A 57,671-nucleotide genomic window follows, 5' to 3' on the forward strand; every position below is an offset into this window, starting at 1 on the left:
GTGAAAAGCACCCCGGAAGGGGAGTGAAAGAGATCCTGAAACCGTGTGCCTACAAATAGTCAGAGCCCGTTAATGGGTGATGGCGTGCCTTTTGTAGAATGAACCGGCGAGTTACGATCCCGTGCGAGGTTAAGCTGAAGAGGCGGAGCCGCAGCGAAAGCGAGTCTGAATAGGGCGTTTAGTACGTGGTCGTAGACCCGAAACCAGGTGATCTACCCATGTCCAGGGTGAAGTTCAGGTAACACTGAATGGAGGCCCGAACCCACGCACGTTGAAAAGTGCGGGGATGAGGTGTGGGTAGCGGAGAAATTCCAATCGAACCTGGAGATAGCTGGTTCTCCCCGAAATAGCTTTAGGGCTAGCCTTAAGTGTAAGAGTCTTGGAGGTAGAGCACTGATTGAACTAGGGGTCCTCATCGGATTACCGAATTCAGTCAAACTCCGAATGCCAATGACTTATCCTTAGGAGTCAGACTGCGAGTGATAAGATCCGTAGTCAAGAGGGAAACAGCCCAGATCGCCAGCTAAGGTCCCAAAGTGTGTATTAAGTGGAAAAGGATGTGGAGTTGCTTAGACAACTAGGATGTTGGCTCAGAAGCAGCCACCATTTAAAGAGTGCGTAATAGCTCACTAGTCGAGTGACTCTGCGCCGAAAATGTACCGGGGCTAAATACACCACCGAAGCTGCGAATTGATACCAATGGTATCAGTGGTAGGGGAGCGTTCTAAGTGCAGTGAAGTCAGACCGGAAGGACTGGTGGAGCGCTTAGAAGTGAGAATGCCGGTATGAGTAGCGAAAGACGGGTGAGAATCCCGTCCACCGAATGCCTAAGGTTTCCTGAGGAAGGCTCGTCCGCTCAGGGTTAGTCAGGACCTAAGCCGAGGCCGACAGGCGTAGGCGATGGACAACAGGTTGATATTCCTGTACCACCTCTTTATCGTTTGAGCAATGGAGGGACGCAGAAGGATAGAAGAAGCGTGCGATTGGTTGTGCACGTCCAAGCAGTTAGGCTGATAAGTAGGCAAATCCGCTTATCGTGAAGGCTGAGCTGTGATGGGGAAGCTCCTTATGGAGCGAAGTCTTTGATTCCCCGCTGCCAAGAAAAGCTTCTAGCGAGATAAAAGGTGCCTGTACCGCAAACCGACACAGGTAGGCGAGGAGAGAATCCTAAGGTGTGCGAGAGAACTCTGGTTAAGGAACTCGGCAAAATGACCCCGTAACTTCGGGAGAAGGGGTGCTTTCTTAACGGAAAGCCGCAGTGAATAGGCCCAAGCGACTGTTTAGCAAAAACACAGGTCTCTGCGAAGCCGTAAGGCGAAGTATAGGGGCTGACACCTGCCCGGTGCTGGAAGGTTAAGGAGAGGGGTTAGCGTAAGCGAAGCTCTGAACTGAAGCCCCAGTAAACGGCGGCCGTAACTATAACGGTCCTAAGGTAGCGAAATTCCTTGTCGGGTAAGTTCCGACCCGCACGAAAGGTGTAACGATTTGGGCACTGTCTCAACCAGAGACTCGGTGAAATTATAGTACCTGTGAAGATGCAGGTTACCCGCGACAGGACGGAAAGACCCCGTGGAGCTTTACTGTAGCCTGATATTGAATTTTGGTACAGTTTGTACAGGATAGGCGGGAGCCATTGAAACCGGAGCGCTAGCTTCGGTGGAGGCGCTGGTGGGATACCGCCCTGACTGTATTGAAATTCTAACCTACGGGTCTCATCGACCCGGGAGACAGTGTCAGGTGGGCAGTTTGACTGGGGCGGTCGCCTCCTAAAGTGTAACGGAGGCGCCCAAAGGTTCCCTCAGAATGGTTGGAAATCATTCGTAGAGTGCAAAGGCATAAGGGAGCTTGACTGCGAGACCTACAAGTCGAGCAGGGACGAAAGTCGGGCTTAGTGATCCGGTGGTTCCGCATGGAAGGGCCATCGCTCAACGGATAAAAGCTACCCCGGGGATAACAGGCTTATCTCCCCCAAGAGTCCACATCGACGGGGAGGTTTGGCACCTCGATGTCGGCTCATCGCATCCTGGGGCTGTAGTCGGTCCCAAGGGTTGGGCTGTTCGCCCATTAAAGCGGTACGCGAGCTGGGTTCAGAACGTCGTGAGACAGTTCGGTCCCTATCCGTCGTGGGCGCAGGAAATTTGAGAGGAGCTGTCCTTAGTACGAGAGGACCGGGATGGACGCACCGCTGGTGTACCAGTTGTTCTGCCAAGGGCATAGCTGGGTAGCTATGTGCGGAAGGGATAAGTGCTGAAAGCATCTAAGCATGAAGCCCCCCTCAAGATGAGATTTCCCATAGCGTAAGCTAGTAAGATCCCTGAAAGATGATCAGGTTGATAGGTTCGAGGTGGAAGCATGGTGACATGTGGAGCTGACGAATACTAATAGATCGAGGACTTAACCATATAATATGAAGCAATGTTATCTAGTTTTGAAAGAATATAAAAAACTTGTTGACTTTAAATGTCGAATAAGTTATGATAATTCTTGTCTTAAATGAATACAGTCTGGTAATGATGGCAGAGAGGTCACACCCGTTCCCATACCGAACACGGAAGTTAAGCTCTCTAGCGCCGATGGTAGTTGGGACCTTGTCCCTGTGAGAGTAGGACGTTGCCAGGCAATTCGGAGGATTAGCTCAGCTGGGAGAGCACCTGCCTTACAAGCAGGGGGTCGGCGGTTCGATCCCGTCATCCTCCACCATTTAGCCGACTTAGCTCAATTGGTAGAGCAACTGACTTGTAATCAGTAGGTTGGGGGTTCAAGTCCTCTAGTCGGCACCAGAAAATCATGGCGGTTGTGGCGAAGTGGTTAACGCACCGGATTGTGGCTCCGGCACTCGTGGGTTCAATTCCCATCAGTCGCCCCATTTTTTCTTTTTAAATTATAACATGCGGGTGTGGCGGAATTGGCAGACGCACTAGACTTAGGATCTAGCGCCTTTGGCGTGGGGGTTCGACTCCCTTCACCCGCACTTTTAATAAAATAACTCAAACATGTCTTGCGGAAGTAGTTCAGTGGTAGAATACAACCTTGCCAAGGTTGGGGTCGCGGGTTCGAATCCCGTCTTCCGCTCCAATTTTCAGTATGACATGCCGGGGTGGCGGAACAGGCAGACGCACAGGACTTAAAATCCTGCGGTGGGTGACCACCGTGCGGGTTCGACCCCCGCCCTCGGCACCATATGCGCCCGTAGCTCAATTGGATAGAGCGTTTGACTACGGATCAAGAGGTTAGGGGTTCGACTCCTCTCGGGCGCGTTTTTTATTAACGGGAAGTGGCTCAGCTTGGTAGAGCACCTGGTTTGGGACCAGGGGGTCGCAGGTTCAAATCCTGTCTTCCCGATATTTTCAAAACATGGGGCCTTAGCTCAGCTGGGAGAGCGCCTGCCTTGCACGCAGGAGGTCAGCGGTTCGATCCCGCTAGGCTCCACTTATTTGAATATAACTTATGGCGGTGTAGCTCAGCTGGCTAGAGCGTACGGTTCATACCCGTGAGGTCGGGGGTTCGATCCCCTCCGCCGCTACCATAAAGGACCTTTAGCTCAGCTGGTTAGAGCAGACGGCTCATAACCGTCCGGTCGTAGGTTCGAGTCCTACAAGGTCCACCACTCAAAGTTCATATCTCGGAGGTATACCCAAGTTCGGCTGAAGGGATCGGTCTTGAAAACCGACAGGCGGCGAGAGTCGCGCGGGGGTTCGAATCCCTCTACCTCCTCCATTTTTTCTAAATTAAATATTATATCATCGCGGGGTGGAGCAGTACGGTAGCTCGTCGGGCTCATAACCCGAAGGTCGCAGGTTCAAATCCTGTCCCCGCAACCAAATGGTCCCGTGGTGTAGTGGTTAACATGCCTGCCTGTCACGCAGGAGATCGCCGGTTCGACCCCGGTCGGGACCGCCATTTTTTTTTACATAAAGGCTCGGTAGCTCAGTCGGTAGAGCAGAGGACTGAAAATCCTCGTGTCGGCGGTTCGATTCCGTCCCGAGCCACCATTTTGAAATCGCAAGCCGGCTTAGCTCAATTGGTAGAGCAACTGACTTGTAATCAGTAGGTTGGGGGTTCAAGTCCTCTAGCCGGCACCACTTTCAAAATGAGCCATTAGCTCAGTTGGTAGAGCATCTGACTTTTAATCAGAGGGTCGAAGGTTCGAATCCTTCATGGCTCACCATTTTTAATTTAATGCGGGTGTAGTTTAGTGGTAAAACAAGAGCCTTCCAAGCTCTGGTCGAGAGTTCGATTCTCTTCACCCGCTTTTTATGGGCCTATAGCTCAGCTGGTTAGAGCGCACGCCTGATAAGCGTGAGGTCGATGGTTCGAGTCCATTTAGGCCCACCATAATTATTCCGCAGTAGCTCAGTGGTAGAGCTATCGGCTGTTAACCGATCGGTCGTAGGTTCGAGTCCTACCTGCGGAGCCATATTATAGAGAAGTACCCAAGTGGCTCAAGGGGCTCCCCTGCTAAGGGAGTAGATCGCGAACGCGGTGCGAGGGTTCGAATCCCTTCTTCTCTGCCAGATTTTGGCCCGTTGGTCAAGTGGTTAAGACACCGCCCTTTCACGGCGGTAACACGGGTTCGAATCCCGTACGGGTCATACTAAAAGAGATAGCATAATCTGCTATCTCTTTTTTGTTGTATAAAAGCGGACTTTGAATAGTCTGCTTTTTTTGATGGATTTCTTGTATACTTTTTTCTATTTGAATCGTCTAACTAATAGAAAAGAGAGAGCGATGGAGTATGAAAAGCTTATTATAGAAACATCAAAAAGTATTTATAGATATTTGCTTAAAATAGAGCTAACATCACATGCCCATCAAGCTAAGATTTTAAGACACCCCCATAACGAGAATTTTACCTTTTTTACAGTTATTTATGAGAATTCAGCTCGTTTTTCCGTTTTGGGAGATCTTTTTAACTTTAAATTTGGTATGAACAAGCTATATATTTGGCTCTTATTTCTATCTGGATTTCTGGTGTCTTTTCTTTAATGCTGGATATTAATCATTGCAATAAGTTGTAGGAGATTTATGTATATGCACTTATTTTTGCAACCTTTTTATTCTCTCATTCGACTATATTAGTAAAGGGAGGAAGAAATAAAAATGGACATAGCCTATCTAGTAAAACAAGCAACAAGAGGAAATGATCAAGCATTTGAACAACTTATTACTTTTGTTCGCCCGAAATTATATCGAACAGCCTATTCTTATGTAAGAAATGAACAAGATGCACTGGATATATACCAAGAAACAATTTATGAAGCATATCTTTCACTGAGAAAATTAAAAAAGCCGGAGAAATTTCAAAGTTGGATTACCAAAATTCTTGTTTTTAAATCCATTGATTTTGTAAGAAAATCCTCTAGACAATTTGTTGCGAATGATGAAATATTTGCTAATTTATGTACAGAAGAGAGCATGAATAAATTAGAACAATCATTGGATTTAACCGAGGCATTTAATTTCTTAGATCCTACTTACAAAACTATTATTTTATTAAGGTATTATCACGATTTATCTATTAAGGAAATTGCTGAGGTTCTTAATTCTCCAGAAGGAACGGTAAAATCTCAATTACATCGAGCAAAGCAAGCCTTACGCCCCATTTTAAAGGAGGGATATAGTTATGAATAAAGAAGAATTTAATCACCATATCAATGATATTCCTATACCAGAAGACCGATTAATTCAAAGAGAAAAAACAGCCATGCTTCAAGCTAAGAAAAATCAATACCGTAGAAAAAAAACAATCAAGTATTCTAGTCTTGTTGCTTGTGGAATATGTGTTTCTCTCTTAGGTTTTGGATTCATTTCTCCTGCTATGGCAAAGACTTTATCGAGTGTTCCAGTTATAGGCCCCATTTATGCACAATTTAATGATATTGCTTCTGATAAAATTGAAAAGGATGAGCTTGCTACATCAATTGAAAGACAAGATAACCATAGTGGTTTAACGATGAATGTGAAAGAAGCTGTTTACGATGGCGGACGTTTAGTGATCACGGTGGAATACAAAGGAGAAAATACTATTTCCAATAGCAATGAAGAGAAAGCTGGATTTAGTTATGTGACCATTAATGGGAAAGAAGTCAGAGCTGCAATTAGTTCTACTTCACATAAGTCAAAAGGACGAAACACCATTATTGAGCAGCATGAATTCACTCTGGCTAATTACGGTGAATTTGGTGATAAAATTGATGTTTCCATCCATGGAGAAGATTTATTTGGAAAAGCAGGAACATGGAACGTAGCATTTCCTCTTACAAAAGTTGAAGGTGAGATTCGTAAATTTACTCCTAATATAAAAACATTAACGAAAGATAATCTGTATGCATTAACAGTAGATCAAGTAACTTTTTCTTCACTTTCAACGAGGATTGATTTGACCTTTGATTATCCAAAAGAAATGGAAGCTAATGATAGTTGGCCAGCACTTGATTATACTGTCACTGATGATAAAAGAAAAATCTACGAAGGAGTCAGCTTGCAAGTTGGTAGCACGGGACTATACGGACACCATATTGTTTTAGCCCTTCCACCAATGGATAATCCTCCAAAATCCTTAACAATTAAACCTACGTATCTTAGTGGTCAAAATGATACTTTAAAAAATGGAGGTTCTGAAGATTTAAAAATGACTGTTTTACTACAATAATTGAAGGGCTTTGCTAGGTTTCCATGTCTATTGACTGTTAATAAGTGACGTTGTGTTAACTTGATGTGTATGGAAAAAACATCACTATCAAGCTAAGATAAATTTGTATCCATGTAATCAAAAAAACGCTATTCTTTTTGTAGAATTATACAGAAAGGATGGCGTTTTTGATGAAGTCTATCATTTCAAATGAACTGGACCTTTTCGCACAAGAGCTCCAGTAGTCCTACAAGAGATCGCCAAACAAGTTGGTTTTGTATAGCGATCTAGCAAGTATCAAGCAAACGAACTCATTGCCCTTTGCGTATGGCTCAGTCAAGAAATTGCTAGCACATCATTTATAACAATTGTGCAGTCAGTTAGAAGTTTCTACAGGTGTACTTATGAGCTCAGAAGGACTGAATCAACGATTTAATCCAGAAGCTGTCTTTCAATAGGTGATCGACTGAAGGCAGCTTCTTTATGCTGTTATTATTATAGGGTTTTGTCGGTAAGTCGATAGTCCTTGTCGAATCGTTGATATATTTTGAGTTACGGTAGATATATTCTAAAAATCGTTGATATATTTAAATAATCATCGATATAATTTCAATTACCGACAAAAAACCTAAGAAAAACCCTTTCACAATCTAAAGAAAACGCCTCCATTGAGATGGATTTCACCCGCACTCTAATAACTTTACACTCTATGTGAAAAAGTTCACAATTAGGTCATAATTTGTGAAGGAATTCACAATAATCCGTGCTACAATATGTATGTAAAGAAGTTAAACAACATTAAATTAGTATTTTAATTAATTACTTAAACAATAATAAAAAATAGATGTAAACAATTGAAAGGGGAAATTAACATGAAAAAAGGTATCAATCGCGTAGTATTAGTAGGAACAGGAGCTGTAGGTTGTAGTTACGCTTACTCAATGATCAACCAAGGTGTAGCTGAAGAATTCGTACTAGTAGATGTTAATGAAGCAAAAGCAGAAGGAGAAGCAATGGACTTAAGCCATGCGGTACCATTCTCTCCAGCACCAACAAAAGTTTGGAGCGGTAGCTATGCAGATTGTAAAGATGCAGATTTAGTAGTTATCACTGCTGGATTACCACAAAAGCCAGGCGAAACTCGTTTAGACTTAGTTGAGAAAAATACAAAGATCTTTAAACAAATCGTTCGCGGTATTATGGATAGCGGATTCGATGGAATCTTCTTAATCGCAACTAACCCAGTTGATATTTTAACTTACGTAACTTGGAAAGAATCTGGTTTACCGAAAGAGCGCGTAATCGGTTCTGGTACTACTTTAGACTCTGCTCGTTTCCGTTACATGTTAGGTGACTACTTAGATGTAGATCCACGTAACGTTCATGCTTACATCGTTGGTGAGCACGGTGACACTGAACTTCCAGTATGGAGCCACGCTACTGTAGGTGTACAAAAACTAGAAACAATCTTAGCGAACAACGAACAGTATAACCAAGAAGATTTAGATAAAATCTTTGAAAATGTACGCGATGCAGCTTACCACATTATTGAACGTAAAGGCGCAACTTACTACGGAATCGGTATGTCACTACTTCGTGTAACTAAAGCAATCTTAAGCAACGAGAACAGCGTATTAACTGTATCTGCATACCTTGAAGGTCAATATGGTGAGAAAGATGCTTTCGTAGGTGTTCCAGCTGTTATTAACCGCGAAGGTGTACGTGAAATCGTAGAACTTGAGCTAAATGAAGAAGAAAAAGCGAAATTCGCTCATTCTGTAAAAGTATTAAAAGAAACAATGGCACCAGTACTATAATAATTGCTAAATAATTCAGAGGCGGGAAACTGCTTCCTACCTCTGAGTTTTTATATAATTTAATATAAATTCCTTTTCCGGTTTCCCTTGTATATCCCCAATATACCCCTTTTGCTGGATAAGGGTCGTTTATAGAAAAGAGCACTCTATTTTCGAATAGAGTGCTTTTATATGTTATTTTTTCGGTGTTAGTCCTAATTTCTTTAGAATATCTGCCAGTGTTCTGCTTTTTGATTTTTCTACAGGTGTTTGTGATTTTGTTGCATCTGGTCCTTTTTTCAAGAAGTTCTTTTCTACGAAGCGAATATCTTTTTCGTCGACAATACCATCTTTGTTAAGATCGCCGTCTTTTACAGATACTCCTTTTTTACCATATTTGCTAGCGATAATTTCAGCATCTTTAATATCAATGACTTTATCTCCATTTACATCACCTGCAAGGTTTTCATCAGGTCGTGCGTAATAATACTGGCCAAGCAGCTTACCATCTTTTTCAGTACCTAATTTCGTTGTTAGACGGCTTGAAATGAATTACCCGATGTTTCAGAATCACTGAAATAGGCGAATACACCGCCGAATGTAAGGGATAAGCCAAGTGAAGCTGTGACAATTCCCATTCCAACCTTTTGTTTTAATGACATAAGAAAGCCCCCTAATTTAATTTTTATCAAACTTTCGCCTGGAGCATGGATAGAGTAAACATAGTGTTTCAGTATGAATTATATTGGCGAAGGTTTAATGTTCTTTATTAAGAACAAGTGTATGCTTATGAATTTTACATTTCAATAAATTTTGTGATAAAAAATGTTGAGAAACATTTTTTTATGAAAGATTATTTTGTTTGTATTTTAAGTGGAAAGAGCGTGAAATACAGAGAGAAACCAATAAAATAAATATTGAGCAACAATGAAAGGCGAGAAATAGTAAGGTGAATGAAGCGCTTGCAATGAATATTCGTCAAAATTCGATAATTTACACGGAAAATGTGAACATTTTAAGTGAAAATTAAGAAAAAAACGAATATTTTTTAAAAAATAACAAGGATATTTCAGTTTTTCGCAGAAATGATAAAGAGTAAAAAATTTCTGTCATCTTAGTGAGGTGAACATATTGGATGTAATAAATTGTGAAGAAGTGAAACGAGATGAGTTTCATACAGAAAAGTACTATGACAGTTATAACATCTTTGGGGCACATATTGTGACGGAAGATGGGATGCGAGGTGTACGATTCACAGTATGGGCTCCTCATGCGAAAGCAATGAGTGTTGTTGGAGATTTTAATGAATGGGATTATGAGCAACATAAGATGCTACAAGTGACAGAAGAGGGGATTTGGTCCTTGTTTGTACCGCATATTGAAGAGAATGAGATATATAAGTATGCGATTGAAACGATGGATGGTGACGTTATTTTAAAAGCAGATCCTTACGCAGTATATGCAGAAGTAAGACCAAATACGGCATCTGTAGTTTTTGATATAGAGGGATACGAATGGAATGATAAAAACTGGATTCGTAAGAGAAAGAAAAAATCGATTTATAAAGAAGCGATGACAGTTTACGAATTACATTTCGGTTCTTGGAAAAAGAAAGAAGATGGCGCTCTGTATTCTTACAGAGAAATGGCCGAGGAGCTCATTCCGTATGTGGTGGAACATCAATTTACACATATTGAAATTATGCCGCTTGTTGAGCATCCCTATGACCGTTCTTGGGGATATCAAGGAACAGGATATTATGCAGCGACAAGTAGATTCGGCACGCCACATGATTTGATGTATTTTGTCGATGAATGTCATAAATATGGAATCGGTGTCATTTTAGATTGGGTGCCGGGGCATTTTTGTAAAGATGCTCACGGTTTATATTTGTTTGATGGGACACCGACTTATGAATATAAAGATAGAGACGTACAAGAAAACCTTGTATGGGGAACTGTTAATTTTGATTTAGGGAAGAGAGAAGTACGTAATTTCTTAATTTCAAATGCGTTATTTTGGATGAGGCATTTCCATATTGATGGTTTCAGGGTAGATGCAGTTGCGAATATGCTGTACTGGAATAAAGAAGGAAAAGAGCAAAGCAATGAACATGCTGTTTCTTTCTTACGAGAGTTAAATGAAGCCGTGTTTGCAGAAGATGAAGAGTTTCTTATGACAGCGGAAGATTCAACAGCTTGGCCACTTGTAACAGCTCCAACATACGAGGGTGGACTTGGATTCAATTATAAATGGAATATGGGTTGGATGAATGATGTGCTGAAATATATGGAATGTGCGCCAGAGTACCGGAAATACATTCATGAGAAAATGACATTCTCTTTAATATATGCTCACTCTGAAAACTTCATATTACCGCTTTCTCATGATGAAGTCGTTCATGGGAAAAAGTCGTTATTAAATAAAATGCCGGGAGATTACTGGGATAAGTTTGCTCAGCTTCGTTTATTATATGGATATTTCTTTACTCATCCAGGTAAGAAATTACTCTTTATGGGTGGAGAATTCGGGCAATTTGATGAGTGGAAAGACCTTGAAGATTTAGATTGGAATTTACATGATTTTGAAATGCATCGTAATATGCATGATTACTTTAAAGAGCTCATAGCATTGTATAAGCGCTCAAAACCACTTTGGCAGCTAGATCACTCGCCTGAAGGATTTCAGTGGATTGATGCTAATAATAATGAGCAAAGTATTTTCTCGTTTATCCGCCAAGGGGATAAGCAGGAAGATGCGTTAGTTGTCGTATGTAATTTTACGAAAGCTACATATGAAAACTATAAAGTAGGTGTACCGGATTTCGAGTACTATAACGAAATTTTAAACAGTGACTCGGCGCAATATGGCGGATCGGGGCAAGTGAATAAGAAACGTCTCAAGACGATTCTAGAGCCATATCATAATCAAGCGGCACATGTAGAAATTACAATTCCACCATTTGGCGTATCCATATTACGACCAGTGAAGACGAGAAAGGGGAGCAAAAAACAAGATGGCTCAAAAACAAAAGTGCGTAGCAATGTTACTAGCAGGGGGAAAAGGTAGTCGTTTAAGTGCATTAACAAAAAATTTAGCCAAGCCAGCTGTTCCATTTGGTGGTAAATATCGCATTATTGATTTTACGTTAAGTAACTGTGCAAACTCCGGTATTGAAACGGTGGGGATTTTAACACAATATCAACCGTTAGAACTTCATAATTATATTGGAATCGGAAATGCTTGGGATCTTGATCGTGTAAACGGTGGAGTCACTGTGTTACCTCCTTATGCGGAGTCTTCAGGTGTGAAGTGGTATACAGGTACGGCAAGTGCTATTTATCAAAACTTAAACTATTTAAGTCAGTATGAACCAGAATATGTCCTTATTTTATCAGGCGATCATATTTATAAAATGGATTACAGCAAAATGCTAGATTACCATATTGAGAAAGAAGCGGACGTTTCGATTTCTGTTATTGAAGTGCCGTGGGATGAAGCAAGTCGCTTTGGCATCATGAATACAAATGAAGAGATGGAAGTTGTTGAATTTGAGGAGAAACCGCAATTTCCAAGAAGTAATCTTGCATCAATGGGAATTTATATTTTTAACTGGGCTATTTTAAAAGAATATTTAGAGATGGATGCAAGAAACCCTGAATCTAGTAATGACTTCGGAAAAGATGTACTTCCGCTCTTGTTAGATGAAGGGAAGAAGTTGATGGCGTATCCATTTGAAGGATATTGGAAAGATGTTGGAACGGTGAAAAGCTTATGGGAAGCGAATATGGATTTACTTCGCGATGAAACATCGTTGAACTTGAACGATCGTAATTGGCGCATTTATTCTGTAAATCCAAACGAGCCGCCTCAATATATTGCACAGCAGGCAAAAGTAGAAGAGTCACTTATTAATGAAGGGTGCGTCATTGAAGGGGACGTGAAGCATTCTGTTTTATTCCAAGGAGTGACGGTGGAAGAAGGTAGTATGGTAATCGATTCTGTCGTTATGCCGGGGGCAAAGATTGGTAAAAACGTTGTGATTGAAAGAGCGATCGTTGGATCGGAAATGGTTATTGAAGATGGGACAATAATTCGTCCAGAAAAAAATGTTGATGATGTAGTACTAATTGCTGAAGGAAAATAGAAAAGGGGGATGAAATGAATGGGAGAAAAAATGTTAGGAATTATTAATGCAACGGGAAGTTTTCCTTCTTTAAAGAAAGTAACAGGGCATCGTTCATTAGCGGCGTTACCGTTTGGAGGCCGTTATCGCCTCATTGATTTCATGCTTTCAAATATGGTGAATTCTAATATTCATAGCGTGGCGGTTTTTACAAGTCATAAAAATCGTTCTTTAATGGATCATGTCGGTTCAGGAAAACAGTGGGATTTAGATAGAAAGCGTGATGGACTGTTTTTATTCCCACCGAACTGCCAATGTGATCATGACGAATTTGGATCTTTTGCACATTTTAGAAGACATATTGATTATTTTCTAAGAAGCAGAGAAGAATATGTTGTTATTACGAATAGCCATCTTGTAACAGCGTTAAACTTTCAAGCGGTGTTAGAGCGACATATACACACGTCTGCAGATATTACTGAAGTTTGTCATGAAGGGGTTTCGCTTCAAACATATGTGTTAAAGAAACAATTATTGCTAGACTTATTTGAGACATATAAAGATGTGGAGCAATACAGTTTATTTGATGTAGTGAGAGAAAAGAGCGGGAAATCACTGCATATTACTACGTACGAACATACAGGATATGTAGCTATTATTGATTCTATTGAAAGTTACTATAAACATAGCCTAGAAATTTTGCAGCCTTCTATTTGGAAGCAATTATTTAAGAAAGAAGCACCAATCTTTACGAAAGTAAAAGATGAGCCACCAACTCGTTATATGAAGGGTGCAGTAGTGAAAAATACGATGATTGCAAACGGCAGTATTATTGAGGGTGAAGTAGAAAATAGTGTTGTCTCCCGTTCTGTTAAAATTGGAAAAGGTTCAATTGTTCGTAATAGTATTATTATGCAAAAGAGCCAAATTGGAGATAATTGCATAATAGACGGTGTTATTATTGATAAAGACGTGAAAATTGGTGACGGTGTTGTACTAAAAGGAAACGCCGATGAGCCATATGTTGTAGAAAAAGGAAGCATTCAAAACAGTACGATTAATAGTTATTCTTAAAAGAATCAGTGGGGGTTTTTCCTCCACTGATTAAAGCATTCATTCAAATGAAAACTCGAAGGGAGGAAGCTGCAAGGGAAGTCGTATAAGCTTTTCGTGCAGTGGGACAACAAGTGAATATTTTATTTGCAGTATCAGAATGTGTACCATTTGTTAAATCGGGAGGATTAGCTGATGTAGCAGGTGCGCTCCCAAAAGAGCTGAAAAAATTAGGTGTGGACGTTCGTATTATACTTCCAAATTATAGTCTTATTCCGCAAAAATTAAGGGATGGATGTACGTTACATAAAGTAATTAACGTCCCGCTTGGGTGGAGAAATCAATATTGCGGAATTTTAAAAGGTGAGCAAGACGGGATTACGTATTACTTAATAGATAATGAATATTATTTTAAGAGAGATTCTCTATATGGTCATTATGATGACGGAGAGCGTTTTTCTTATTTTTCGAAAGCAGTTTTAGAGTGTATTCCGCATCTTGATTTCGAAGTGGATGTTCTCCATAGCCACGATTGGCATACAGCTATGGTGAATTTCTTACTACGTGAAAAGTATCAAGATAATCCATTATATGAGCATATTAAAACGGTGTATACGATTCATAACTTGCAGTTCCAAGGTGTATTTCCTCCTGAAGTGATGTACGACTTGTTAGAACTTGGTGATGAATATTTTCATAGTGAGCAGCTAGAGTTTTATGGAAATGTGAACTTTATGAAGGGCGGAATTATCGCTTCTGATCAAATTACAGCAGTTAGCCCGACATACAAAGAGGAAATTCAATATGAATTTTTCGGTGAGAAGTTAGATGGGTTGTTACGAAAAAATAATGGTAAGCTTAGCGGCATCGTAAATGGAATTGATACGAGCGTATATAATCCAGAAACGGATTCGTATATTACTGCTCAGTATGATGCAGAGTCATTAGAGGAAAAGAATGAAAATAAACGCGTATTGCAGCGTTATTTTGGTTTGCCAGAAAAAGAAGATACACCAATTATTTCGATGGTAACGAGATTAACGAAGCAAAAAGGTCTTGATTTAGTACGTACTGTATTCCGCGAAATAATGGAGGAAGATGTGCAATGTATTATTTTAGGATCAGGTGATTCTGAATATGAACAATTCTTTGAGTGGATGGCATACGAGTATCCTGAGAAGGTAAAAGTGTATATCGGATTTAATGAAGAGCTAGCCCACCAAGTGTATGCGGGAAGTGATTTATTCTTAATGCCATCACTATTTGAACCGTGTGGACTTGGACAACTTATCGCATTAGCGTACGGTACAATTCCGATTGTAAGAGAGACAGGCGGATTAAATGATACTGTACAATCTTATGACGAAGAAACTGGAGAAGGAAATGGTTTCAGTTTCACGAACTTTAATGCGCATGACATGTTGCACACGGTTCTTCGTGCGATTGAATTTTATCATGATAAACCGGTATGGGAGCAGCTTGTAAAACAAGCGATGACTGAAGATTATAGCTGGGAGAAATCAGCTCTTGCCTATAAGAAATTGTATAAAAGTCTCATGGAATAACATGTAGGTGGTGAAGAAATGTTTACTCATGTTGAAAGTTTCAAATCAGCTTTTCTAGAAAAGTTAGAGACGATGTATGGTAAAAGTTTTAAAGACTCTACAACTCGTGATCAATACAATACGCTTGGGTACATGGTACGTGAGTATATGAATAGTCAATGGATTGCAACGAACGAAAGTTATCGGTCTGGAGAGCAAAAGCAAATGTATTACTTATCCATTGAGTTTTTACTTGGGCGTTTGCTTGGAAGTAACATATTAAATTTAGGCATCAGGGATGTATGTGAACAAGGACTTTCTGAGCTTGGGATTTCTTTGCAACAATTAGAAGAGGTGGAAGCAGATGCAGGTCTTGGAAATGGTGGACTTGGACGATTAGCAGCCTGTTTTCTTGATTCACTTGCATCTTTAAACTTACCAGGTCATGGCTGTGGAATTCGTTACAAACACGGCTTATTTGATCAAAAAATTGTTGATGGTTATCAAGTTGAATTTCCAGAACAGTGGCTTCTTCATGAAAACGTATGGGAAGTAAGAAGGCATGATCAAGCTGTAGAAGTAAGTTATTTCGGCAATGTTGAACCGCTATACATTGATGGGCGTTTAGAGTTCAGGCATACGAATGCAGAAGTGATTATGGCAGTACCATATGACGTTCCAGTAGTAGGTTATGAGACGAGTACTGTAAATACACTCAGACTTTGGAATGCTGAACCAGTTCCTTTCCCGCAAAATTGCAAAGATATTTTGAAATATAAGCGTGAAACAGAGGCTGTATCGGAGTTTTTATATCCAGATGATACGCATGATGAGGGGAAAATACTTCGTTTGAAGCAACAGTATTTCCTCGTATCAGCAAGTTTGCAAAATATCGTTCGTATGCATAGAGAAAGATATGGTGACCTTCGTCAATTACATGAGAAAATCGCGATTCATATTAATGATACACATCCAGTTTTGGCGATTCCAGAACTAATGCGTATTTTATTAGATGAAGAAAAACTAGCATGGGAAGAAGCTTGGCACATAACGACACAAACGATTTCTTATACGAATCATACGACGTTATCAGAAGCGCTTGAGAAGTGGCCAATTCACATTTTTAAACCGTTATTACCGAGAATTTATATGATTATTGAAGAGATTAATGAACGTTTCTGTCATGAACTTTGGGAAAGGTATCCATATGAATGGCATCGTATTGAAGAGATGGCGATTATTGCGCATGATCTTGTGAAAATGGCTCATTTAGCAATTGTCGGTAGCCATAGCGTAAATGGTGTAGCAAAAATTCATACGGAAATTTTAAAGCAACGTGAAATGCGATTGTTTTATGAGTTTTATCCAGATAAGTTTAATAATAAAACGAATGGAATCGCTCATAGACGTTGGTTAATGAAGGCGAATCCGCAGCTGACAAACCTGATTTCAGAGGCGATTGGAACAGAGTGGAAGAAAGAACCGATTAAGCTTCAAGCGCTGCAAACAGTTCAACACGATGCGAGTTTCCAAGAGAAATTTGCAGAGGTAAAACAAGAGCGTAAAGAGATTTTAGCGGAGCGTATTCATAATAAAATGGGGATTACAATTGATCCTAATTCTATTTTTGATGTGCAAGTAAAAAGACTACATGCTTACAAACGCCAACTATTAAACGTTCTTCATATTTTATATTTGTATAACCGTTTGAAAGAGGATGCTAGTTTTACATTTTATCCGCGTACTTTTATCTTTGGAGCGAAAGCATCACCTGGCTATTACTATGCGAAAAAAATTATTAAATTAATCAATGAACTCGCAAGGAAAGTAAATAATGATCCGTACGTAAGCCAATATATGAAAGTTATCTTTCTAGAAAACTATCGAGTGTCTTTAGCGGAAGATATATTCCCAGCTGCGGATGTGAGTGAGCAAATTTCAACTGCGAGTAAAGAAGCATCAGGAACAGGGAATATGAAATTTATGATGAATGGTGCGATTACACTCGGAACGTTAGACGGAGCTAATGTTGAAATAAAAGACCGGGTCGGTGATGATAACTGTTTCATTTTTGGCTTAACAGCGGAAGAGGTTCTTCATTACTATCAAAATGGTGGATATCGTGCAAGTGATTATTATCACCACAATATGCATATTAAAAAAGTAGTAGATCAGTTAACGAATGGTTTCTTTGCACATTCGGGAGCTGAATTTGAAGCGATTTATGATTCTCTCGTAATTCAAAATGATGAATACTTCGTTCTGCGAGATTTTGGTCCATATGCGGAAAGGCAAGAAGCTGTTGGTAGAGCCTATGAGAACCGAACGAAGTGGTTAGAAATGTCGATTTTAAATATTGCACAGTCTGGTCATTTTGCGAGTGATCGAACGATTTTACAGTATAGTAATGAGATTTGGAGTATTGGTAATGCGGTTACACAGTATTAAGTAAAAGTCCCTTTTGAAGGGACTTTTATTCATGGGGACAAAGTGTATTCACTTTTAAAAGAGGAATATAATCACTTAAAAAACCGAGCTTAATCTCATTAAGCTCGTTTTTCCTTTTTTGCTTAAGAAAGAAATGGGATGGCAGTATACATGATACCTGTTCCACCATATTCTCCAGTCGCAAAGTATGAAAATGTAAAGAAACCCGTAAACGTAAAAATTACAATGAGAAAAAGTGCAAAGATAAATTTTAGCATGTAAGGTCCCCTCATCCAAAAAATAATTTCATATATTATTATAGTATAAGGATATTTAATTTCCAATTGTTTACTGGTTAAAAATGAGAAGTCAGACATGTTTTGTATGTTGTCATGGCATGATTATTTGTAATAGATTTTGTGTTTTTTGTAAAAGTCATGTTGTGATGAACATGTGCATATTCCCAGTCTTGTTCATTAAAATGGACATTGCGCGGAGGGAGAAGAGGAACGACATCAAATAAATTAACAAAGCGAAAGCTACTAGCTACTTGTAGTTTATAATAATTACGAAATGCAATATCGCCCACTTTGGGAGAGGCAAATGTATAAAGACCGTACTGTGCGAAGGCGGTGTTGATACGCGCATCGAGTATATGTAGTGTGGCGAGCGCGCCGCCTAAGCTATGGCCTGTTGCAAGAAGTTTCTTATGGGCTGGTAATGACACGAGCATATCCATAATAGAATCCCGGCAAGATTCATAAATGGAAAGAAAGCCGTTATGAACATTTCCGCTATTTAAAGCGTATGGGTATGGTCTTTGGTTGACGAGTGAATCGATAATCCAATCTGTATCTGTTTGTGTGCCCCTAAAAGCTACAATAATCGTATCTTCAGATTCTAATATGAACCCAAACCATTCCATCGTTTGAATCGCTTTTCCTTGAAAGCCTTGTACATATTGGAATCCATCAGGTATTTCAAAAATCCCATTTTGTTTATATTGTTCATACGTTAACTCACAACAAGATGCTAACAATATGGCAGTATCTTTATCAAAGGATAAAGGAGTACGCATCAAGCAAGCCCTCCTTAAGAAAAGGTATAGTTCAATATATGCAGTGAGGGACTTGATTCATTCTTTTTGAAAAAAGGCTTGAACCTACAGTTACGTGAGGGAGTATGATTTTTGTAAACATATTGTTAGGAGGAGTGTAGGATGAGCAAAAAGGAAGGCTATTCAATTGGTGAATTTTCAAAGAGAACAGGTATATCAATACGAACACTACAGTATTACGATGAACTTGGCCTGCTTAAACCTGAAAAAAATATAAGTTCAGGACACCGTGTATATAAAGATAGAGATATATTAGCGCTCCAAAAAATAGTGAGTCTTAAAGTATTAGGATATAGTTTAGAAGAAATTCGTGTCATGCTCAATGTGAAAAGTTTGAATATAAGCTTAAAAGAAACATTACAAAATCAAAGAGTAGCCTTTGAAGAAAAGAAAAAACAACTTGAAGTTTCGATAAAGGCGATTGAACGAACAATGGTATACCTTGAGGAAGATGAAGAGGTAGATAGTAACATATTAATGAGCTTAATTAATAGTATCCAAAAAGAAAACGAACAACGTTTATGGCTTGAAGAATATGTATCAAAAGAAGTGGCTGATGGATTATATAATAAGCCGGAAGAAGAGGACATAGCACTTGATAAAGAGTTTATGCGTTTAGCAAAAGAAGTGAAAAGGTTATTTGGAAGACAAATTGAGGATTCAGAAGTGCAAAAATTGGTTGATGAACATATGAAAGCGACTCTTAAGTATGTCGGTGAAGAGACAATGTATTCTCTAGGTAAATTAGAGAATGTAGAAGAACAATATAATAATACGATGCCTTCTCCTTATACAGAGGAAGAAGAGTTATGGCTTAATGAAGCGATGGAATGTTATATGGTTAAAAATGGTTTGTATAGTCCACCTAAATAAAAAAGCCGATTTCAATGAAGTGACCCCCGAAAGTTAGACAGGTCGTTTCATTAGGCAGCCTCTAGGGTATGAGCCCGGTATTGTACCGGGCTCATACCCTTTAATTTTGCCTTAATTCTTTTATGATTATAGTATTCTATATACTTTGCTAATTCTTGTTTGAAATGTGTTATACTTTCAAATTCTTTTCGATACAGAAATTCTGATTTCATGATACCAAAGAAATTTTCAATAACGGCATTGTCATAACAGTTTCCTTTGCGAGACATACTTTGAGTAATGCCACAGTTCTTAAGAGAATGACGGTATTGTTTCATTTGATAGTGCCAACCTTGATCAGAATGAATGAGGAGTTTATCCAGATCTGTTATACGTTCAAAAGCTTGATCTAACATCGTTGAAACAAGGGAATAGGTCGGTCTTGAACCAATTGTATAGGTAATAATTTCACTATTAAACAAATCCAACATTGGTGATAAGTATAACTTCTCCCCAAATAACTTAAACTCCGTAATATCTGTAACCCACTTTTCATTTGGTTTTACAGCTTGGAAGTTGCGATTTAAAATATTTGGCGCAATTTTCCCAACTGTCCCTTTGTAAGAGCGATATTTTTTCATACGAACAAGACATTTTAACCCTAATTCTTTCATAAGGCGATACACTTTTTTATGATTTACTTTGTGTCCACGATTCATAAGTTCATCACGAATACGACGATACCCATAACACCCATCGTGTTCATTATAAATAGCTTGAATCAGTTCTTTTACTTCTGCATTTGGATCAGGACGATTGAACTGTTTCATCCAGTAATAGTACGTACTACGTGGAATGTTTGCGAGTTGAAGTAACTCCTTGACAGGAAATTCATGCCTTAACTCATAGATTACTTGCGCTTTGTCTTGTTTGGTGATTTTTCCTTGTTTTGAACTAAGGCATTCAACTTTTTTAAATATGCATTTTCCATCCGTAAACGCTCATTTTCGGCTTGTAGTGCTTCTATTGAACCTTCTACTACTGGTTTTATTTTTTTATCTTTCATGGTTGGACGCCCCTTTTTCTTTGATTGTAGGGCATCCAATCCTCCTGTTTCATAGGCTATTTTCCATTTCCGAAGTGTTTCATAAGACGGAATATTGAAAAGCGCCGCTGTTTCTCTGATAGATGTCCCGTGTTCATTCATATAATAAAGTACATCTAGTTTATACTGAGCTGGGTATAATGTATAGCACTTGTCAAAGGCCCTTTCACCTGAAGATTCATATCGTCTAATCCACTCACGAATTAAAACAGGAGTAACTCCTATAGATTTAGCAATTGTTTTTCCACTCTCTGAACCATCTAAATATCGTTTCACTGCTTGGATTTTTTCTTTTGAAGAAAATTTAGCCATAAAAAATGCACCTCCAATTGTTAGACCGTGTCTAACAATTGGGGTGCACTTCACAATCTCAAGGAATCGACTTTTTTAGTTATACTTAATGAACTAACGCATGCGTTAGTTCATTAAGTAAGAGGTTTGAAAAATAGCCTGTATATATTTGAACGATGAATAACTTACCTATTTTCTTGTGTTTGTTTGCACCATATACAGAAAATTAGGGAAAATGTAACATATTATTTATCTGTTTGTTTTTGCTTTTTTTCAAATACTCCGCACGCAATTTTTCAAGTTGCTGCTTTTTATCAAATTTGGCAGGCGTCTGTTTTTCATGAAACTTTGCCACAGCTACCTGACTTTTGTAATCCAATTGATATTTTCCCACTTTGTTCACCTACTTTTCTTGTCTTTAAAGAGAATCTATTCAACCAATATAATATACCTTATTTTACTGAAGTAAACCTTATTAATTTTTTACTTATATCTATTTTAATCCAAATATTACCTTATTAAACTAACCTGCCCGTTAGCTTAAGGCAGATTTTATCTAAATAATGCGGGTGAACCAAAATGGAGAAAAAACGAGGAAAGCATTATGTCTGGACATATTATCTAACCTCATGGACTGATGATTTGGAAAATTCATTTCGGAATTCTTCACCTAGTATGCGTAACTCCTCAACCAACGTGTTGTTGTTTGTAGACGTAAATTAAAACACCCTTTCATGCAGTACTATGAAAGGGTGTTTTAATTTTATTCATTCTCTTAAGTTGATGGCTAAGGCCCCAGAAGGACACTATTTATTCTTTCCCATCTAAAAGGCGACCAAGTCCGCCTAAAACGCTACCTTCACCGCTGTTTTGAGCTGCTGGGCTTGTAAGGCGTGCTGCTAAGCGGCTAAGTGTTAAGGACTGAATCCAAACCGTTCCAGGACCTTCTAGCGTTGCGAAGAATAAACCTTCACCGCCAAATAGAGCTGTTTTTACTTTTCCAACGAATTGAACATCGTAGTTAACGTCTTTTGTCATTGCAACGAGACAACCTGTATCAATGCGAAGTTTCTCACCAGGTTTTAATTCACGCTTATATACAGTTCCGCCTGCATGCATGAAAGCTAGACCATCACCTTCAAGTTTCTGCATGATGAAACCTTCACCACCGAAGAAGCCAGTTCCTATTTTTTTAGTAAACTCAATTCCGATAGAAACACCTTTTGCGGCACAAAGAAATGCATCTTTTTGGCAGACTACTTTTCCTTGATATTCTGTTAAATCAACAGGAATAATTTTTCCAGGATAAGGAGCGGCGAATGATACGTGTCGTTTGCCATGACCTGTATTTGTAAATACAGTCATAAACATACTTTCACCTGTAACGAGACGTTTACCTGCGCCCATTAATTTACCGAATAGACCATTAGATGGTCCAGAACCATCACCGAAAATCGTTTCCATTTCGATATGATCTTCCATCATCATCATTGCGCCAGCCTCTGCGACAACGCTTTCTTCTGGATCCAATTCAATTTCAACAAACTGCATATCATCGCCATATAATTTATACTCGATTTCATGTGCTTGCATTTTTTCACCTCATCATATGTAGTAATTATATTGTACAGAAATCAAAGGAATTAGAATACTGTAGTTTTATTAATTTTTGAATAAAAATAGAATGAAAATTTAAGGTTATACTAGAATTATAAAAAACGATGGGACGAAAGTGTTCTCATTTGACGTTTTTGATATAGCATGATATAGTGAAAACACTATTGAGCTACATAATGTGGTACGGAAATAAAGCACGTTGTATTAAAGGCTGTAAGCTTGTTATACATTCATGTCCTTTATATCCACCTTTTCATGTGGATTCATAGTTTCATTTTTATTTAGGAGGTACATGACATGCAAACAGGTAAAGTTAAATGGTTTAACGGCGAAAAAGGTTTTGGCTTCATCGAAGTTGAAGGCGGAGAAGACGTATTCGTACATTTCTCAGCTATTCAAGGCGACGGCTTCAAAACTTTAGAAGAAGGTCAAGAAGTTTCTTTCGAAATCGTTGATGGAAACCGCGGACCACAAGCAGCTAACGTTACAAAAAACTAATTAGCTAGCGAAAAAAAGCATTCCGAATTTCGGAATGCTTTTTTTATGCTTTAGAACCAGACTCATCTGAAGATAATTCACCTTTAAAGGTGCGTTCTTCAAAGTCATCAAGCAATTGTTCATATTCTTCATGTTCTTCTGTTGCGAAAACTTGTGGGTTTTTTCCATACATATCTGTTCCGATAAAGTTTTCGAAATCCTCTACATACCCAACATTTTCTTCACTATTTACGTACATGCCATTATAGTTTTTTGAATCCTGTCTTTCTAAATCGGATGGTGTTTCTGATGTTCCGTAATTTGCGACGTCTTGCCAAGCATCTTCAGCATCGTACTCTACAGAATGATCTTCGTCGTGCTTATGAAACGAAGGATCTAGCACCTCTTCTTCAACTGGGCGCGTCTTCATATCTAATTTATTTGTAGTGTGCTGAATACACGTTGTAGCAGTTGGCATTGCTTCTAATCTTTCAAATGGAATTTCCTCACCAGACACTTCGCAAATTCCGTACGTACCAGCTTCAATTTTTTGCAGAGCATGTTTCGTATCTTCTAACTGTTTATGCCAAAATTCGATGAGTCCGAAATCTTTCTCACGTTCGTACAATTCTGTAGCCATATCACCTGGATGGTTGTCATAGCTAGACAATTCTCCTACTGAATCACGTTCAGATGCACGGTTTTCATCTTCATGAGTTTGTATCGTTTGTTCAACTTCTTGCTGTTGTTTTTCTAGAATAGATTTAAATTGATTTATTTGTTGTGGAGTTAACATAGTCGTCCACCTTCCTACAATTCAGTTTCTTTACATAGTATGAGCGTTGAGAGTAGGAATTATGAGATGAATTTCAGCCGGGAAGTCGGTATATGAAAAAAGGAGCCGCATAAGCAGCTCCTTTCTATCCCTCTATTTGCCGGGCAGTAAAACTCCCACCATAGAATTTGGCTGGAGCAAAGAAGTTAGGTGGGAGTCGGGCTGCCCGTAAACGCCCGATTGGTGCGGGCTAATAATCAGTGGGTCATGAACAAAACCCCCACTGATTAAAGTTTCACTTTATAGGAAGTATCCAAGCAATAATCCGATTCCCATTAGGAGACCGAAAATTGTATTTGTTTTTGCTGTTGAAATCATCGCAGGTACCATTTCCATTGGAATGCTTTTGCCGATAAAGCCTTTCGTCGCTTTAAATGCTTTCGGTACACTTAAGAATACGATAAGCATCCATGGTGATACGATGTTAACGATGATTAAAGCGATTGTCCAAATGTAGGCAACGATAAACATAGAAGCAAGTACACCAACGGCTCTTTCGCGTCCAACGAGAATTGCTAACGTTTTACGACCATTCTCTTTATCACCATCTAAATCACGAATATTGTTAGATAGTAAAATTGCACCAATTAAAATGGAGCTTGGAATAGATAATAAAATCACTTCTGATGTTACTGCCCCTGTTTGGATAAAGAATGAAATACCAATAATAATGACACCCATAAATAATCCTGCTGTTAGCTCTCCAAATGGTGTGTACGCAATTGGAATAGGGCCACCGGTGTAAAGGTAAGCAACGGCCATACAAACAAGACCGATTGCAGCAAGCCACCAGCTAGAGTTCATACAAATATAAACACCTAATAGCGTTGCGATGCCTAAAAATCCGAATGCTAAGTTAAGAACGGTTTTTGGTTTAATGCCATCGCGGACGATAGCACCTCCGATTCCAACTGAACCTTCATGATCGAGTCCTCTTTTATAATCAAAGTATTCATTAAACATGTTCGTTGCTGCTTGAATGAGAAGGCAAGCAAGAAGCATCATAAAGAAAAGAGGAAGATGTATTTGATTTATACCTCCGACCTGCATTGCAAAAGCTGTTCCGATGAAAACAGGAACGAAAGCTGCTGTTAATGTATGGGGACGTAATAAACTCCACCAAATTCGCCAGCCTGTTTGTTTACTTGGCTTTGGCGCCGTAGGAGAGGAATTCGTTTCGACGTTCATTTCCATGTTGAATCCTCCTTGGTCACATATTGTACACAATTAAGTGTAGAAAAAGCATCATTTAGTGTCAACGTTTATTTTCTAGGAAGAGAAGGTGAATTTCTCAGAAATGCTAAACGTTGACAGGCCTTTCCTTTGAGGTGTATCTTAAAATCAAGCGTAATTATGACTATTTTTCGCCCATAGGGGGGAGACAATTGTGATTCAAACGAAACGAAAAGGCTTACAAGAAGTTCTTGTTACAGCTATTAAGCGTGCGACCGATGAAAAAACATTAGTTAGTTTTGTAAAACAAATAGATTGGGTGGATCCACTTCTGTTTTATGCAGCAGGAAAAAGGATCGCATTCGAAAATAGATGTTATTTTGCAGACCCAGCTCAGCATGTAATATTTGCTGGGATTGGCTCTGTTTTCACTATAGCAAATTCTTCTCACAAACGCTTTCAAACTGCTCGTGACGAGTGGGATAAAGTAAAAGAGAAAGCATTCGTACAAAGAGAAGGATACGAATTTGGAACAGGTCCTCTTTTATTTGGTGGATTTTCATTTGACCAAGAAAAAGAAAAAACGAATCTTTGGAAAGAATTTGATGATACCACATTTTCACTACCAGCATTTTTATTAACTGTAAAAAATGAAAAGGCGTGGTTAACGATTAATCAGTTCGTTTCAGCTGAAGATTGTGCAGAAACTCTTTATAACGAAATTATTTCTGTAGAAGAGAGAATTTTACAAGAGAGTAAATGTGCACTAGTAGGATCAAAATTAACAGTTACTTCTAAAGTAGAAGTTGATCCGAGTGGCTGGATGAACGCGATTGGAAAAGTGCAAGATGAAATGAAGCAAGGGAACGTGCAGAAGGTTGTATTAGCAAGGGAGCTAAAATTAACGATGGATCAGCATATTGATTCCGTTCTTGTTTTAGAAGCGCTTCGCATTGGGCAACCGGATTGTTACGTATTTTCTTTTGATTATAAAGGAGCATGCTTCTTAGGGGCGACACCTGAGCGATTGATTCGAAAAGAAGGCGAGAAGTTCACATCGATGTGCCTTGCTGGTTCAATTGGTCATGGCAATTCTATAGAAGAAAGTAAACAAAATGGTGAGACGCTTCTTCATGATGAAAAGAATTTGGCTGAACACGGTTATGTAGTTAACATGATTCGAGGTGTGCTAAGTGAGCATTGCGAATCTGTTAATATTCCGGAGAGCCCAGGCTTATTAACGACGAAAAATTTAATTCATTTATATACGCCTGTAGAGGCAAAAGGCGATGCGAGTCTTTTAACGATGGTAGAAGAATTACATCCAACACCAGCTCTTGGTGGTACACCTCGTCATGAGGCGTTGAAATTAATCCGTGATGTAGAGCTTTTAGATAGAGGATTATATGGTGCACCAATTGGCTTTATAGATGATGAAGGAAATGGTGAATTTGCGGTTGCACTTCGCTGCGGATTATTAAATGGCGAGAAGGCATCCTTATTTGCCGGCTGTGGTATCGTAATTGATTCAGTAGCGCAGCTTGAATATGAAGAAACAAGTTTGAAGTTTAGACCGATGCTTGGTGCTTTGGAGGAATTAATGAAATGAACAATCATATAGAAGCATTATCATATTATTTAGGCGCGTTCGTGGACGAACTGACGCGTCTAAATGTATGTGATGTTGTCATTAGTCCAGGCTCACGGTCAACGCCGATTGCCTTACTAATGGAACAACATGAAGGAATGAAAACATATTTACATGTAGACGAAAGATCAGCAGGATTCTTTGCGCTCGGTATTGCGAAAGCAAAAAAACATCCTGTTGCGCTATTATGTACGTCAGGAACGGCAGCAGCGAACTATTATCCAGCTGTATGTGAAGCGTTTCATTCACGAGTGCCGCTTATCGTATTGACAGCGGATAGACCGCATGAATTACGAGATGTGGGTGCACCACAGGCGATGAATCAATTTAATTTATACGGTACTTTTGTGAAGCAATTTATAGAGATGGCACTTCCTGAAGCAAGTGAAGCAATGTATCATTACGCTCGAATGACAACGCAGCGTACGATAGCAAGCGCACTTCTAGCGCCGCAAGGACCTGTTCATCTTAATTTTCCAGTTCGCGAGCCGCTTATACCGGATTTCTCATTAGAAAGTTTATGGGATAAAGGGCGTGGTGAATATACAGGAGTAGTTCAGCAAGGGAACGTGACGATGCCGAGTGAATATGTAGATTCTCTTGTAGGGCGCCTTTCACATATGGAAAAGGGGCTTATTATTTGTGGAGACGGCAGTCATCCAGAAATAACAGAAGTTGTTATGAAAGTAGCTGAGAAAACAGGGTATCCAATTTTAGCAGATCCACTTTCTAACCTCCGTAGTGGTAATCATGATAAAACGATGGTTATAGATTGTTACGATACATTTTTACGAAATGAATTGTTAAAAGAAACGTGGAAGCCGAATGTTTTAATTCGTTTCGGAGGAATGCCTGTCTCTAAAGCATTAACGCAGTTCATCAAAAAACAAACGAAAGCTGTTCATATCGTTGTTGATGAATCTGGACAATGGAGAGATCCAGCTCTAGTTGCGACAGAAGTTGTACAAGCTAGTGACATTGAATTTTGCAGAGCATTACTAGAGAAAATGCCAGTTATGAAAAAGAATGATTGGTTCGGAATGTGGAAACATATAAACGAGAAAACGAGAGAAACGCTTCGTGAGATGGAAGCATATGAAACGGCGTTTGAAGGAAAAGTAATTACGGATATTGTACGTGTATTACCAGAAGGGGCAACGTTATTTGCAAGTAATAGTATGCCAATTCGCGATACCGATTCATTTTTCTTCACATCGGATAAAAACATTCAAGTAATGGCGAACCGCGGTGTAAATGGTATTGATGGAATCATTTCAACAGCTTTAGGAGCGAGTATTATTTGTGATCCGCTCGTATTAGTAATCGGTGATTTATCATTTTATCACGATTTAAACGGATTATTAGCCGCAAAATTACATGAATTAAATATAACGATTGTTGTTGTAAATAATGATGGTGGAGGTATTTTCTCATTCTTACCACAATACGAGAAAAAGGAACATTTCGAATCATTATTTGGAACACCAATTGGGCTTGATTATGAACATGTTGTCAAAATGTATGGTGGTTCATTTAGCCGTGTAAATGGTTGGGAAAACTTCCGAGAAGAAGTACAAACTGGAACGAAAACGAATGGATTACACGTTGTGGAAATTTGTACGAATCGCGAAGAAAACTTGAAATTACATCGTGAACTATGGGCAAAAACAATGGACGTTATTACTACATCTTTGCAAGGTGAATCAAAATGAAAGTAACATTGCAAGGTGTATCGTATGAATATGAAGTAGCCGGAAGCGGGGAACCACTTCTACTTCTTCATGGTTTTACGGGAAGCATGGAAACGTGGGGTTCCTTTATTCCTTCTTGGAGCGAGCAGTTTCAAGTCATTCTAGTAGACATTGTTGGACACGGGAAAACGGAAAGTCCTGAAGATGTGACGCATTATGATATTCAAAATGTGGCACTGCAAATGAAAGAACTACTGGATCATCTTCATATTGAAAATGCGCACATACTTGGCTATTCAATGGGTGGTAGACTTGCGATTACGATGGCATGCTTATATCCAGAATATGTGCGTTCGCTTCTTTTAGAAAACTGTACAGCTGGACTTGAGAGTGCAAAGGAGCGAAAAGAACGCAAGGAAAAAGATGAACGACTTGCCGATAAAATTGAGCAAGAAGGCATCCGAAGTTTTGTATCGATGTGGGAAAATATTCCGCTATTTGAAACGCAAAAACGTTTAGCCCAAAACGTAAAAGAAGCGGTGCGAAAAGAACGACTTGCTAATAATCCAAAAGGACTTGCAAATAGTCTTCGCGGCATGGGAACAGGGGCTCAGCCTTCATGGTGGAACGAATTGCAAAACCTAAAAACGCCTGTCCTTTTACTGAATGGAGAAAGCGATGAAAAGTTCTTTCGCCTATTAAAAAACATCGGAAAATGCATCCCTCATGCGAAATTTGTCAAAATTGATGGGGCTGGCCATGCAATTCATGTGGAACAACCGGAAAAGTTTGATACAATAGTAAAGGGATTTCTAAAAACTATGCAGTGATACTTTTTTCAGCAAGAAGGAAGTTGCACTTATAGCGGAGATCAGAAATATAAAAGGAGGTAATAGTAATGACTATTGAATGGGTAAAAGAAGGCAATTACGAAGATATTATTTATTCAACATACAATGGCATCGCAAAGATTTCGATTAACCGCCCTGAAGTACATAATGCATTCCGTCCTAAAACGGTAATGGAGTTAATCAATGCTTTTGCACACGCTCGTGATGATGCAAATGTTGGCGTTATCATTTTAACAGGTGAAGGTGGACGTGCATTCTGTTCTGGCGGCGATCAAAAAGTTCGCGGTCATGGTGGTTATGTAGGTGACGATCAAATCCCACGTTTAAACGTATTAGACTTACAACGTCTAATTCGCGCAATCCCTAAACCAGTTATCGCAATGGTAGCAGGTTATGCAATCGGTGGTGGACACGTACTTCATATCGTATGTGACTTAACAATTGCTGCAGACAACGCTGTATTCGGACAAACAGGTCCTAAAGTAGGAAGCTTTGACGGTGGATACGGAGCTGGTTATTTAGCTCGTATGGTAGGCCATAAGAAAGCTCGTGAAATTTGGTACCTATGCCGTCAATATAGTGCTGGGGAAGCACTTGATATGGGCTTAGTAAACACAGTAGTACCATTAGAACAACTTGAAGCAGAGACAGTACAATGGGCACAAGAAATTTTAGCAAACAGCCCAATGGCACTTCGTTTCCTAAAAGCTGCATTCAACGCAGACACAGACGGTTTAGCTGGTATTCAACAACTAGCTGGAGACGCAACGTTATTGTACTACACAACTGACGAAGCAAAAGAAGGCCGCGACGCGTTCAAAGAAAAACGCACTCCGGACTTCGGTCAATTCCCTCGTTTCCCTTGATCAAAAGCGGAGCCGACTGTTTAGCCCCGTTGGCTAAGGTTCTTTCGCACAGAAAGTGTTTTTTACTTTCTCGTGCGGAAGGTTCTTAGACGGAAGGGGCTAGGAGGCGCAGCTGGATGTCTCAAAAGCGGAGCCGACTGTTTAGCCCCGTAGGCTAAGGTTCTTTCGTACAGAAAGTGTTTTTTAATTTCTCGTGCGGAAGGTTCTTAGACGGAAGCGGCTCGCACACAATGTGAGACGCAACCAAAAGATCACACCGGAAACAAAACAACTAAGAGACTTGATGTCATATCAGGTCTCTTTCTTTCATGAAAGGAGAATGAGTGATGGAGACGATGCCGAATTGGTTAATGCAACGTGCATTTTTAACACCTGATCGCACTGCAATTGAAATTGAAGAGGAGAAGGTTACTTTCGTGCAGCTGCATGAAAAAGTAGTATCTGTTTGTGAACACCTCACGCATGTAGGAGTGAAGCGGGCGCAAAAGGTGGCTGTTCTGATGAAAAATGGTATGGAGATGATTACAGTTATTCACGCCCTATCTTACATAGGTGCAGTAGCTGTGCTTTTAAATACGCGTCTTTCAAGAGAAGAGCTACTTTGGCAAATGGATGATGCGGAAGTTGTTTGTTTAGTGACGGATCAAGAGTTTGAGACGGAAAATGTTCCAGTATGTTCATTTGCTGAAGTGATGCAAGGACCGAAGGCGGAAGCATTTATACAAGAAGAATTCTCTTTAGAAGAAGCGATGACAATTATTTATACGTCAGGGACGACAGGGAAACCGAAAGGCGTTATTTTAACATACGGTAACCACTGGGCAAGTGCAGTCGGTTCTTCGCTTAATTTAGGGCTCCGTGATGATGATTGTTGGTTAGCCTGTATGCCAATGTTCCATGTTGGCGGGCTATCTCTTTTAATGAAAAATATTATGTACGGAATGCGCATTTTACTCGTTCCAAAATATGATGCTAATTTTATTCATAAAGCACTTCAAATGAGAGGCGTTACGATTATTTCTGTCGTTTCTAAAATGCTAACGGATCTATTAGAACGACTTGGAGAAGAGACATATCCATCTTCTTTACGATGCATGTTACTTGGCGGAGGACCAGCGCCGAAACCGTTATTAGAAACGTGTGTAGAAAAAGGAATTCCTGTGTATCAAACGTACGGTATGACAGAAACATCATCGCAAATTTGTACGTTAACAGCAGATTACATGTTAACGAAAGTAGGATCAGCCGGAAAACCACTATTTCAGTGTCAGCTTCGTATTGAAAAAGACGGCGTAGTTGTGCCGCCCCGTGCTGAAGGAGAAATTGTAGTAAAAGGACCGAACGTAACAGGTGGCTACTTTAACCGTGAAGATGCGACGCATGAGGCGATCAGAAATGGATGGCTTCATACTGGTGACCTCGGTTATTTAGATGAAGAAGGATTTTTATACGTATTAGATCGCCGCAGTGATTTAATTATTTCTGGCGGAGAAAATATATATCCAGCTCAAATTGAAGAAGTATTGCTCTCTCATCCGGCGGTAGTAGAAGCGGGTGTTGTCGGTATGGCTGACGAAAGTTGGGGACAAGTACCAGCTGCTTTTGTTGTAAAAAGTGGAGACGTAACAGAAGAAGAAATTCTTCGTTTTTGCGAAGAGAAATTAGCGAAATATAAAGTGCCGAAGAAAGCATGTTTCTTAGAGGAATTACCACGAAATGCTTCGAAGAAATTGTTAAGACGAGAGTTAAGACAATTAGTGGAGGAGATGTAGGTGGAAATAAAAAAAGCGACACTTTATATAACGGAAATGCCGCTCATTATCCCGTTTGCGGCAAGTTACGGGACTTATGAAAAGCGTGAAAGTATCGTCATTGAATTAGAAGATACAGATGGATACATTGGTTTTGGTGAAGTCGTTGCATTTTCTGAACCGTGGTATACGGAAGAAACGGTGAAGACAGCGCTGCATGTACTTCAGGATTTTTTATTACCAGATTTATTGAAAGCTGAAATCTCTCATCCGAATGAAGTACCGTCTTTGTTCCAACATATAAAGAGAAACCGAATGGCAAAGGCCGGAATTGAAGGTGCTGTTTGGGATTTATATGCGAATCGTCAAAAGCAGTCGTTAGCGATATTGCTTGGCGGAAATAGGTCTGAAATTGAAGTCGGCGTTGTGATTGGGATCAATACGATTCCGGTTATGCTAAAACAAATCGAGAAGTACGCGGAAGAAGGATACGAGCGCTTTAAAGTGAAAATAAAGCCAGAACATGATTACGAATTGCTGAAAGAAATTCGTAAAGAGTTTCCGAATATCCCGTTAATGGCTGATGCAAATTCAGCTTATACATTAGCGGATACTGAGAAGTTGAAACGACTAGATGAATTTAGGCTTATGATGATTGAACAACCGTTAGCGGATTATGATTTTCTTGATCATGCACAGTTGCAAAAGAAAATTGAAACACCAATTTGTTTAGATGAAAGCATCCATAGTTTAGAAGACGCATGTGTTGCGATTACGCTTGGCAGTTGCCGCGTCGTTAATATTAAACCAGGGCGAGTGGGCGGATTAACAGAGTCCGTTCAAATCCATAATTATTGTATGGAGCATAACATACCAGTTTGGTGCGGTGGCATGGTAGAAATGGGGATTTCACGAGCTCAAAATGTTGCACTCGCTTCATTGCCAAACTTTACGATTCCAGGAGATATATCTGCTTCTAGTAGACATTGGGAGAGGGATATTATTTCACCGGAAGTGATGCTTGAAGGCGGAAAAGTAAGGGTACCGCAAAGTATTGAACGTGAGTATGAAGTAGATCGAGGCAGGTTGGAAGAAATAACAAAGCAGCGGATTATTTTTGAGCGATGAATGGGAGCTTTTATTAGTACTGACTACCTGCAAATAGCGGGATGATTTTGTCGTTAATTGTCGGTAAGTCGATATATTTAAAAAATCGCCGATATAATTTCATTTATCAAGGTTACTCTTACGGGTAGCCTTTTCTTATTGTACAAATTGGATAGACTAGTTTAAAATCGAGCGTATGAAAACAGAATAAAGTAGGGGGACTAAAATGAAGCGCATTTCAATTTTAATAGCTGATGATGAAGCGGAAATTGCTGATTTAATTGAGATACATTTAGAAAAAGAGGGTTACCACGTCGTTAAAGCAGCTGATGGAGAAGAAGCCATGCATATTATTCAAACTCAGCCAATTGACTTAGTGGTTTTAGATATTATGATGCCGAAAATGGATGGATATGAAGTGACGAGGCAGATTCGCGGCAAGCACCACATGCCAATCATTTTCTTAAGTGCGAAAACATCTGATTTTGATAAAGTGACAGGTCTTGTATTAGGTGCAGATGATTATATGACAAAGCCTTTCACACCGATTGAATTAGTCGCACGTGTAAATGCACAATTACGCCGATTTCTTACGTTAAATCAGCCGAAAGTAGCGGAGAATAAATCTGCTTTAGAAATAGGCGGAGTCGCTATTGATCCTGAGCGAAGAACAGTAAATGTGTACGGAGAGCCAATTGAATTAACACCAAAAGAATTTGATATTTTATATGTATTAGCAAGTCATCCGAAGAAAGTGTACAGTGTGGAAAATATTTTTCAGCAAGTATGGGCTGAAGGGTATTACGAAAGTGGAAATACAGTTATGGTACATATCCGTACTTTGCGAAAAAAGCTTGGGGAAGATAAAAGAAAGGATAAGTTAATAAAAACAGTGTGGGGGGTAGGTTATACTTTCAATGGCTAAAACGATGAGAAGCTTTCGCTCGAAGATGATTATGCTATTTGCGTTAAGTATGATATTAGCTGGTGGCGTAACGTATTTAATTTATGAGGGGCTACGTCTCTATTATAAATTAGCAGTTCGTTATGAGGATCCTTTAGCCCAATTTCGTTCAATGGTAAGACAAATTGGGGACATTAATTTCTTTTTAATTGTATTTATTCCTCTGTCCATTATGTTTTTCTTCTTCCTTACTAGACCATATTTAAAATATTTTGATGAGATTTCGAACGGGATTCATCATCTTGCGAACGGAGATTTTTCAAATCAAGTTCGTGTTTCATCAAATGATGAATTTGGATATATCGCACGCGAAATTAATGTAGCGAGTGAAAAATTAAAAGAAGCGGTTGAACGAGGAGACTTTGCGGAAAGTAGTAAAGATCAGCTTATTGTCAACTTAGCTCATGATTTAAGAACGCCGCTAACATCTGTTTTAGGGTATTTAGATTTAATTCTTAAAGATGAGAATTTGACGAAGGAACAAATTAAACATTTTTCCACAATTGCTTTTACGAAATCCGAAAGGCTTGAAATCTTAATTGATGAATTATTTGAAATAACGAGAATGAATTATGGCATGTTGCAAATTGAAAAAAGACCAATTGATATAAGTGAATTACTTATACAGTTAGATGAAGAATTATATCCGTTATTAGAAAAAAAGGTTTAGAAGCGAGATTGAATATGGATTCGCATTTACCTATTAACGGTGACGGGAAATTGTTAGCTCGAGTATTTGAAAATCTTTTAACGAATGCGATTCGCTATGGATACGATGGAAAGTTTGTTGATGTGAACGGATATATTGATCATGAAGAGGTAGTTGTACAAATTATTAATTACGGAGATAGCATTCCAGAAGAGGATTTACCATATTTATTTGATATGTTTTATACAGGTGATAAGGCCAGGTCAGAGCAACAGGGCGGAACAGGCCTTGGGCTATTTATCGCAAAAAATATTATCGAACAGCATGATGGGACAATCTCTGCTGAAAGTAACGTAATTAGAACGATATTTGAAGTGAGATTACCAAAAGAAGAGAGCAAAGCAATTTAATAAAAATTTAAACTTTACCCCACTTTTTATTTTAATAGTTTTTTCTATTCTATACGTAAGTTACGTTAAGGAGGAACTAGAAATGAAAAAGTGGGTATTTATTTCTCTTTTTATAGTATGTACAGCATGTGTAGGCTTTTATATATCACCAGTATTTCAAAAGGAGATCGATGTTAAAATTGCAGAAAAAGATAACAAAATAAAAGCCGCGAACACTGAAAAGATAGAGGTTACAGAGGAACAAATTTATAAAGGTGATCTATTATTAGTTAATAAAGATTACCCGGTTAAAAAAGATAGTGTTAGGTCCGATATTATAAATGTAAATCACAATAGTGAATTAGTAAGAGGTTATGTAATATTTGATAGAAATCTTCGCTTATCAAAGGGTGTTGTAAAAAAGTTTTTGAACGTTGTCGATGCAGCTGGGAAAGATGGAGTACAGCATTTCTTAATGAGTAGCGGTTACCGAGATTTTCAAGAACAAAGTAAATTATATAAAGAAATGGGATCTGATTATGCACTTCCAGCAGGATATAGTGAACATAATTTAGGTTTATCACTCGACGTTGGGTCTACTCAAAAGAAAATGGAGAAAGCGCCTGAAGGAAAATGGATTGAAGAGAACGTATGGAAGCACGGATTTGTTTTACGTTATCCGAAAAATAAAAGTAACATTACGGGCATTCAATATGAGCCGTGGCACATACGTTATGTCGGCTTACCACATAGCGCAATTATGCAAAAAAAGAAAATTACGTTAGAGGAATATTTGGACTTCTTAAAAGAGGAAAAAGAAGTTTCAACGGAGGTTGAAGGTAAGAAATATACGGTTTCTTATTATAAAGTTTCAGATCGTATGAACGTGAATGTTCCGGTGAATAAGCAGTATGAAATTTCGGGGAACAATATGGACGGGGTTATTGTGACTGTTCAGGAATAGGTGTTTCTTCACCAATCGGGATTTTGCGGGATGAAATTTGATTCTCCCATAATAGCGCTCTATAGTGGGAGAATCAAAATAGAGGAACAGGTACAATTCTTAATAATAGAAACGATGTTCATATGAAGAAGATTGTAATTAAAACATTCTCAACGGCTTTCATTCAGAGTAAAAAAGATTGGAGTTTCATCGACATTCTTAAGCCACATATACTCTTGACCATTTAAACTCCCCTTCACCCAGACATCACCTTTATATACATTTGTCTTCTTACGAAACCAAGTAAGATAAGATCCAACAACTTGAGGATCTTCATCAAGTTCATTCTTTTTTGGGAAGGAGATTTGTTTCTGTTCTTCTGTTTTTATATTAATAATATAAAGCGTTGTGATCATCGGCGGAACAGGCCCTTCCTTCCATTCCTTGTTCTCTTTTGCACGAGCCACAATCACTTTGTCTGGTGAGAACCATTCCAAATCAAGGTCTACATAACCTACAGGTGTGTATTCCTTTTGTTGTTTAGATGTTATCATGTCTGCAACTGTGAATTTTTTATTTTCTACCAAAAACCTTCCTTCTCCTGAAATATAGGCCAGTTGATTAGCTGATGGAGCCCACTTCATCCAGTCTTTGAACCCTAGTAGTTTACCTATCGCTTGAAAGTGTTCCCCTTTTGATGAGATAACACATAACGTATTGCTATCCATTGACAGGGAAGCAGTAGGAGTGGCTAAAAAACTAACCCATTTTCCATCAGAACTCCACTTAAAATAGTTAGTACCAATCGCAAATAAATCAGTTTCATTTGTTCGAATCGTATAAAAAGGCTTTATTTTATCTTTAGCAAGATTTGCATCTACTGGAATTTTATAAAGTGGGATTGGGCCCCATCCAATAGGACGCAAGCAGGAGTGTGAGGAAACGATAAATTCCTTTCCGTTCGGGAACCATTCGAAATCACTAACCCCAAGGGATACATTTTCAAAACCTTGTGGGCGACCATTTTTTATTTTTGTAACGTTTAATAAACCTTGATCAGTGTATGCCAATTGATTTTTGTTTGGTGACCACTTAAAGTCAGATGTTACGACTCTTACATAAGGCTGATAGTTTATTTTCTCCTTAGTATCATAAATGAATAGGTTAGATTTGTTCCCCATTTCATCACTATCAATATAGCCAATAAACCTACCATCATAAGACCATTTTGGAGAATACACATATCGATTCTTTGTGATTTGTATTTCTTGATTACCCTTTTTTATCCATAGCTGATGGTCGCGGAGAAATGCAGCTGTGAGTGGTGGGGTCTCTGCGCTAACCATCGTTGATAGATAAAAGCTGATTAAGATTGTACATAATAAAATCCGAAATTCCAAGAACATCCCTCCTACTTATAGGCTGTCCTAATATTTAATGGAAACTCTCATCCAAATGTGCATTTTCATTCATAATCTTCTTTGGCTATTTTGCTCTGTCACCTAAAAAATATCTGATTTTTTTATTAAGTATTTTCCATAAAATGACGCTTTAGCAGAACGACTTTATTTCAAATTTACATTAGAGGAGGAAATAATGTGGAATTAAACATTATAACGTTATATTTACTTTTCTTTTTTTTCGTGATACTCTAAATATGTGAAAGAGATATAAAATGAAATTTTAATGTAAGCGTATTCTTATGGCTTCTTATAGAAAAGGGTGGAAATACAATGACAGAACGATTCGTGCTACGTAATGTGAAGCGTGTGAACGGGGAAGAGATTGACATTGTAGTTGAAAATAATAAAATCGCACAGGTGACGAAAGCTGGTGCTGGCGAGGGTGGAAAGGTTCTTGATTACTCAGGTACTTACGTATCGAGTGGATGGATTGATTTGCACGTTCATGCTTTTCCAGAGTTTGATCCGTATGGCGATGAGGTAGATGAAATTGGCGTTAAGCAAGGGGTAACGACAATTGTTGATGCGGGAAGCTGCGGAGCTGATCGTATCGCAGATTTAGTACAAAGTAGAGAACAGGCAAAAACGAATTTATTTGCCTTTTTAAATATTTCTCGCATCGGTTTGAAACGAATTGATGAATTATCCAATATGGAATGGATAGATAAAGAGAAAGTAATAGATGTAGTAGAAAAGTATAAAGATGTAATCGTTGGATTAAAAGCGAGAATGAGTAAAAGTGTCGTTTGTGATAGCGGAATTGAACCGCTGCACGTAGCGCGCTCTTTATCTCGTGAAACATCATTGCCGATTATGGTACATATCGGTTCAGCTCCTCCACGTATAGAGGAAGTTGTACCTCTTTTAGAAAAAGATGATGTCATTACACATTACTTAAACGGGAAAGAAAATAATTTATTTGATGAAGAAGGAAAACCGCTATCTGTGTTGTTAGATGCAGTGAAACGCGGTGTGCATTTAGATGTTGGGCATGGCAATGCTAGCTTTTCTTTTAAAGTAGCAGAGGCAGCGAAGCGCCACGGCATTGCCCTTAATACAATTAGTACAGATATTTACCGAAAGAATCGTATACATGGCCCAGTTTATAGTATGGCTCACGTTCTTTCGAAATTCCTTTACTTAGGTTACACGCTCGAAGAAGTGATTGATGCGGTTACGAAAAATGCAGCAGAGTGGCTTAAGAAACCAGAGCTTGGTCGTATTCAAGTAGGAGATATTGCAAACTTAACTTTATTTACGGTGAAAGATGAACCGATTACGTTAATTGATTCAGAAGGGGATCAGCGCATTGCTGAAAGAAGAATTGATACGAAAGGGGTTGTAATCAATGGGTCATTCATTGAATGCTAAGTACGGATTAAAAAGAGTTATTAATGCGAGCGGTAGAATGAGTATTTTAGGTGTATCCGCTCCGACAAATACAGTCATGGATGCGATGAAGCATGGTGGACAAAATTATGTGGAAATTGCCGATTTAGTAGATAAAGCGGGAGACCATATTGCGAGAATTTTAGATTCAGAGGCAGCGGTCGTTGTGAACTCAGCATCGAGCGGAATTGCGCTTTCTATCGCTGGTATCGTTACAGAAGGAAATCGCCGTAAAAGTGAACGACTTCATCAAGAAGTAATCCTGAAAAACGAAGTGATTATGTTAAAAGGTCATAACGTTCAATACGGTGCTCCTGTTGAAACGATGATTTATTTAGGCGGAGGTAAGTTAGTTGAAGTCGGTTACGCAAATGAAGGAAAAGCGGAACATATTGAAGATGCAATCGGCGAAAATACAGCTGCGATTCTGTATGTAAAATCCCATCATGCAGTGCAAAAAAATATGATTTCTGTTGAAGAAGCGTGGGAAGTAGCACAGCGAAATAATGTACCACTTATCGTTGATGCAGCAGCTGAAGAAGACATTCAAAAATACGTGAAGTATTCAGACCTAGCCATTTATAGCGGTTCAAAGGCAATTGAAGGACCTACTTCCGGTATTGTCGGAGGTAAACGAAAATATATTGAATGGCTAAAGGTGCAATTACATTGCAGCGGAAGAAGTATGAAAGTTGGGAAAGAGACGACTTTCGGCTTACTTCAAGCGCTTGATGAGTACGGAGTGAAAGAAGATAAGAGTGAGCAAGAAAAAGAGTTGTTACAAGTACTTATGCCGCTGAAAGAGTTAAACGGTGTAAATGTAACGATCGTTCAAGATGAGGCAGGAAGAGCAATTTTTAGAGCGCGTATTCATATTAACGAGAACGAATTAAATAAAACTGCAAAAGATGTTGTGACCGCGTTACGCGAAGGGGAAATCGCAATTTACACACGTGATTACGGAGTAAGACAAGGGTTCTTTGATATTGATCCACGTCCACTTCAAGGCGATGACATACATGTGATTGAAGAAAAAATGAGAGAAATTTTAGGGGGAAACTAAGATGACAAACATTCAAAAACGTTTTTATAAAGGCCGCGTAGCATTAAATGTATTAGCGAACAATATCCGAAATGCGAAAGACATTTTTGAAGCAGCAGAAGGTTATGTAGTAGTCGGTGTGTTATCAAAAGACTATCCGACAGTAGAAGAAGCAGTAACTGCAATGAAAGCATACGGAAAAGAAATTGATGACGCTGTATCAATTGGACTTGGAGCAGGAGATAATCGCCAAGCGGCAGTTGTAGCTGAAATTGCGAAGCATTATCCTGGTAGTCATATTAACCAAGTGTTCCCTTCAGTAGGAGCGACGCGCGCAAATCTTGGCGGCAAAGATAGCTGGATTAATAGTTTAGTATCACCAACAGGAAAAGTAGGTTACGTAAATATTTCTACTGGCCCAATTAGTGCAGCTGGGGAAGAAAAAGCAATCGTTCCAATTAAAACAGCAATCGCACTTGTACGTGATATGGGCGGGAATTCATTGAAATACTTCCCAATGAAAGGCTTGGCTCATGAAGAAGAATATCGCGCTGTTGCGAAAGCATGTGCGGAAGAAGGATTTGCATTAGAGCCAACAGGCGGAATTGATAAAGAGAACTTTGAAACAATTGTACGTATTGCATTAGAGGCAAATGTAGAGCAAGTTATCCCGCACGTGTACTCTTCTATTATTGATAAAGAAACTGGCAATACGAAAACAGAAGATGTTCGTGAATTACTAGCGGTCGTGAAGAAGTTAGTTGATCAATATGCGTAAGAAAATTGCAGCATTCGGTGAAGTAATGATGCGCCTGCAAGTGCCAGGGTATGAATTGCTATCGCAAGCAAACTCATTAAATTACTCATTTTCTGGTACAGGTGTGAACGTTGTAGCCGCACTTTCTCATCTAGGGCATGAAGGTTTTCTTATTTCAACTTTACCTGAAAACTCAGTTGGAGATGCGGCGGTATCGCACATTCAAAAACTAGGGATTCAAGCACCGTTTATTTCAAGAGGCGGTAAATATGTTGGTATGTACTTTTTAGAAAATGGATTTGGAGCACGCGCAAGCCGCGTTACATATTCGAACCGATTAGAAAGTAGTTTCAATATGGCATGTGAAGAGATGTACCAATTTGAAGAAATCGCAAAAGAAATTGATATCGTTCATTTTTGCGGAATTACCCTTGCGATGAATGATACTGTGCGCCATCATATGAAATCTTTGGCGAAGGCAGTTAAAGAAAATGGAGGCACTGTCGTTTTCGATTGCAACTATCGTCCATCGCTTTGGGGAGAAGATGGGTATGAACAGGCGAAACCTCATTATGAAGAAATGCTAGGCCTTGCCGATATTGTAATGATGAATGAAAAAGATGCGATGTTTGTTCTCGGAATGAAAACGGAAGAGACGGAGCGAGAAGCACAGCTTGTTGATCTTATTCCAAAAGTCGCTGAAATATATAATATCGCTACGATCGCGGGAACGCATCGCTCTATTAATAGCGATAATACACACTCACTTCGCGGATTCATATGTAAAGATGGGACGTTCACTTTTGCCAAAACACTTACGTTTTCTGTATATGATAGAATAGGTGCTGGAGATGCTTATACGAGCGGAATTATTCATGGCGAGATAGAAGAGTTTGCACCAGAGAAAGCTGTTTCATTTGCGTCAGCAGCTGGAATGCTTGCACATACAATCGTCGGTGATACGCCAATGTCATCAGAGAAAGATATACTTCGGGCAATGACGGCATCAGTAGGTGATGTAGAAAGGTAGTGGGTGTAACGGTGAACGTAACGAGAAAAAGAGGTCCATTATATTTACAAATTAAAAATATTATTCGTGATCGAATATTACATGGTGTTTATGCCATTCATACAAATATTCCTTCTGAACCACAATTAGAAGAAGAGTTCAAAGTGAGTAAAATTACAGTGCGAAACGCAATTAAAGAACTCGTTCAAGAAGGATATTTAGAAAAGAAAAGTGGTAAAGGAACGAAAGTCATTCGAAATACTTCTGCGACAAAGCTTTCAAAGGGAAAGAAATTTACAGAAGTGTTAGTGGAAGAAGGCTATAAAGTACAAAAGAAATTGCTAAAGGCAGAAGTGGTTCATAATGAAGAAGGAACAGTACCATTTCGTTTGTTTGGTAAAGAGAGTTTTCGTATTGAGCGTCTATATGCTTTAAATGATACTCCGTACATTCATTATACGCACTATTTCTCAGCACAAATGGCAAGTACAGACTTAGCGGACTTTGACTTACAATCGCTTTATGATCTAGTCGAGGACCGTGGTATACATTTAGAAAACTTCAGAGATGAATTCGCTGTTGGATTTGCGCCTAATTTCGTTGCAGAAGCGTTAGGAGAAAAAGAGGGAACAGCGTTATTAAAACGTATGCGCTATTCTTACGATGAAGTTGGCGAAGTAATTGAATATAGTGAAGGCTACTACAATACGGAAATGCAGCATTACGTTGTAAATTATGATGTGTAAAAAATGAAGAGGGACCAATTCCCTCTTTTTTTGTAAAAAAATTTCATATCGAAGGGGAATGGGATATGGATATATACTTATTAATCGTCACGTTAATTGCGATCGCAATTGTTATTTTAGGGGTATCATGGTGGAAATGGCATGCGTTTATTAGTTTAACAGTTGCTAGTCTATTTTTAGCTATTATGTCTGGGTTGAACTTGACCAAAATTGTTACTGCCTATGAAACTGGTGTTGGTAGTGTACTAGGGCATTTAGTTGGTATTTTGGCTCTCGGAACAATCTTAGGGAAAATGATGTCCGATTCAGGGGCTGGCATGCAAGTAGCAGATTTCTTCATTCGATTCTTCGGGGTGAAAAAATTACCTTGGGCTATGTTATTCGCCGGATTTGTTATAGGGATTCCAGTATTTTTTGAAGTAGGGATTGTTATCTTATTACCACTCGTTATTTCAATTCGAAAAACAACGAAACAAAATATATTGTTAATTGCGTTACCTGTTATTGCTGGATTATCGATTGTACACGGGCTAGTGCCGCCGCATCCAGGTGCGATGACAGCAATCGGTATTTATAATGCGAATTTAGGAAAGGTACTATTGTATTCATTAATTATCGCGTTACCAACAGCAATTGTCGCAGGACCGGTATTTGCAAAGTGGGTACATAAGAGGGTTATACCTGAAAATGAACCGGAGCTTGTTCGAGTTACGACAGTATCTACTGATTTGCCAAGTCGTAAAGCTTCATTCTTTATCATTTTATTACCAGTAGTTTTAATGATTTTATCAGTAGTCGCACCATATATTTCATTACCGAAAAAAATAACTGAATTTTTAGTATTTGTAGGAAGTCCGGTAATCGCTTTACTTATTTCATGTTTCGCAGCGTTTTATTTGCTTGGTATAAAACAAGGAATTAATAAAAAGATGATTAAAAAATTAACAGATGAAAGTTTACTACCTGTCGGTTCCATTATTTTAATAATTGGTGCAGGCGGTGGATTTAAACAAATATTAATTGAAAGCGGCGTTGGAACAGCCATCGCTCAAATGGCAGAACATATTTCATTATCACCAATCGTCTTAGCGTTCATGGTAGCGGGATTAATCCGAATTGCAACAGGTTCAGCTACTGTAGCATTAACGACAGCAGCTGGAATTGTTTCACCGGTTATTCAGCACATGTCTGGTGTAAATTTAGAATTACTCGTTATTGCAACAGGGGCAGGATCATTAATGTTTTCTCATGTAAATGATGCAGGATTTTGGCTTGTAAAAGAGTATTTAGGATTAACAGTGAAGGAAACGTTTAAAACGTGGACTGTACTTGAGACATTATTATCATTTATTGCATTTGGCTTTGCTCTTTTATTAAATATGTTTCTTTAGAAGATACCTTAACAGGTATCTTTTTTTTGCAGCTCTTTTCACGAAACAAGCCCGTTTTTAGGAAAGCCAAGCTTCCGATTCGCCCTGAAAACATAATATAAATGGAATCCCCTCATTTAGAACAAGAAGAACTTGTTATGAATGATACTAAAGGAGGAATAGAATAATGGGCGAAAAGTGTGAACACAGACATGATGATTGCGACCGCAGATGTGATGATTTCGATCGCAGACGTGGCTGCGGAGGCGGTTTTGCGCTTCTAATCGTATTGTTTATTTTATTAATCATTATCGGTGCTAGCTGCTTCGGCGGAGGCGGAGGCGGTTATGGTGGCGGTTATGGTGGTTACGGCGGTTATGGCGGCGGCTATGGTGGATATTGCTGCTAATTATTTAAAAACTATTGAAAATGGCCTTGTGCAATATGCACAAGGCCATTTTATTCCGCATTAACGGGCAGTAAGACTCTCACCTTAAAAATTGGGTGTAAAGCACAGAAGTTAGGTGAGAGACCCAACTGCCCGTAAAAGCCCAATTGGTTCAACTAATAATCAGTGGGGAGGGACAAAACCCCCCACTGATTAAAGTTTCACTTTATTCACGTTCTAATATGCTGTGATAATTTACTAATGTACAGAGAACGGATTAAGAAGTAGAAAATGATCTCGATAATCCCGAACAACGTAAGTATAATGATTAATTCTTTTAATAAAGAGAAAGAAAACATGCTTTGTAAAAACTTAATCGCAAATATTGTATGAATACCAGCAACTATATAAGGAATGAAAAATAAAATTCCTAACTGAATCGTTGCAGAACGAAACATTTCCGATTCTGTTAAGCCGAGTTTTGTAATCGTAATGTACTTTTGTTTTTCAGTCGTTAAGTCGTTATACATACGGAAGTATAAAACGCTAGCTGCTCCGATAAAGAAAATAAAGCCGAGAAATGCCCAAATAAAGAAATTAGCAATTGCATCTTCTTTACCGTGAACTAGTTCATCAGTAGCCGTATATATGTAGAAAGGAACTTGCGCTTTCTTTTCTTTATGTTTTTCGTAGAACTCACGTGCATCATCACCAATAGCACGTAACATATTTTTTGTTGGAACCATTGCATTTTCCCAGTTTTCTACGAAGTAGTTATAGATTACGGTCGTTTCAATATGAGGAATCATATTGTCAAAAACATAATCTTGTACAACAATTAAATGGGGGAATGCAAAGGATGGTTCTATCCCTTTATTAATAAATCCTTTAATATGAAATTCTTTTTTATTAGATCCGATTGCAATTGTATCTTGTTTTGCAAATGGATTTGATACAAGATTTAAGAGCGCTGGTGAATGACGAGAAATAATATAAACTTGTGTAGAATCAAGAGCTATTTCTGGTCTCTGTAATTGCTTAGCAATCGAGTTATAATCACTCATTTTCATAAGCGCAATCTCTTCTTTTAAAGCTGTATCTTTTAAAACTGTAAACTTATACTTATTGTATTGAAAATTAGCATTTGTAAGCTCAGTTTCAATTGTAGTAATGTGCTTTTGTTCTAGGGAATTTTCACCTTCTGATGTATACGTAAAGGGGACAGGATATCGCTCTAATACCGATGCCTTTGTATTGTTATTAGCAGCAAACAGCCCAATAATAATTGTAAATGCAAGTGCAGACAACATAGAAACGATAAAAAGTACATTAATATTACTACGAGTACGAGCAACTAAATCTGAAATCCATAACATATTTATTTGTTTCATATAAAACTTTCTTCTTTTTTTAAAATGAAGATGAAGAGAAGAAATGTTTGTGAAAAGAAAAAATATGTCCCGATTACTACGAGTGGCAAAATAGATAATATGATAAAGAATACAGATCCATTTTGTACATTTTTTTCCGTTACATAGCCTTGCGGATAACCAGCAATATAATAGCATAGTCCTAAACAAGTTAAGGCAAACAACGAGATTATTATTGATGGTCTTTTTTCTTCCGTTTCTTTTTTAGTAACTTTAATTAGTCGAATTGTTTTACGAGTACGAATGAACATCGGTGTAAATGTAGAAACGATGAAAAATAAAATAATAAAAGTTAATGTTGTAACGATAATTGCCTTTGTAGGCCAATATAAGTAGAGGCCTTTCGCACCTGTTAATTTAGAAGTAACTAGTAAGAAAAAGTTAGAAAACACAAGCCCGCCTTGTATACCAACAAAAATAGCCAGTATTCCAATTATCATATTTTCAGTAAATAAAAGTCGCTTTAATTGTTTTTTTGATATACCAAGAACGGTTAATACCCCGAATTGTTGCTTCCTTACATTTAAAAATGTTCCAAGTGAATAAAGCAGGAAGAAGAATGAGAACAAGACAATGACAAACTGTGCTGAACCAGCTAAGTTCATCAGGGTATCTCGTTCTTGATAGCTCTGAACATTTTGTAGGCGCGGATGATACGTATAAACAGCAAATGAAAAGAAAACCATGATAGAAAAAGCGCTACTTACAAAGTAGGCGAAATATGCTTTAGAATTACGAGAGACATTTTTAAATGCGAATTGCCAAAATGTCATCCACGTCTTCCTCCTAGTAATGCTAGGACATCTAATATTTCTTGATAAAATTTCTCGCGATATAATCCGCGGTGTAGTTCATTGTAAAGCCCACCATCTTTAATGAAAATAACACGGTTACAATAACTAGCTGCAAAAGGATCGTGCGTAACCATTAAAATTGTTGCATCTTCTTCTTTATTTAACTTCGTAAATAGTTCCATTACATCGATAGCTGCTTTTGAGTCCAAGTTTCCTGTCGGTTCATCAGCTAGTAAAAGAGAAGGGTTATGAATAACGGCACGTGCTACTGCAGTACGCTGTGCTTGTCCTCCAGAAACTTCAAAAATACGTTTGTCCAAAATATGATCAATTCCAAGCTTTTTTGAAATGTTATCGAGTTTTTCGTCCATTTCTTTTAAAGGAACATTGTCTAGCGTTAAAGGTAATACGATATTTTCACCAATTGTTAGTGTATCTAATAAGTTGAAGTTCTGGAAAACAAAACCTAACTCTTGGCGGCGGAAAATAGCTAACTTTTCTCTACGGAATGTATGCGGTTGTTTTCCGTTAATAACGACTTCTCCAGAAGTAGGTGAATCGATAGTCGAAATAACGTTTAAAAATGTGGATTTCCCACTTCCGGATGGTCCCATAATCGCAACGAATTCACCTTTATCTACGTGTAAATTTATATTTTTTAAAGCAGTATGAGGGACTTTTCCTTCATACACTTTTGAGACGTTTTTTATGTGTAATACCTCTTCCATAATAATCACCTTTCTATTTTTAAAACTTAATATGTTGTGATAACTTTTGCATATAAAAGGAACGAATTAAAAGGAAAAAGAGAACTTCAACCGTTCCAAAAATCATAAGCACGACTGTAATTTCAGCAAAAAATGAGAGATTTAATATTTCTTGCAACATCTTTGTCGCAAACATCGTATGGATGGATGCCATAATGTAAGGGACGAAGAATAAAATAGCAAGTTGGATTGTAGCAGATTGCTTCATCTCAGTTTCTGTTAAACCAATTTTTGTAATCGTTATATACTTTTCTTGCTCATTTGTTAAATCTGTATACATTCGGAAGTAAAGAACACTGCCAGCACCAATAAAGAAAATAACGCCAAGGAAAGTTCCGATTAAGAAAAAGGAAGCAACATTTAGTTTCTTGTTGTATAAAGAGTCACTTGCTTCACTTGCGTGGAACGGTGGATGTTCTGCTTGAATCGCCGCATTGTCGTTAGCGATTTTTGTTATAAATGCTGAACCAATATTATATGCTTTTTCCCAATCCATAACTTTGAAGCTATATACACTCATTTGTTTCGAAATAGATGATAATGCTTCTACATTTTCATCAGATAGTACGATTAATTGAGGTACTAAACCAATTGGGAACGGGCTATAACTTGTATAGTCTTTAACCTGCAATGGTAAAGAGTTTTGAGTAAGTGTAAGAGTGTTTTTCTTTTCCTTATTATGAAGCGTTCCAATGACTTGAGCATCTAAATCTTTAATTAATATATAAGACTCGTCTTTATTCACTGTGAGAGTTTCCCAATTTAACGCCTTAGCCAGTATATTATAGTCACTTTGTTTAATTGCATAATAGAGCTGCGGGCTTTCTTCCGCCGAAGATACTTCATATATATCCGTTTTAAATTTCTTATAAGTAAACTGCTCTTCGTTAAATTTTTGTTCTAACCAATTTAAATGTTCATCAGCTAACGTATTTTCAGTATGTGATAAATAAGTAAACGGGAAAGGGTTTTGCCTTATTTCATCAAACTTTGTGAATTTCCCAAACCCATATAAGAATGTAATCATTGTGAAAGCGAGTGTCGATAACATCGTCACAATAAAGAGCATGTTAATATTCGTCCGAATACGGGTTGCTAAATCAGAAATCCAAAGCATATTAATACGTTTCATATAAAATTTTCTTCTCGTCTTTAATATGCGAATGAGTAAGAAGCTAATTTGTGAGAAGAAAAAATATGTCCCAGCTGCAGCAAGTGATGGGATGACAAATATACAGGAGGCAGCGTACAAAAGCCCAGCGATATCTCCTAGTGAAATAAAATATAGCGGGTTTGCTGCTAAAACATATCCAGATATTAAACATATCGCACCAAATAGAGAGATGAGTACGGATGCTTTTCTTTCTTTTTGTTTTGTTCCTTCTTTTAAAAGACGTACAGCTTTTCTCGTACGGATTAGCATCGGTGTAAAAGATGATACGAGAATGAAGAGTCCAAGAAAGATAATTATAGTTAAAATGATAGCACCTGTAGGCCACCAATATAAATATAAACCAGGCACATGCGTAATTTTGGCGGTAACTAATAAAAAGAACTGTGAAAAGACAAGGCCAAATTGAATGCCGAAAAATATGGATAGGCCACCAATTAACATGTTTTCTAGAAATACAAGCCTCTTTAACTGCTTTGGAGATATGCCAAGTACTGTTAAAATCCCGAACTGTTTTTTTCGTACTTTTAAGAAAGTACCGATTGAATATAGTAAAAAGAAAAATGAAAAGAATACAATGACAACTTCTGAGATTGTCATTAATATGTTCAGAGCAGCATTCACGCCTGTCATATGCAATTTAGGATGAAATAAATAAACTGCAAACGAGAAGAAAATTGCAATGGAAAACGCACTGCTTACAAAATAGGCGAAATAAGCTCTGGCGTTCCTTGTTACGTTTTTAAAGGCAAACTGCCAAAATGTCATTCACCTAAACCTCCTAATAGAGTGAAGAAGAAAAGGATATAAGAGATACCCTTTTCCTGTACTAATATATTCATAAAACTTAACCATTCGTATACTCTGATAACTTTTGCATGTAAAAGGAACGAATGAATAAGAAAAAGACGATTTCAACTATGCCAAAAATAATAAGAACGGCTGAAATTTCTTTGAATAGTGATAAATCAATTACATCTTGAAGCATTTTTGTTGCGAACATTGTATGAATGGATGCCATAACATATGGAACGAAAAATAAAATGCTAAGTTGAATGGTTGCAGATCGTTTCATCTCTGCATTTGTTACACCAATTTTTGAAATTGCTACATATTTTTCTTGTTCGTTTGTTAAATCTGTATACATTCTGAAGTAAAGAACGCTACCTGCTCCAATAAAGAAAATGACACCTAAGAATGTCCCGATTAGGAAGTATGCAGCACTTCCTGATGTGATTCTATATAATGAGTCTGCTGATTCATAGGGGCGGATAAGGGGGCCTTCGTATTGGAATTCCTGTCGATCTTTTTGTATTTTTTTCATAAAATCATTAGCAATTTTATACGTCTTTTCCCAATTTTGTACGTTATAATTGTACGCTGATATATGCTTTGTTGTACTTGGTAAGTTGTTTACAACAACATCAGGTAAAATTAAAGTTTGATATGAAAAGTTAGATGGAATGGCCCCTGCTTGTTCATAGCCCTTTACTTGTAATATCGTATTTGTGCTAGAAAGTGTAATGGATTTTCTATTGAAGCTTGGCTCAAATTGGCTAAATAAGGTGAAATAAGCGCTATCGCTTAAGACATATGCTTCGTTATCGCTCATGAATAGTTGTTTCATTCGTAGGGAAGCTGCAAGTTTATTATAGTCACTTTGTTTCATTGCATAGACGTCATTGTAAGCCGTTATACCTTCATCTTCTTTCAGTGGTGTTTCATATAAATCAGCTTCTATCTTTTTATAAGAGAAATTTTCTTTTTGTAACTGCTGTTCAAGCCAAGTTAAATGCTTGTTAGCAAAAGGATTTGCGTCATATGAAAAATAAGAAAATGGAAAAGGTGAACTTCTCGTAACATCTAGCTTTGTAAACTTTCCAAATCCATATAGAAATGTAATCATTGTGAAGGCTATTGTAGATAGCATCGCTACAATAAAAAGCATATTGATATTCGTGCGAATACGACTTGCTAAATCCGAAATCCAAAGCATATTAATACGTTTCATATAAAAATTTCTTCTTTTCTTTAAAATATAAATAAGTAAGAAACTAATTTGAGAAAAGAAAAAATATGTCCCAATTGTAACAAGTGCTGGAATCACAAAAATACTTGAAACCATATATATAACGCCTACTTGCGGGTTTATTGAGAAAAAATATTTAGGGTTTACAGCTAAAATATAACCACCTAATAAACAGATAGCACCAAATAGAGAAATGGATATGGATGGTTTTCTTTCTTTTTGTTTTACATTGTTTGTTTTTAAAAGGTGCACTGCTTTTTTTGTTCGAATAAGCATTGGTGTGAATGCAGATACAGCGATAAAGAGACCAAGAAACACAATCGTTGTTAAAATGAAAGCATTCGTAGGTATATATAAATATATCCCTGGTAGGTGTGTAATTTTCGCTGTCACTAATAAGAAAAATTGTGAAAATACAAATCCAAACTGCATACCGAAAAAGATAGATAAAATACCAATTAGCATATTTTCAGTGAAAACGAGTCGATGTAATTGCTTTTTTGATATACCTAAAACAGTTAAAATCCCAAATTGCTTTTTACGAACCTTTAAAAACGATCCGATTGAATAGAGTAAAAAAAAGAACGAGAACAAAACAATAACAACTTCTGAAAAAATCATTAATCCTGAAATTTCAGAGATCATAGTGGAATTTTGTAATTTTGGATGAAACAAATAAACAGCGAATGAAAAGAAAACAGCAATGGAAAAGGAACTGCTTATAAAGTAAGCAAAATAAGCTCTTGAGTTGCGCGTTACATTTTTGAATGCGAATTGCCAAAATGTCATAATAAGTACCTCCCGATAGAAGGCCGATATGTAGTTTTATTGCAAAAAATGTATGAGAGTGAGATCTCATACATTTTGCTAGCATATGTTACGATCATGCTTCGGTCACCTTCTCCGTATTTTCTGCTTGATTATTTGCAGCGTTGTGGAAGATGATTTTAATCGTCGTTCCTTTACCAACTTCAGAGTCTAGTTTCACAGAGTGACCTAAATAATCACAAATTTTACTTACAATATAAAGTCCCATACCAGTAGATTCTCCGAATGCACGACCGTTTTTTCCAGTGTAAAAAGGTTCAAATACTCTTCGAATATCTTCTTGCGGAATACCAACGCCTTCGTCACGAACTTCCAAAATAATATCTTTACCATTGCGATAAGCTGATAAGAAAACTTTCTTTCCGCGCTCACCAGAGTAGCGAACTGCATTTGTCATTAACTGATAAATAATGAACTTTAGCCATTTCGCATCAGAAGCAACTTTTAAATCTGAATGAACTTCTAAAACGGGGAAGACTCCGTTTCGAATGAATAGTTCTTTCAATCCGTTAATATTTTTTGTCACAGCATCTTTTAATGAAATCGTCTCAACATGGAAGTCTTCATGGAAGTTATTTAGCCTTGCCATATATAAAGCCATATCGAGTCCTTGATTTAATCGTTCTAATTCTTTTTTGAATTTCGGGATTAAATGTTCATCTTCCATTTCAAGCACCATAAGCTGCATAACAGAAACAGGCGTTTTCATTTGATGCACCCAATGGTTAATAAATAATTGGTGTTCTTGCTGTTTTACTTCGAATGTTTGTAGGTCTTTTTGGAATAGACGATATTGCGTACGAACGAGCTCGTTTACACCGTGTGGCATAGGAGCAGTCGCTCTTTCAATAAACGCATCTTCCAGTTTCTCTGGTGGTTCACTTAATCTGTGATACATTCTACGGTTACGAACGTAACGATAAGCGAGGAAACAGATGAATAAGTATAAACTTAAAACGATGAAGTAAAACTTATTATTTTGAAATCCGTCTACTGCATCATAAAGAACGAAAATGATTCCGAAGTTTAATACATATAGTAGGAAAAATGCAAAATGATCACGTAAAAATAGTTTCATGCTTATTCACTCCAAGTTGCGTTAAAACGATACCCAAGTCCACGTACTGTTTCAATAGCATTTTCAATACCAAGCTCATTGAACTTTTTACGAAGACGCGTGATGTTTACGTTTAATGTATTTTCCTCAACGAAGCTTTCGTCGTCCCAAAGAGCGGCTAGTAAATCTTCACGACTCGCTGTACGAGGAAATTTAGATAACAACATTTCTGCTAAAATTGCTTCTTTCTTCGTTAAAAGAACTTGCTCAGCGCCGAAATGAATTTCTGGACGCTCAGGGAATAGTTTTAGTCCTTCAACTTCAACGATACGCTCAGAAATATTTGGTGCATAATCACCGTAAATACGGCGTAATTGCCCTTTAATTTTTGCCATTACAACGTCGTAGTGGAACGGTTTTGTAATGTAATCATCCGCACCGCTTTCAATCGCCATAATTTGCTCCATTTCACCTGCGCGTGCCGAAATGAAAATAATTGGACAAGTAGATTCATGACGAATTTGACGACACCAGTAGAATCCATCGAATTTCGGTAAGTTTACATCAAGTAAAACAAGATGTGGTTTCACAGCGTTAAACGATTCCATAATATCATCGAAGTTCTCCGTAACAACAGCATCATAGCCATATTTTTGAATGTGAGATTGTAGTAATGATGAAATATTTGGATCGTCTTCAACGATTAAAATTTTATACATATGTATATTCCTCCTAAAAAAACAATTGTAGCTATAGTGTATCATGTGTTTCTCGTCTTTTCATTATGTTGAAATATTAGCTAGTAAACAATATAGGTCAAAAGTGGAAAAAGTAAAAAGGGCTAGGGATACAATTGACAATTAACTGAAAATATTTTAACATTTAGATAAATATCTAAATGTCTAATTATCGAAAGGAAGAAAGACATTGAATCAAGCATTTAAAGCATTAGCAGACCCAACAAGGCGAAAAATTTTAGATTTATTAAAAGAAGGCGATTTAACAGCTGGGGAAATTGCTGAACAGTTCAACATGACAAAGCCAAGTATTTCACACCACTTAAATGCACTTAAAAATGCTGAACTTATTCAAGATGAAAAAAGAGGGCAATTCGTTGTGTACTCTTTGAACACAACTGTCTTTCAAGATTTATTGACTTGGGTGTTTACATTTACAAATAAGGGGGAAGAGGGGAAATGAAAAAGCATCTTTTTGCAATTATATTAATTCTTATAACTTGTATAGCTTGGGCGTTTGCTTGGCCACATTTGCCGGATACAATCGCGACACATTGGAGTGGTGGTAAGGTAGATGGTTATTCTTCTAAATTATATGGAATGATTTCTATGGTTGGAATTATGATTGCATTATATGTATTTCTAAATGTGATACCAAAGATTGATCCAAGGAAAGCAAATTACGAGAAATTTTCTAAAGCATTTATGATGATGAATAACGGGATACTCCTGCTACTATTTGTAGGAAATATAGATATTATTACAAGTGGATTAGGATATAATTTATTCATTAATCGCATGCCTGAATTATTAGTTGGTATTCTATTCATAGTTATCGGAAACTATTTACCACAATGTAAACCAAATTACTTTGTAGGCATAAAAACACCGTGGACGTTAAGTAACGAAGAAGTATGGAGAAAAACACACCGTTTTAGTGGAAAGGTGTTTGTTGCATTAGGAATCATTATGATTTTAAGTGTTTTCGCGCCGGTAGCATGGAAATCTTTCGTAATGGCTGGAATTATTATTGGTGCAGTAGGACTAACGATGGGATATTCCTATGTTGCTTATAAGAAAGAGATAGGGGCTTAATATAAAATTTATGGGGGAGAGAGGATGAAAAGACACGTATTACCATGGAGTTTAATTATTGCAATTGCAATTGGCTGGTACATTGTATGGCCTTATGTACCGAAACAAATTCCACGTCATTATAATGCTGCAGGAATGGTAGATGGATATTTTTCTAAAGTAGAAGCGAGTTCAGTTTCAATAGGTAGTATGGTGTTGCTGTATTTGATATGGCTAGCTATGGGGTATATTGATGTAACGAAAGATAAGTATAAACAGCATGCTAAAGTCCTTTCTGCAATCCATTATGCAATTCTTTTGATAGGGTTCGGCTGTAATATATTTGCGCTATTAGCAGTGTCTAATTATATTGCATCGGGCTCCATTGCATTTAATTTCGGACTTGGAACATTGTTTTTAGTACTCGGCAATTATATGCAACAAACGAAGCCAAATGGCTTAGTAGGAATCCGGATGGACTGGACATTAGCAAATCCTGTAGTTTGGAGAAAAACACACAGATTTGCTTCGAAGGTATTTGTAATAGGTGCACTTTGTATATATGCTGGGGCGGTACTTCCAGATCCATTCAATATTTTTATGGGGATTGGAATAATATTAATATGCATCTTCATATCAACGATAAAGTCATATGCTATTTATAAAAAAGAAATGCAATTGTGAGCAATAAGGGATTGAACTGTACTAGTCAAATTTTATATTTATAGTTTTTATGTGTTAAGAAATTGTAATACTCAGTGGGGGTAACGAAAAGCTCACTGAGTAAATTTTTTGTTTAAGGGTCTGAAAATTCAGTTAAAAAGATAGTTTGGGGGAAATCACATGTTAGAAATTATAAACTTTAGCAAGACATACAAAGGTGGCAAAAAAGCAGTAGATCAGTTAAATATTACTGTTCAAGCAGGAGATATCTTTGGATTTATTGGGCATAACGGTGCGGGGAAAAGTACAACAATTAAGTCGTTAGTTGGAGTTATAGATTTTGAAGAGGGTGAAATTTTTGTTGATGGATATTCAGTAAAAAAGGATCCGATTGCATGTAAGAGAGTAATGGCGTATATTCCCGATAATCCAGATTTATATGAGCAATTAACAGGAATTCAATATTTAAACTTTGTTGCGGATGTGTTTAAAGTGTCTGCAAAAGATCGGGAAAAGGAGATACAAAAGTATGGAGATGCTTTTGAGATTACACCGTACCTAGGTGATTTAATATCTTCTTATTCACATGGTATGAAACAAAAAGTGGCGATTATATCAGCGGTTTTGCATAAACCGAAATTATTAGTTTTAGATGAACCTTTCGTCGGTCTTGATCCAAAGGCTGCTGTAGTGTTGAAAGGTATTATGAAGGAGCTTTGTGAAAAGGGAAGTGCGATTTTCTTTTCTACGCATGTTTTAGATGTGGCGGAGAAGTTATGTAATAAAATAGCGATGATTAATAGAGGGAAATTAGCACTTTCAGGGGAAGTGAATTCTTTAATAAAGGAAGGTTCATTGGAAGAGCTCTTTATGAAGGAGCTTGCTAATGAATATTAGTAGTCTAGATCTTTTAAAAATCCGCTTGATAACACAGCTTGGTTTAAATACTTTTAAATACGAAAAAGATAAAAAGAAGAAGCAGAATAAGATTTTGTTGTCAGTGTCTATTGCCTTAGTTGGTGTCATGTTAATGCTATATTGTGGTACCTCAGCATATGGGTTGGTGAGCTTGGGAATAAGTGAAATTATCCCAGTTTATGCATTAGTTATTAGCAGTGTATTGACGTTGTTTTTCACTATATTTAAGGCAAACGGAGAGATTTTTGCTTTTAAGGACTACGACCTTTTAATGTCATTACCGATTCGTGTAAGTACTGTTATTACAAGTAGATTTTTGTATCTATATTTGCTGAATACACTCTTTTCAATCATAATCATGCTACCAATGGGAGTTGTTTATGGCATACATGAGAAGCCATCAGTTTCTTTTTACTTTATGTGGTTCATCAGTATGTTTATAGCATCTTTAATTCCAACAACAATCGCAGCGGTCTTTGGAGCTGCGATTACGGCAATCGCTTCTAAATTTAAAAATACGAATAAAATAACTACGATTTTAAGTTTCATAGTAATTATTACATTCGGTTTCTTTATGCTAAAAAACGGAAATGCTCAATATAGCCTTAATGATATGAACGGGATTGGTGCAATTGTTTCGGAGCAATTAACTAAAGTGTATCCACTAGCTAACATGTTTCAAAAAGCAATTGTTCATGCTGATATTGTAGCTTTCATCCTATTCGTTGGGATATCAGTTATTTGGTATTATCTTTTTGTAAAAATACTTTCGTTAAAATATAAGCAAATAAATACAGAGATTACCACTTATCATATGCTTTCAAATTATGAGATTCATGGCATGAGAAAAGAAAGTGTATTGGTCGCATTGTATAAAAAAGAGCTGAAACGTTTCTTCTCTTCTACAGTGTATGTCATAAATAGTGGAATGGGAGTCGTGATGGCGATAGCTTTCTCGCTAGCTATAGTTGTAGTAGGACCAAGTCAATTAATAGCGTACCCTGGAATTGAGACCCTGTTGCAAAAGGTTGCTCCATTTGCTATTTCAGCAGCGATTTCGATGACGTGTACAACATGTGTGTCATTGTCTTTAGAAGGAAAAAATGTATGGATTATTAAGTCGTTGCCTATAGCGCCAAAGATGATTTATGACAGTAAAATTCTTATGAATCTTTCATTAAGTATACCTGCATCACTTATTAGTGCTGTATTACTGATAATAGGGTTAAAACTAGATGTTTGGAGTTCTCTTTTAATCGTAATAACACCGATAACATATTCATTATTTTCGGCAGTATGGGGGATTTTTATTAATAATCGATTTGGTTATTATGATTGGGTATCAGAAACTCAAGTAGTAAAACAAAGTATAGGATCGTTTGTCGGTATGTTCGGTGGCTTAATGATGGCTGTTATACCTGCCTTGTTAATCGGTACTGCTACGATCTCGAACTACAGAGTGTTTACTTTTGGAGTTGTTATAATACTTACGATTGTTACTATTTTCTTGTATAAGAACGAGTCGAGAAGAAGTATAAAATAAAGTTAATGTCACATTCGTATTTTGTTTGTAAAGAAGAAGTTAAAATAAAAAAGCTACTGCTCCTTTCAAAGGAGCAGTAGCTTTTTTATTTTAGGGAAATTTGGATCTAGACATTATTTCTTCAAAACCGGTATCCAAATTTCACTTTTGAAGTTTGGAGAAGTTACATCTTTCTGTTCATTCCACAATATTTCCGGTCCTTCTGCTAGTTCGTAGTTCGAAGAAGGGAACCATTCGGAATAAATACGTCCCCACACATTTTGTAATGCATCAGGAAATGGACCGACAGCTTCAAATATAGCCCATGTTGAAGCAGCGACTTCAAGTTGTTTGAATTGCTTTGGACAATCTTTCGTTGTGGCTACTCCAATATAGTGATCGAGTTCGCCTTTTTCTTCCATTCTTCCTTCAGAAAAGTTAGTAGAGGCACTAATGATTCCATTTGGGTTCACATTTGAAAGCATCTTTAATGTTTGAATGGACTGTGGGGTTAAACTTTTCCACATAGAAGCAATTTCTTCGTTTACACCGTTAAAAACGATTGGTACTCGTTTTGTAATACCTATAATTCGAAATGAGTCTTTTTCTTCAAT

Annotated in this window: 45 protein-coding genes, 22 tRNA genes, 2 rRNA genes and 6 pseudogenes (2 of these 75 only partly in view); 58 read left to right on the forward strand and 17 right to left on the reverse strand. The window is 37.8% G+C overall.

The features are described from left to right. From JFU20_RS17930 to JFU20_RS18065, 29 genes and pseudogenes are all read left to right on the forward strand, one after another. Nucleotides 1-2,402: ribosomal RNA gene (locus JFU20_RS17930) — 23S ribosomal RNA — on the forward strand; it begins 520 nt to the left of the window's first position. A 101-nt stretch (nt 2,403-2,503) separates the two neighbouring features. After that, nucleotides 2,504-2,619 (forward strand): 5S ribosomal RNA (gene rrf, locus JFU20_RS17935). 5 nt (nt 2,620-2,624) lie between these two features. After that, a tRNA-Val gene (locus tag JFU20_RS17940) sits at nt 2,625-2,700 on the forward strand. Nucleotides 2,701-2,704: 4 nt separating this feature from the next. Further along, a tRNA-Thr gene (locus tag JFU20_RS17945) sits at nt 2,705-2,780 on the forward strand. A gap of 10 nt (nt 2,781-2,790) precedes the next feature. Then, nucleotides 2,791-2,866: transfer RNA gene (locus tag JFU20_RS17950), tRNA-His, on the forward strand. A 24-nt stretch (nt 2,867-2,890) separates the two neighbouring features. Further along, nucleotides 2,891-2,971: transfer RNA gene (locus tag JFU20_RS17955), tRNA-Leu, on the forward strand. 29 nt (nt 2,972-3,000) lie between these two features. Further along, a tRNA-Gly gene (locus JFU20_RS17960) sits at nt 3,001-3,075 on the forward strand. Nucleotides 3,076-3,091: 16 nt separating this feature from the next. Beyond that, a tRNA-Leu gene (locus JFU20_RS17965) sits at nt 3,092-3,180 on the forward strand. A 3-nt stretch (nt 3,181-3,183) separates the two neighbouring features. Next, a tRNA-Arg gene (locus JFU20_RS17970) sits at nt 3,184-3,257 on the forward strand. Nucleotides 3,258-3,268: 11 nt separating this feature from the next. Next, nucleotides 3,269-3,342: transfer RNA gene (locus JFU20_RS17975), tRNA-Pro, on the forward strand. A 14-nt stretch (nt 3,343-3,356) separates the two neighbouring features. Then, a tRNA-Ala gene (locus JFU20_RS17980) sits at nt 3,357-3,429 on the forward strand. 20 nt (nt 3,430-3,449) lie between these two features. Beyond that, nucleotides 3,450-3,526, forward strand: a tRNA-Met gene (locus JFU20_RS17985). 4 nt (nt 3,527-3,530) lie between these two features. Continuing rightward, a tRNA-Ile gene (locus tag JFU20_RS17990) sits at nt 3,531-3,607 on the forward strand. Between the two features lie 17 nt (nt 3,608-3,624). Then, nucleotides 3,625-3,717 (forward strand) — tRNA-Ser (locus JFU20_RS17995). Nucleotides 3,718-3,744: 27 nt separating this feature from the next. After that, nucleotides 3,745-3,821 (forward strand) — tRNA-Met (locus tag JFU20_RS18000). Nucleotides 3,822-3,824: 3 nt separating this feature from the next. After that, nucleotides 3,825-3,900 (forward strand) — tRNA-Asp (locus JFU20_RS18005). Nucleotides 3,901-3,916: 16 nt separating this feature from the next. Further along, nucleotides 3,917-3,992: transfer RNA gene (locus JFU20_RS18010), tRNA-Phe, on the forward strand. Nucleotides 3,993-4,006: 14 nt separating this feature from the next. Continuing rightward, nucleotides 4,007-4,082: transfer RNA gene (locus JFU20_RS18015), tRNA-Thr, on the forward strand. A gap of 10 nt (nt 4,083-4,092) precedes the next feature. Further along, a tRNA-Lys gene (locus JFU20_RS18020) sits at nt 4,093-4,168 on the forward strand. Nucleotides 4,169-4,181: 13 nt separating this feature from the next. Beyond that, a tRNA-Gly gene (locus JFU20_RS18025) sits at nt 4,182-4,252 on the forward strand. 6 nt (nt 4,253-4,258) lie between these two features. After that, a tRNA-Ile gene (locus tag JFU20_RS18030) sits at nt 4,259-4,335 on the forward strand. A 7-nt stretch (nt 4,336-4,342) separates the two neighbouring features. Further along, a tRNA-Asn gene (locus tag JFU20_RS18035) sits at nt 4,343-4,417 on the forward strand. Between the two features lie 6 nt (nt 4,418-4,423). Beyond that, a tRNA-Ser gene (locus JFU20_RS18040) sits at nt 4,424-4,514 on the forward strand. Nucleotides 4,515-4,520: 6 nt separating this feature from the next. Further along, a tRNA-Glu gene (locus JFU20_RS18045) sits at nt 4,521-4,592 on the forward strand. Between the two features lie 76 nt (nt 4,593-4,668). Then, nucleotides 4,669-4,791: pseudogene (locus tag JFU20_RS30590) on the forward strand (RNA polymerase sigma factor); the annotation flags it as partial. Nucleotides 4,792-5,100: 309 nt separating this feature from the next. After that, nucleotides 5,101-5,631: a sigma-70 family RNA polymerase sigma factor gene (locus JFU20_RS18055; RefSeq protein WP_012261907.1), complete on the forward strand. Its 531-nt coding sequence runs from the start codon at nt 5,101-5,103 to the stop codon at nt 5,629-5,631. Then, the gene (locus JFU20_RS18060; protein ID WP_201038796.1) at nt 5,624-6,652 is read left to right on the forward strand and encodes a DUF4179 domain-containing protein; all 1,029 of its coding nucleotides are present in this window, start codon (nt 5,624-5,626) and stop codon (nt 6,650-6,652) included. Before JFU20_RS18055 ends, JFU20_RS18060 begins: the two co-directional genes overlap by 8 nt. Before the next feature lie 170 nt (nt 6,653-6,822). Next, nucleotides 6,823-7,080, forward strand: a pseudogene (locus tag JFU20_RS30190) (IS4 family transposase); the annotation flags it as partial. A gap of 423 nt (nt 7,081-7,503) precedes the next feature. Beyond that, nucleotides 7,504-8,448, forward strand: a complete 945-nt coding sequence (locus JFU20_RS18065; RefSeq protein WP_002129674.1) for an L-lactate dehydrogenase — start codon at nt 7,504-7,506, stop codon at nt 8,446-8,448. Nucleotides 8,449-8,622: 174 nt separating this feature from the next. Here the strand turns inward: JFU20_RS18065 and JFU20_RS18070 are convergent. Together JFU20_RS18070 and JFU20_RS18075 are read right to left on the reverse strand one after the other, a co-directional pair. Beyond that, nucleotides 8,623-8,976 (reverse strand): annotated as a pseudogene (locus JFU20_RS18070) (dockerin type I domain-containing protein); the annotation flags it as partial. Further along, nucleotides 8,967-9,089: pseudogene (locus JFU20_RS18075) on the reverse strand (TasA family protein); the annotation flags it as partial. The pseudogenes JFU20_RS18070 and JFU20_RS18075, both read right to left, overlap by 10 nt. Nucleotides 9,090-9,558: 469 nt before the next feature. Here JFU20_RS18075 and glgB point away from each other — a divergent pair. The 5 genes from glgB (at nt 9,559) to glgP (ending at nt 17,598) form a co-directional block, all read left to right on the forward strand. After that, entirely contained in the window at nt 9,559-11,496 is a 1,938-nt protein-coding gene (gene glgB / locus JFU20_RS18080) for a 1,4-alpha-glucan branching protein GlgB (RefSeq protein WP_002015795.1), read from the forward strand. Next, nucleotides 11,444-12,574, forward strand: a complete 1,131-nt coding sequence (gene glgC, locus JFU20_RS18085) for a glucose-1-phosphate adenylyltransferase (RefSeq protein ID WP_002089246.1) — start codon at nt 11,444-11,446, stop codon at nt 12,572-12,574. Before glgB ends, glgC begins: the two co-directional genes overlap by 53 nt. Before the next feature lie 18 nt (nt 12,575-12,592). Further along, the gene (gene glgD / locus JFU20_RS18090; protein WP_002015798.1) at nt 12,593-13,627 is read left to right on the forward strand and encodes a glucose-1-phosphate adenylyltransferase subunit GlgD; all 1,035 of its coding nucleotides are present in this window, start codon (nt 12,593-12,595) and stop codon (nt 13,625-13,627) included. A 113-nt stretch (nt 13,628-13,740) separates the two neighbouring features. Beyond that, nucleotides 13,741-15,171 carry a glycogen synthase GlgA gene (glgA, locus tag JFU20_RS18095; protein ID WP_002143574.1) on the forward strand — a complete coding sequence of 477 codons (1,431 nt, stop codon included), beginning with the start codon at nt 13,741-13,743 and terminating at the stop codon, nt 15,169-15,171. 18 nt (nt 15,172-15,189) lie between these two features. Further along, nucleotides 15,190-17,598: a glycogen phosphorylase gene (glgP, locus tag JFU20_RS18100; protein WP_002015802.1), complete on the forward strand. Its 2,409-nt coding sequence runs from the start codon at nt 15,190-15,192 to the stop codon at nt 17,596-17,598. A 122-nt stretch (nt 17,599-17,720) separates the two neighbouring features. On the opposite strand, the gene JFU20_RS30450 is transcribed toward glgP, so the two are convergent. Next, nucleotides 17,721-17,855, reverse strand: a complete 135-nt coding sequence (locus JFU20_RS30450; RefSeq protein WP_002015803.1) for a hypothetical protein — start codon at nt 17,853-17,855, stop codon at nt 17,721-17,723. A 77-nt stretch (nt 17,856-17,932) separates the two neighbouring features. Then, on the reverse strand, nt 17,933-18,655 hold the full coding sequence (locus JFU20_RS18105; protein WP_044443797.1) for a lipase family protein: 723 nt from the start codon (nt 18,653-18,655) through the stop codon (nt 17,933-17,935). Between the two features lie 141 nt (nt 18,656-18,796). Between JFU20_RS18105 and JFU20_RS18110 the strand changes: the two genes are divergently transcribed. Further along, nucleotides 18,797-19,567, forward strand: a complete 771-nt coding sequence (locus tag JFU20_RS18110; protein ID WP_002015805.1) for a MerR family transcriptional regulator — start codon at nt 18,797-18,799, stop codon at nt 19,565-19,567. Between the two features lie 50 nt (nt 19,568-19,617). On the opposite strand, the gene JFU20_RS18115 is transcribed toward JFU20_RS18110, so the two are convergent. The 3 genes from JFU20_RS18115 to JFU20_RS18125 all read right to left on the reverse strand — a co-directional run bounded on the left by JFU20_RS18115 (nt 19,618) and on the right by JFU20_RS18125 (nt 22,535). Next, nucleotides 19,618-20,963, reverse strand: a protein-coding gene (locus JFU20_RS18115; protein WP_087947136.1) for an IS3 family transposase whose coding sequence is annotated in 2 segments (ribosomal slippage) — nt 19,618-20,522 and nt 20,522-20,963 — 1,347 coding nt in all. Because the reading frame shifts where the segments join, the coding sequence is not laid out codon by codon here. Between the two features lie 205 nt (nt 20,964-21,168). Continuing rightward, a complete protein-coding gene (locus tag JFU20_RS18120) occupies nt 21,169-21,336 on the reverse strand; it encodes a hypothetical protein (RefSeq protein WP_201038797.1) in 168 nt (55 codons plus the stop codon). A gap of 416 nt (nt 21,337-21,752) precedes the next feature. Next, nucleotides 21,753-22,535 (reverse strand): TIGR00266 family protein, encoded by a 783-nt coding sequence (locus tag JFU20_RS18125; RefSeq protein WP_002015806.1) that lies wholly within the window; start codon nt 22,533-22,535, stop codon nt 21,753-21,755. A 321-nt stretch (nt 22,536-22,856) separates the two neighbouring features. Between JFU20_RS18125 and cspD the strand changes: the two genes are divergently transcribed. Next, nucleotides 22,857-23,057: a cold-shock protein CspD gene (gene cspD / locus JFU20_RS18130; RefSeq protein WP_001193051.1), complete on the forward strand. Its 201-nt coding sequence runs from the start codon at nt 22,857-22,859 to the stop codon at nt 23,055-23,057. Nucleotides 23,058-23,100: 43 nt separating this feature from the next. Here cspD and JFU20_RS18135 read toward each other — a convergent pair whose 3' ends face one another. Next, nucleotides 23,101-23,832, reverse strand: coding sequence for a yteA family sporulation protein (locus JFU20_RS18135; RefSeq protein WP_002015808.1), 732 nt, complete (start codon nt 23,830-23,832; stop codon nt 23,101-23,103). 279 nt (nt 23,833-24,111) lie between these two features. Next, complete coding sequence (locus JFU20_RS18140) at nt 24,112-25,065, reverse strand: 1,4-dihydroxy-2-naphthoate polyprenyltransferase (protein WP_002015811.1); 954 nt, start codon at nt 25,063-25,065, stop codon at nt 24,112-24,114. Nucleotides 25,066-25,258: 193 nt separating this feature from the next. Here JFU20_RS18140 and JFU20_RS18145 point away from each other — a divergent pair, with 193 nt between their 5' ends. From JFU20_RS18145 to JFU20_RS18185, 9 genes and pseudogenes are all read left to right on the forward strand, one after another. Then, a complete protein-coding gene (locus JFU20_RS18145) occupies nt 25,259-26,653 on the forward strand; it encodes an isochorismate synthase (RefSeq protein ID WP_002015812.1) in 1,395 nt (464 codons plus the stop codon). Then, entirely contained in the window at nt 26,650-28,404 is a 1,755-nt protein-coding gene (gene menD, locus JFU20_RS18150; protein WP_201038798.1) for a 2-succinyl-5-enolpyruvyl-6-hydroxy-3-cyclohexene-1-carboxylic-acid synthase, read from the forward strand. Before JFU20_RS18145 ends, menD begins: the two co-directional genes overlap by 4 nt. Next, on the forward strand, nt 28,401-29,213 hold the full coding sequence (gene menH, locus JFU20_RS18155) for a 2-succinyl-6-hydroxy-2,4-cyclohexadiene-1-carboxylate synthase (protein WP_201038799.1): 813 nt from the start codon (nt 28,401-28,403) through the stop codon (nt 29,211-29,213). Before menD ends, menH begins: the two co-directional genes overlap by 4 nt. Nucleotides 29,214-29,281: 68 nt before the next feature. Then, nucleotides 29,282-30,100, forward strand: coding sequence for a 1,4-dihydroxy-2-naphthoyl-CoA synthase (gene menB / locus JFU20_RS18160; RefSeq protein ID WP_002015815.1), 819 nt, complete (start codon nt 29,282-29,284; stop codon nt 30,098-30,100). 326 nt (nt 30,101-30,426) lie between these two features. Further along, a complete protein-coding gene (locus JFU20_RS18165; RefSeq protein WP_201038800.1) occupies nt 30,427-31,872 on the forward strand; it encodes an o-succinylbenzoate--CoA ligase in 1,446 nt (481 codons plus the stop codon). Next, nucleotides 31,873-32,979, forward strand: coding sequence for an o-succinylbenzoate synthase (gene menC / locus JFU20_RS18170; protein WP_002164872.1), 1,107 nt, complete (start codon nt 31,873-31,875; stop codon nt 32,977-32,979). Nucleotides 32,980-33,184: 205 nt separating this feature from the next. Next, the gene (locus tag JFU20_RS18175) at nt 33,185-33,883 is read left to right on the forward strand and encodes a response regulator transcription factor (protein ID WP_002015820.1); all 699 of its coding nucleotides are present in this window, start codon (nt 33,185-33,187) and stop codon (nt 33,881-33,883) included. Next, nucleotides 33,876-34,981, forward strand: a pseudogene (locus JFU20_RS18180) (sensor histidine kinase). The gene JFU20_RS18175 and the pseudogene JFU20_RS18180 overlap by 8 nt, the downstream one beginning before the upstream one ends. 82 nt (nt 34,982-35,063) lie before the next feature. Further along, nucleotides 35,064-35,924, forward strand: a complete 861-nt coding sequence (locus JFU20_RS18185) for a D-Ala-D-Ala carboxypeptidase VanY (protein WP_002015822.1) — start codon at nt 35,064-35,066, stop codon at nt 35,922-35,924. A 149-nt stretch (nt 35,925-36,073) separates the two neighbouring features. On the opposite strand, the gene JFU20_RS18190 is transcribed toward JFU20_RS18185, so the two are convergent. Next, complete coding sequence (locus tag JFU20_RS18190; RefSeq protein WP_201038801.1) at nt 36,074-37,303, reverse strand: eIF2A family protein; 1,230 nt, start codon at nt 37,301-37,303, stop codon at nt 36,074-36,076. 333 nt (nt 37,304-37,636) lie between these two features. Here JFU20_RS18190 and JFU20_RS18195 point away from each other — a divergent pair, with 333 nt between their 5' ends. From JFU20_RS18195 to JFU20_RS30760, 8 genes are all read left to right on the forward strand, one after another. Next, entirely contained in the window at nt 37,637-38,737 is a 1,101-nt protein-coding gene (locus tag JFU20_RS18195; protein WP_201038802.1) for an amidohydrolase/deacetylase family metallohydrolase, read from the forward strand. Next, on the forward strand, nt 38,715-39,818 hold the full coding sequence (locus JFU20_RS18200; RefSeq protein ID WP_002164876.1) for a DgaE family pyridoxal phosphate-dependent ammonia lyase: 1,104 nt from the start codon (nt 38,715-38,717) through the stop codon (nt 39,816-39,818). Before JFU20_RS18195 ends, JFU20_RS18200 begins: the two co-directional genes overlap by 23 nt. A gap of 1 nt (nt 39,819) precedes the next feature. Continuing rightward, a complete protein-coding gene (dagF, locus tag JFU20_RS18205; RefSeq protein ID WP_000181936.1) occupies nt 39,820-40,575 on the forward strand; it encodes a 2-dehydro-3-deoxy-phosphogluconate aldolase in 756 nt (251 codons plus the stop codon). Then, nucleotides 40,568-41,584 (forward strand): sugar kinase, encoded by a 1,017-nt coding sequence (locus tag JFU20_RS18210; protein WP_201038803.1) that lies wholly within the window; start codon nt 40,568-40,570, stop codon nt 41,582-41,584. The genes dagF and JFU20_RS18210 overlap by 8 nt, the downstream gene beginning before the upstream one ends. Then, a complete protein-coding gene (locus JFU20_RS18215; RefSeq protein ID WP_002015828.1) occupies nt 41,584-42,309 on the forward strand; it encodes a GntR family transcriptional regulator in 726 nt (241 codons plus the stop codon). The genes JFU20_RS18210 and JFU20_RS18215 overlap by 1 nt, the downstream gene beginning before the upstream one ends. Nucleotides 42,310-42,374: 65 nt before the next feature. Then, nucleotides 42,375-43,700 carry a gluconate permease GntP gene (gene gntP / locus JFU20_RS18220; protein ID WP_002164880.1) on the forward strand — a complete coding sequence of 442 codons (1,326 nt, stop codon included), beginning with the start codon at nt 42,375-42,377 and terminating at the stop codon, nt 43,698-43,700. A gap of 166 nt (nt 43,701-43,866) precedes the next feature. Beyond that, complete coding sequence (locus JFU20_RS30755) at nt 43,867-44,088, forward strand: YjcZ family sporulation protein (RefSeq protein WP_002164881.1); 222 nt, start codon at nt 43,867-43,869, stop codon at nt 44,086-44,088. Continuing rightward, complete coding sequence (locus JFU20_RS30760) at nt 44,027-44,152, forward strand: hypothetical protein (RefSeq protein ID WP_002164882.1); 126 nt, start codon at nt 44,027-44,029, stop codon at nt 44,150-44,152. The genes JFU20_RS30755 and JFU20_RS30760 overlap by 62 nt, the downstream gene beginning before the upstream one ends. 145 nt (nt 44,153-44,297) lie before the next feature. On the opposite strand, the pseudogene JFU20_RS18230 reads toward JFU20_RS30760, so the two are convergent. The 6 genes and pseudogenes from JFU20_RS18230 to JFU20_RS18255 form a co-directional block, all read right to left on the reverse strand. Further along, nucleotides 44,298-46,270: pseudogene (locus JFU20_RS18230) on the reverse strand (FtsX-like permease family protein). Then, complete coding sequence (locus tag JFU20_RS18235; RefSeq protein WP_002164884.1) at nt 46,267-47,019, reverse strand: ABC transporter ATP-binding protein; 753 nt, start codon at nt 47,017-47,019, stop codon at nt 46,267-46,269. Before JFU20_RS18235 ends, JFU20_RS18230 begins: the two are co-directional and overlap by 4 nt. A 19-nt stretch (nt 47,020-47,038) precedes the next feature. Then, nucleotides 47,039-48,997 carry an FtsX-like permease family protein gene (locus JFU20_RS18240; protein ID WP_033715971.1) on the reverse strand — a complete coding sequence of 653 codons (1,959 nt, stop codon included), beginning with the start codon at nt 48,995-48,997 and terminating at the stop codon, nt 47,039-47,041. Between the two features lie 79 nt (nt 48,998-49,076). Beyond that, entirely contained in the window at nt 49,077-51,047 is a 1,971-nt protein-coding gene (locus JFU20_RS18245; protein ID WP_002015835.1) for an FtsX-like permease family protein, read from the reverse strand. A 94-nt stretch (nt 51,048-51,141) separates the two neighbouring features. After that, nucleotides 51,142-52,164 carry a sensor histidine kinase gene (locus JFU20_RS18250; protein ID WP_002015836.1) on the reverse strand — a complete coding sequence of 341 codons (1,023 nt, stop codon included), beginning with the start codon at nt 52,162-52,164 and terminating at the stop codon, nt 51,142-51,144. Nucleotides 52,165-52,166: 2 nt separating this feature from the next. Continuing rightward, nucleotides 52,167-52,862, reverse strand: a complete 696-nt coding sequence (locus tag JFU20_RS18255; protein ID WP_000276731.1) for a response regulator transcription factor — start codon at nt 52,860-52,862, stop codon at nt 52,167-52,169. 208 nt (nt 52,863-53,070) lie between these two features. On the opposite strand from JFU20_RS18255, the gene JFU20_RS18260 reads away from it, so the two are divergent. The 5 genes from JFU20_RS18260 to JFU20_RS18280 all read left to right on the forward strand — a co-directional run bounded on the left by JFU20_RS18260 (nt 53,071) and on the right by JFU20_RS18280 (nt 57,078). Beyond that, entirely contained in the window at nt 53,071-53,343 is a 273-nt protein-coding gene (locus tag JFU20_RS18260; protein ID WP_001070538.1) for an autorepressor SdpR family transcription factor, read from the forward strand. Beyond that, entirely contained in the window at nt 53,340-53,975 is a 636-nt protein-coding gene (locus tag JFU20_RS18265) for an SdpI family protein (protein ID WP_002143549.1), read from the forward strand. The genes JFU20_RS18260 and JFU20_RS18265 overlap by 4 nt, the downstream gene beginning before the upstream one ends. 24 nt (nt 53,976-53,999) lie before the next feature. Then, nucleotides 54,000-54,638, forward strand: coding sequence for an SdpI family protein (locus tag JFU20_RS18270; RefSeq protein WP_201038804.1), 639 nt, complete (start codon nt 54,000-54,002; stop codon nt 54,636-54,638). Between the two features lie 159 nt (nt 54,639-54,797). Further along, on the forward strand, nt 54,798-55,514 hold the full coding sequence (locus JFU20_RS18275) for an ABC transporter ATP-binding protein (RefSeq protein ID WP_002089208.1): 717 nt from the start codon (nt 54,798-54,800) through the stop codon (nt 55,512-55,514). Then, nucleotides 55,504-57,078, forward strand: a complete 1,575-nt coding sequence (locus tag JFU20_RS18280; RefSeq protein WP_201038805.1) for a putative ABC transporter permease subunit — start codon at nt 55,504-55,506, stop codon at nt 57,076-57,078. The genes JFU20_RS18275 and JFU20_RS18280 overlap by 11 nt, the downstream gene beginning before the upstream one ends. A 113-nt stretch (nt 57,079-57,191) precedes the next feature. Here JFU20_RS18280 and JFU20_RS18285 read toward each other — a convergent pair whose 3' ends face one another. Continuing rightward, nucleotides 57,192-57,671: the 3' portion of an AraC family transcriptional regulator gene (locus tag JFU20_RS18285; protein WP_201038806.1), read on the reverse strand. 393 nt of this gene lie beyond the right edge of the window; only the last 480 of its 873 coding nucleotides appear in the window; its start codon lies beyond the right edge, outside the window; it ends in the stop codon at nt 57,192-57,194.

This window comes from Bacillus sp. TH30, assembly GCF_016650875.1.
Lineage (GTDB): Bacteria > Bacillota > Bacilli > Bacillales > Bacillaceae_G > Bacillus_A > Bacillus_A mycoides.

What these genes read in the sequence shown, in the direction of transcription:
- JFU20_RS18055 (WP_012261907.1), top strand. Translation starts at nt 5,101, where the DNA reads ATGGACATAGCCTATCTAGTAAAACAAGCAACAAGAGGAAATGATCAA.
- JFU20_RS18060 (WP_201038796.1), top strand. Translation starts at nt 5,624, where the DNA reads ATGAATAAAGAAGAATTTAATCACCATATCAATGATATTCCTATACCA.
- JFU20_RS18065 (WP_002129674.1), top strand. Translation starts at nt 7,504, where the DNA reads ATGAAAAAAGGTATCAATCGCGTAGTATTAGTAGGAACAGGAGCTGTA.
- glgC (WP_002089246.1), top strand. Translation starts at nt 11,444, where the DNA reads ATGGCTCAAAAACAAAAGTGCGTAGCAATGTTACTAGCAGGGGGAAAA.
- glgD (WP_002015798.1), top strand. Translation starts at nt 12,593, where the DNA reads ATGGGAGAAAAAATGTTAGGAATTATTAATGCAACGGGAAGTTTTCCT.
- glgP (WP_002015802.1), top strand. Translation starts at nt 15,190, where the DNA reads ATGTTTACTCATGTTGAAAGTTTCAAATCAGCTTTTCTAGAAAAGTTA.
- JFU20_RS30450 (WP_002015803.1), bottom strand. Translation starts at nt 17,855, where the DNA reads ATGCTAAAATTTATCTTTGCACTTTTTCTCATTGTAATTTTTACGTTT.
- JFU20_RS18105 (WP_044443797.1), bottom strand. Translation starts at nt 18,655, where the DNA reads ATGCGTACTCCTTTATCCTTTGATAAAGATACTGCCATATTGTTAGCA.
- JFU20_RS18110 (WP_002015805.1), top strand. Translation starts at nt 18,797, where the DNA reads ATGAGCAAAAAGGAAGGCTATTCAATTGGTGAATTTTCAAAGAGAACA.
- JFU20_RS18125 (WP_002015806.1), bottom strand. Translation starts at nt 22,535, where the DNA reads ATGCAAGCACATGAAATCGAGTATAAATTATATGGCGATGATATGCAG.
- cspD (WP_001193051.1), top strand. Translation starts at nt 22,857, where the DNA reads ATGCAAACAGGTAAAGTTAAATGGTTTAACGGCGAAAAAGGTTTTGGC.
- JFU20_RS18135 (WP_002015808.1), bottom strand. Translation starts at nt 23,832, where the DNA reads ATGTTAACTCCACAACAAATAAATCAATTTAAATCTATTCTAGAAAAA.
- JFU20_RS18140 (WP_002015811.1), bottom strand. Translation starts at nt 25,065, where the DNA reads ATGGAAATGAACGTCGAAACGAATTCCTCTCCTACGGCGCCAAAGCCA.
- menD (WP_201038798.1), top strand. Translation starts at nt 26,650, where the DNA reads ATGAACAATCATATAGAAGCATTATCATATTATTTAGGCGCGTTCGTG.
- menH (WP_201038799.1), top strand. Translation starts at nt 28,401, where the DNA reads ATGAAAGTAACATTGCAAGGTGTATCGTATGAATATGAAGTAGCCGGA.
- menB (WP_002015815.1), top strand. Translation starts at nt 29,282, where the DNA reads ATGACTATTGAATGGGTAAAAGAAGGCAATTACGAAGATATTATTTAT.
- JFU20_RS18165 (WP_201038800.1), top strand. Translation starts at nt 30,427, where the DNA reads ATGGAGACGATGCCGAATTGGTTAATGCAACGTGCATTTTTAACACCT.
- JFU20_RS18175 (WP_002015820.1), top strand. Translation starts at nt 33,185, where the DNA reads ATGAAGCGCATTTCAATTTTAATAGCTGATGATGAAGCGGAAATTGCT.
- JFU20_RS18185 (WP_002015822.1), top strand. Translation starts at nt 35,064, where the DNA reads ATGAAAAAGTGGGTATTTATTTCTCTTTTTATAGTATGTACAGCATGT.
- JFU20_RS18195 (WP_201038802.1), top strand. Translation starts at nt 37,637, where the DNA reads ATGACAGAACGATTCGTGCTACGTAATGTGAAGCGTGTGAACGGGGAA.
- JFU20_RS18200 (WP_002164876.1), top strand. Translation starts at nt 38,715, where the DNA reads ATGGGTCATTCATTGAATGCTAAGTACGGATTAAAAAGAGTTATTAAT.
- dagF (WP_000181936.1), top strand. Translation starts at nt 39,820, where the DNA reads ATGACAAACATTCAAAAACGTTTTTATAAAGGCCGCGTAGCATTAAAT.
- JFU20_RS18210 (WP_201038803.1), top strand. Translation starts at nt 40,568, where the DNA reads ATGCGTAAGAAAATTGCAGCATTCGGTGAAGTAATGATGCGCCTGCAA.
- gntP (WP_002164880.1), top strand. Translation starts at nt 42,375, where the DNA reads ATGGATATATACTTATTAATCGTCACGTTAATTGCGATCGCAATTGTT.
- JFU20_RS30755 (WP_002164881.1), top strand. Translation starts at nt 43,867, where the DNA reads ATGGGCGAAAAGTGTGAACACAGACATGATGATTGCGACCGCAGATGT.
- JFU20_RS30760 (WP_002164882.1), top strand. Translation starts at nt 44,027, where the DNA reads ATGGTGGCGGTTATGGTGGTTACGGCGGTTATGGCGGCGGCTATGGTG.
- JFU20_RS18235 (WP_002164884.1), bottom strand. Translation starts at nt 47,019, where the DNA reads ATGGAAGAGGTATTACACATAAAAAACGTCTCAAAAGTGTATGAAGGA.
- JFU20_RS18240 (WP_033715971.1), bottom strand. Translation starts at nt 48,997, where the DNA reads ATGACATTTTGGCAGTTTGCCTTTAAAAACGTAACAAGGAACGCCAGA.
- JFU20_RS18245 (WP_002015835.1), bottom strand. Translation starts at nt 51,047, where the DNA reads ATGACATTTTGGCAATTCGCATTCAAAAATGTAACGCGCAACTCAAGA.
- JFU20_RS18250 (WP_002015836.1), bottom strand. Translation starts at nt 52,164, where the DNA reads ATGAAACTATTTTTACGTGATCATTTTGCATTTTTCCTACTATATGTA.
- JFU20_RS18255 (WP_000276731.1), bottom strand. Translation starts at nt 52,862, where the DNA reads ATGTATAAAATTTTAATCGTTGAAGACGATCCAAATATTTCATCATTA.
- JFU20_RS18265 (WP_002143549.1), top strand. Translation starts at nt 53,340, where the DNA reads ATGAAAAAGCATCTTTTTGCAATTATATTAATTCTTATAACTTGTATA.
- JFU20_RS18270 (WP_201038804.1), top strand. Translation starts at nt 54,000, where the DNA reads ATGAAAAGACACGTATTACCATGGAGTTTAATTATTGCAATTGCAATT.
- JFU20_RS18275 (WP_002089208.1), top strand. Translation starts at nt 54,798, where the DNA reads ATGTTAGAAATTATAAACTTTAGCAAGACATACAAAGGTGGCAAAAAA.
- JFU20_RS18280 (WP_201038805.1), top strand. Translation starts at nt 55,504, where the DNA reads ATGAATATTAGTAGTCTAGATCTTTTAAAAATCCGCTTGATAACACAG.